This window comes from Sphingomonas sp. 37zxx, from assembly GCF_000786205.1.
GTDB lineage: Bacteria > Pseudomonadota > Alphaproteobacteria > Sphingomonadales > Sphingomonadaceae > Sphingomonas.
Genome location: NZ_JROH01000015.1, coordinates 1 through 57,671, shown reverse-complemented (window position 1 = coordinate 57,671; position 57,671 = coordinate 1). Strand labels below are relative to the sequence as shown.

47 protein-coding genes, 2 tRNA genes and 1 pseudogene (1 of these 50 running past the window's edge) are annotated in these 57,671 nt (G+C 63.6%); 24 read left to right on the top strand and 26 right to left on the bottom strand.

Annotated elements, in window-relative coordinates; translation table 11 throughout:
* From QU44_RS08685 to QU44_RS08665, 5 genes are all read left to right on the top strand, one after another.
* A protein-coding gene (locus QU44_RS08685; protein ID WP_231621677.1) for an adenosylcobinamide-GDP ribazoletransferase crosses the window boundary here: on the top strand, nucleotides 1-419 show its 3' portion. 370 nt of this gene lie to the left of the window's left edge; 419 of the gene's 789 nt are visible here — the last part of the coding sequence; its start codon lies beyond the left edge, outside the window; it ends in the stop codon at nucleotides 417-419.
* Complete coding sequence (locus QU44_RS08680; protein ID WP_033921566.1) at nucleotides 416-952, top strand: histidine phosphatase family protein; 537 nt, start codon at nucleotides 416-418, stop codon at nucleotides 950-952. The genes QU44_RS08685 and QU44_RS08680 overlap by 4 nt, the downstream gene beginning before the upstream one ends.
* A 118-nt stretch (nucleotides 953-1,070) precedes the next feature.
* The gene (locus tag QU44_RS08675; RefSeq protein WP_033921610.1) at nucleotides 1,071-2,006 is read left to right on the top strand and encodes an L-lactate dehydrogenase; all 936 of its coding nucleotides are present in this window, start codon (nucleotides 1,071-1,073) and stop codon (nucleotides 2,004-2,006) included.
* A 39-nt stretch (nucleotides 2,007-2,045) separates the two neighbouring features.
* Nucleotides 2,046-2,636, top strand: coding sequence for a GNAT family N-acetyltransferase (locus QU44_RS08670; protein ID WP_231621676.1), 591 nt, complete (start codon nucleotides 2,046-2,048; stop codon nucleotides 2,634-2,636).
* Nucleotides 2,637-2,658: 22 nt separating this feature from the next.
* On the top strand, nucleotides 2,659-3,384 hold the full coding sequence (locus QU44_RS08665; RefSeq protein WP_081987935.1) for an alternative oxidase: 726 nt from the start codon (nucleotides 2,659-2,661) through the stop codon (nucleotides 3,382-3,384).
* Between the two features lie 92 nt (nucleotides 3,385-3,476).
* Here QU44_RS08665 and QU44_RS08660 read toward each other — a convergent pair whose 3' ends face one another.
* The 3 genes from QU44_RS08660 to QU44_RS08650 form a co-directional block, all read right to left on the bottom strand.
* On the bottom strand, nucleotides 3,477-7,538 hold the full coding sequence (locus QU44_RS08660; RefSeq protein ID WP_033921606.1) for an Eco57I restriction-modification methylase domain-containing protein: 4,062 nt from the start codon (nucleotides 7,536-7,538) through the stop codon (nucleotides 3,477-3,479).
* 144 nt (nucleotides 7,539-7,682) lie between these two features.
* The gene (locus QU44_RS08655; protein WP_331377448.1) at nucleotides 7,683-8,939 is read right to left on the bottom strand and encodes an alginate export family protein; all 1,257 of its coding nucleotides are present in this window, start codon (nucleotides 8,937-8,939) and stop codon (nucleotides 7,683-7,685) included.
* A gap of 279 nt (nucleotides 8,940-9,218) precedes the next feature.
* Nucleotides 9,219-9,665, bottom strand: coding sequence for an RrF2 family transcriptional regulator (locus tag QU44_RS08650; RefSeq protein WP_033921565.1), 447 nt, complete (start codon nucleotides 9,663-9,665; stop codon nucleotides 9,219-9,221).
* Between the two features lie 116 nt (nucleotides 9,666-9,781).
* Here QU44_RS08650 and QU44_RS08645 point away from each other — a divergent pair, with 116 nt between their 5' ends.
* Together QU44_RS08645 and QU44_RS08640 are read left to right on the top strand one after the other, a co-directional pair.
* Nucleotides 9,782-10,228 carry a group III truncated hemoglobin gene (locus tag QU44_RS08645; protein ID WP_231621674.1) on the top strand — a complete coding sequence of 149 codons (447 nt, stop codon included), beginning with the start codon at nucleotides 9,782-9,784 and terminating at the stop codon, nucleotides 10,226-10,228.
* Complete coding sequence (locus QU44_RS08640; protein WP_033921562.1) at nucleotides 10,225-10,530, top strand: DUF1971 domain-containing protein; 306 nt, start codon at nucleotides 10,225-10,227, stop codon at nucleotides 10,528-10,530. The genes QU44_RS08645 and QU44_RS08640 overlap by 4 nt, the downstream gene beginning before the upstream one ends.
* A 282-nt stretch (nucleotides 10,531-10,812) precedes the next feature.
* Here the strand turns inward: QU44_RS08640 and QU44_RS08635 are convergent.
* A tRNA-Pro gene (locus QU44_RS08635) sits at nucleotides 10,813-10,889 on the bottom strand.
* A gap of 103 nt (nucleotides 10,890-10,992) precedes the next feature.
* Nucleotides 10,993-11,829 (bottom strand): CsgG/HfaB family protein, encoded by an 837-nt coding sequence (locus QU44_RS08630; RefSeq protein ID WP_033921560.1) that lies wholly within the window; start codon nucleotides 11,827-11,829, stop codon nucleotides 10,993-10,995.
* A 177-nt stretch (nucleotides 11,830-12,006) separates the two neighbouring features.
* On the opposite strand from QU44_RS08630, the gene lepA reads away from it, so the two are divergent.
* The 4 genes from lepA (at nucleotide 12,007) to QU44_RS08610 (ending at nucleotide 16,115) form a co-directional block, all read left to right on the top strand.
* Nucleotides 12,007-13,803, top strand: coding sequence for a translation elongation factor 4 (lepA, locus tag QU44_RS08625; protein WP_033921602.1), 1,797 nt, complete (start codon nucleotides 12,007-12,009; stop codon nucleotides 13,801-13,803).
* A 203-nt stretch (nucleotides 13,804-14,006) separates the two neighbouring features.
* Nucleotides 14,007-14,804, top strand: a complete 798-nt coding sequence (gene modA / locus QU44_RS08620; protein ID WP_052134504.1) for a molybdate ABC transporter substrate-binding protein — start codon at nucleotides 14,007-14,009, stop codon at nucleotides 14,802-14,804.
* Nucleotides 14,804-15,505: a molybdate ABC transporter permease subunit gene (gene modB, locus QU44_RS08615; protein ID WP_033921558.1), complete on the top strand. Its 702-nt coding sequence runs from the start codon at nucleotides 14,804-14,806 to the stop codon at nucleotides 15,503-15,505. The genes modA and modB overlap by 1 nt, the downstream gene beginning before the upstream one ends.
* Nucleotides 15,495-16,115, top strand: coding sequence for an ATP-binding cassette domain-containing protein (locus QU44_RS08610; RefSeq protein WP_033921598.1), 621 nt, complete (start codon nucleotides 15,495-15,497; stop codon nucleotides 16,113-16,115). The genes modB and QU44_RS08610 overlap by 11 nt, the downstream gene beginning before the upstream one ends.
* A gap of 95 nt (nucleotides 16,116-16,210) precedes the next feature.
* Here QU44_RS08610 and rpoC read toward each other — a convergent pair whose 3' ends face one another.
* Both rpoC and rpoB read right to left on the bottom strand, forming a co-directional pair.
* The gene (gene rpoC / locus QU44_RS08605) at nucleotides 16,211-20,491 is read right to left on the bottom strand and encodes a DNA-directed RNA polymerase subunit beta' (RefSeq protein ID WP_033921557.1); all 4,281 of its coding nucleotides are present in this window, start codon (nucleotides 20,489-20,491) and stop codon (nucleotides 16,211-16,213) included.
* 125 nt (nucleotides 20,492-20,616) lie between these two features.
* Entirely contained in the window at nucleotides 20,617-24,798 is a 4,182-nt protein-coding gene (rpoB, locus tag QU44_RS08600) for a DNA-directed RNA polymerase subunit beta (RefSeq protein WP_033921556.1), read from the bottom strand.
* A 299-nt stretch (nucleotides 24,799-25,097) separates the two neighbouring features.
* On the opposite strand from rpoB, the gene QU44_RS08595 reads away from it, so the two are divergent.
* Both QU44_RS08595 and QU44_RS08590 read left to right on the top strand, forming a co-directional pair.
* On the top strand, nucleotides 25,098-26,411 hold the full coding sequence (locus QU44_RS08595) for a hypothetical protein (RefSeq protein ID WP_156141042.1): 1,314 nt from the start codon (nucleotides 25,098-25,100) through the stop codon (nucleotides 26,409-26,411).
* A 48-nt stretch (nucleotides 26,412-26,459) separates the two neighbouring features.
* Nucleotides 26,460-27,698, top strand: a complete 1,239-nt coding sequence (locus tag QU44_RS08590) for a threonine synthase (RefSeq protein ID WP_033921554.1) — start codon at nucleotides 26,460-26,462, stop codon at nucleotides 27,696-27,698.
* Nucleotides 27,699-27,884: 186 nt separating this feature from the next.
* Here the strand turns inward: QU44_RS08590 and QU44_RS08585 are convergent, their stop codons facing one another.
* The 4 genes from QU44_RS08585 to rplJ all read right to left on the bottom strand — a co-directional run bounded on the left by QU44_RS08585 (nucleotide 27,885) and on the right by rplJ (nucleotide 30,961).
* Nucleotides 27,885-28,181 carry a hypothetical protein gene (locus QU44_RS08585; protein ID WP_033921597.1) on the bottom strand — a complete coding sequence of 99 codons (297 nt, stop codon included), beginning with the start codon at nucleotides 28,179-28,181 and terminating at the stop codon, nucleotides 27,885-27,887.
* A gap of 14 nt (nucleotides 28,182-28,195) precedes the next feature.
* A complete protein-coding gene (locus tag QU44_RS08580; RefSeq protein ID WP_081987934.1) occupies nucleotides 28,196-29,734 on the bottom strand; it encodes a L,D-transpeptidase family protein in 1,539 nt (512 codons plus the stop codon).
* Between the two features lie 276 nt (nucleotides 29,735-30,010).
* Complete coding sequence (gene rplL / locus QU44_RS08575; RefSeq protein WP_033921552.1) at nucleotides 30,011-30,385, bottom strand: 50S ribosomal protein L7/L12; 375 nt, start codon at nucleotides 30,383-30,385, stop codon at nucleotides 30,011-30,013.
* Nucleotides 30,386-30,445: 60 nt separating this feature from the next.
* On the bottom strand, nucleotides 30,446-30,961 hold the full coding sequence (gene rplJ, locus QU44_RS08570) for a 50S ribosomal protein L10 (RefSeq protein WP_033921594.1): 516 nt from the start codon (nucleotides 30,959-30,961) through the stop codon (nucleotides 30,446-30,448).
* Between the two features lie 437 nt (nucleotides 30,962-31,398).
* On the opposite strand from rplJ, the gene QU44_RS17760 reads away from it, so the two are divergent.
* Nucleotides 31,399-32,064 carry a L,D-transpeptidase family protein gene (locus QU44_RS17760; RefSeq protein ID WP_081987933.1) on the top strand — a complete coding sequence of 222 codons (666 nt, stop codon included), beginning with the start codon at nucleotides 31,399-31,401 and terminating at the stop codon, nucleotides 32,062-32,064.
* Nucleotides 32,065-32,238: 174 nt separating this feature from the next.
* Here QU44_RS17760 and rplA read toward each other — a convergent pair whose 3' ends face one another.
* Nucleotides 32,239-32,928, bottom strand: a complete 690-nt coding sequence (gene rplA / locus QU44_RS08560) for a 50S ribosomal protein L1 (RefSeq protein WP_033921550.1) — start codon at nucleotides 32,926-32,928, stop codon at nucleotides 32,239-32,241.
* 4 nt (nucleotides 32,929-32,932) lie between these two features.
* Nucleotides 32,933-33,364: a 50S ribosomal protein L11 gene (gene rplK, locus QU44_RS08555; RefSeq protein WP_033921591.1), complete on the bottom strand. Its 432-nt coding sequence runs from the start codon at nucleotides 33,362-33,364 to the stop codon at nucleotides 32,933-32,935.
* Nucleotides 33,365-33,649: 285 nt separating this feature from the next.
* On the opposite strand from rplK, the gene katG reads away from it, so the two are divergent.
* Nucleotides 33,650-35,872, top strand: a complete 2,223-nt coding sequence (gene katG / locus QU44_RS08550) for a catalase/peroxidase HPI (protein ID WP_033921548.1) — start codon at nucleotides 33,650-33,652, stop codon at nucleotides 35,870-35,872.
* 148 nt (nucleotides 35,873-36,020) lie between these two features.
* Here the strand turns inward: katG and QU44_RS08545 are convergent, their stop codons facing one another.
* Both QU44_RS08545 and QU44_RS08540 read right to left on the bottom strand, forming a co-directional pair.
* Nucleotides 36,021-36,587: a hypothetical protein gene (locus tag QU44_RS08545; protein ID WP_033921546.1), complete on the bottom strand. Its 567-nt coding sequence runs from the start codon at nucleotides 36,585-36,587 to the stop codon at nucleotides 36,021-36,023.
* Between the two features lie 118 nt (nucleotides 36,588-36,705).
* Entirely contained in the window at nucleotides 36,706-37,032 is a 327-nt protein-coding gene (locus tag QU44_RS08540) for a hypothetical protein (protein ID WP_156141038.1), read from the bottom strand.
* 169 nt (nucleotides 37,033-37,201) lie between these two features.
* On the opposite strand from QU44_RS08540, the gene QU44_RS08535 reads away from it, so the two are divergent.
* Entirely contained in the window at nucleotides 37,202-37,924 is a 723-nt protein-coding gene (locus QU44_RS08535) for a Crp/Fnr family transcriptional regulator (protein ID WP_033921543.1), read from the top strand.
* On the opposite strand, the gene QU44_RS18200 is transcribed toward QU44_RS08535, so the two are convergent.
* From QU44_RS18200 to QU44_RS08520, 4 genes are all read right to left on the bottom strand, one after another.
* Nucleotides 37,912-38,097: a hypothetical protein gene (locus QU44_RS18200; RefSeq protein WP_156141036.1), complete on the bottom strand. Its 186-nt coding sequence runs from the start codon at nucleotides 38,095-38,097 to the stop codon at nucleotides 37,912-37,914. The two genes, QU44_RS08535 and QU44_RS18200, sit on opposite strands and share 13 nt — an antisense overlap.
* Nucleotides 38,098-38,406: 309 nt before the next feature.
* Nucleotides 38,407-38,943 carry a transcription termination/antitermination protein NusG gene (gene nusG, locus QU44_RS08530; protein ID WP_033921542.1) on the bottom strand — a complete coding sequence of 179 codons (537 nt, stop codon included), beginning with the start codon at nucleotides 38,941-38,943 and terminating at the stop codon, nucleotides 38,407-38,409.
* Nucleotides 38,944-38,960: 17 nt separating this feature from the next.
* Entirely contained in the window at nucleotides 38,961-39,158 is a 198-nt protein-coding gene (gene secE / locus QU44_RS08525) for a preprotein translocase subunit SecE (protein WP_033921541.1), read from the bottom strand.
* Between the two features lie 208 nt (nucleotides 39,159-39,366).
* Complete coding sequence (locus tag QU44_RS08520) at nucleotides 39,367-40,395, bottom strand: LacI family DNA-binding transcriptional regulator (RefSeq protein ID WP_033921539.1); 1,029 nt, start codon at nucleotides 40,393-40,395, stop codon at nucleotides 39,367-39,369.
* Between the two features lie 924 nt (nucleotides 40,396-41,319).
* Between QU44_RS08520 and QU44_RS08515 the strand changes: the two genes are divergently transcribed.
* From QU44_RS08515 to QU44_RS08505, 3 genes are all read left to right on the top strand, one after another.
* Nucleotides 41,320-44,319 carry a TonB-dependent receptor gene (locus QU44_RS08515; protein ID WP_197054277.1) on the top strand — a complete coding sequence of 1,000 codons (3,000 nt, stop codon included), beginning with the start codon at nucleotides 41,320-41,322 and terminating at the stop codon, nucleotides 44,317-44,319.
* 172 nt (nucleotides 44,320-44,491) lie between these two features.
* Nucleotides 44,492-44,812, top strand: coding sequence for a hypothetical protein (locus QU44_RS08510; RefSeq protein ID WP_033921536.1), 321 nt, complete (start codon nucleotides 44,492-44,494; stop codon nucleotides 44,810-44,812).
* 180 nt (nucleotides 44,813-44,992) lie between these two features.
* The gene (locus QU44_RS08505) at nucleotides 44,993-46,360 is read left to right on the top strand and encodes a cytochrome P450 (protein ID WP_052134502.1); all 1,368 of its coding nucleotides are present in this window, start codon (nucleotides 44,993-44,995) and stop codon (nucleotides 46,358-46,360) included.
* A gap of 169 nt (nucleotides 46,361-46,529) precedes the next feature.
* On the opposite strand, the gene QU44_RS08500 is transcribed toward QU44_RS08505, so the two are convergent.
* From QU44_RS08500 to QU44_RS08485, 4 genes are all read right to left on the bottom strand, one after another.
* Nucleotides 46,530-47,774 carry a hypothetical protein gene (locus QU44_RS08500; RefSeq protein ID WP_052134501.1) on the bottom strand — a complete coding sequence of 415 codons (1,245 nt, stop codon included), beginning with the start codon at nucleotides 47,772-47,774 and terminating at the stop codon, nucleotides 46,530-46,532.
* Between the two features lie 284 nt (nucleotides 47,775-48,058).
* A tRNA-Trp gene (locus QU44_RS08495) sits at nucleotides 48,059-48,134 on the bottom strand.
* 150 nt (nucleotides 48,135-48,284) lie between these two features.
* On the bottom strand, nucleotides 48,285-50,645 hold the full coding sequence (locus QU44_RS08490; RefSeq protein WP_033921534.1) for a putative bifunctional diguanylate cyclase/phosphodiesterase: 2,361 nt from the start codon (nucleotides 50,643-50,645) through the stop codon (nucleotides 48,285-48,287).
* Nucleotides 50,646-50,764: 119 nt separating this feature from the next.
* Nucleotides 50,765-52,492 (bottom strand): fatty acyl-AMP ligase, encoded by a 1,728-nt coding sequence (locus QU44_RS08485; protein ID WP_033921533.1) that lies wholly within the window; start codon nucleotides 52,490-52,492, stop codon nucleotides 50,765-50,767.
* Nucleotides 52,493-52,668: 176 nt separating this feature from the next.
* Between QU44_RS08485 and QU44_RS08480 the strand changes: the two genes are divergently transcribed.
* The 5 genes and pseudogenes from QU44_RS08480 to QU44_RS18920 form a co-directional block, all read left to right on the top strand.
* Nucleotides 52,669-53,232: a regulatory protein RecX gene (locus QU44_RS08480; RefSeq protein WP_033921532.1), complete on the top strand. Its 564-nt coding sequence runs from the start codon at nucleotides 52,669-52,671 to the stop codon at nucleotides 53,230-53,232.
* Nucleotides 53,233-53,321: 89 nt separating this feature from the next.
* The gene (locus tag QU44_RS08475) at nucleotides 53,322-53,861 is read left to right on the top strand and encodes a cold shock domain-containing protein (protein ID WP_052134500.1); all 540 of its coding nucleotides are present in this window, start codon (nucleotides 53,322-53,324) and stop codon (nucleotides 53,859-53,861) included.
* A 7-nt stretch (nucleotides 53,862-53,868) separates the two neighbouring features.
* Nucleotides 53,869-54,396, top strand: a complete 528-nt coding sequence (locus QU44_RS08470; protein ID WP_033921530.1) for a DUF192 domain-containing protein — start codon at nucleotides 53,869-53,871, stop codon at nucleotides 54,394-54,396.
* Nucleotides 54,397-54,509: 113 nt separating this feature from the next.
* Nucleotides 54,510-54,899 carry an NADH:ubiquinone oxidoreductase subunit NDUFA12 gene (locus tag QU44_RS08465; RefSeq protein WP_033921529.1) on the top strand — a complete coding sequence of 130 codons (390 nt, stop codon included), beginning with the start codon at nucleotides 54,510-54,512 and terminating at the stop codon, nucleotides 54,897-54,899.
* Nucleotides 54,896-55,378: pseudogene (locus QU44_RS18920) on the top strand (DUF2155 domain-containing protein); the annotation flags it as partial. The gene QU44_RS08465 and the pseudogene QU44_RS18920, both read left to right, overlap by 4 nt.
* A gap of 35 nt (nucleotides 55,379-55,413) precedes the next feature.
* On the opposite strand, the gene aat reads toward QU44_RS18920, so the two are convergent.
* From aat to QU44_RS08445, 3 genes are all read right to left on the bottom strand, one after another.
* Entirely contained in the window at nucleotides 55,414-56,178 is a 765-nt protein-coding gene (gene aat / locus QU44_RS08455) for a leucyl/phenylalanyl-tRNA--protein transferase (protein WP_033921528.1), read from the bottom strand.
* The gene (locus QU44_RS08450; protein WP_033921587.1) at nucleotides 56,175-56,906 is read right to left on the bottom strand and encodes a ParA family protein; all 732 of its coding nucleotides are present in this window, start codon (nucleotides 56,904-56,906) and stop codon (nucleotides 56,175-56,177) included. The genes aat and QU44_RS08450 overlap by 4 nt, the downstream gene beginning before the upstream one ends.
* Before the next feature lie 146 nt (nucleotides 56,907-57,052).
* On the bottom strand, nucleotides 57,053-57,436 hold the full coding sequence (locus QU44_RS08445; RefSeq protein WP_033921527.1) for a hypothetical protein: 384 nt from the start codon (nucleotides 57,434-57,436) through the stop codon (nucleotides 57,053-57,055).
* Nucleotides 57,437-57,671: the final 235 nt, after the last annotated feature.

The following is a 57,671-nucleotide window of genomic DNA, read 5'->3' as shown; positions in this document are numbered from 1 at the left end:
CTCTGCTGCTGGCGATTGCCCTGCGCGCATGCGCGATGATTGCGCTGGTGCTGGCATTGCCGCCGTTCGAGGCGTTCGGGGCGATCGTCGCGGCGGCAACGTTCGGGCGGCTGCTGGTGGTGGCGACGATGGCGGCGATCGCGCCAGTGCCGACGGGTACCGGCCTGGCCAAGGACATCGGCGCGCTCACCGATGCGCGGCGGCTGGCCTTCGCCGGGTTCGTCGCCCTGCCTGCACTGGGCATGTTCGCGATGAATGATCCCGCCGGCTTGCTGTTCGCTTTGGTTGCGGCGGGTGCGTTCCTGTGGTGGTTCCGCCGGCTGCTGTTGCGGCGGATCGGTGGCAGCACGGGCGATTGCCTGGGCTTTGCGGCCTATGCCGGGCAATTGATCGCGCTGCTCGCGGCCACCGCGCGATGATCCTGCTGGTGCGTCACCCTGCCGTTGCACGCGCCTGGGCGGGGCGCTGTTATGGCATCAGCGACATCGGGCTTAGCCGCGCGGGGCTGATGCAGGTTCGCAGCCTGGCACCCCAGCTTGCGGCCTGGGCACCCACCTACATCGTCCATTCGGGGCTTCGCCGCGCCGCGACACTGGCGCTGGCGATCGCCCGCGAAACCGGCTTGCCCGTCACCTGCGACCCCCGATGGCGCGAGCGCGATTTCGGGGCGTGGGAGGGGCGAAGCTGGCAGGCGATCTATCGCGCCACTGGCAATGCGATGGACGGCATGATCGACGCCCCCGACAGCTTCCGCCCCGGCGACGGCGAAACCACCACCGAGCTTGCCACCCGCGCCGCCGCCGCTTGCGCCGCCTTGCCTGCCGGGCGGGTGTTGGTGGTCAGTCATGGCGGGCCGATCGCGGCGTTGCTGGGGACGCAGCAAGGTTTGCCGCCGCGCGATTGGCTGAAGCTGGTGCCTGCCACCGGCGGGACGGCGACGGTCGAGCGATAGGATTCGTCGCGCTCCGGCAACGTCGTGCAACCAACGCTTCGTCCATCCGCTCTACGCAGTGCAGGGCGATTGCGCTCCGCCCGCGCCCGATCCGCTGCCACTACCGAAGGAACCTGCCGTGACCACGCGAATCGTCATCATCGGTGCCGGCCATGTCGGTGCCACTGCTGCCTATGCCCTGATGCTGCGCGCGCTGGTGCGCGAAATCGTGCTGATCGATTCCAACCACAAACTGGCGGAGGCAGAGGCCGCTGACCTCGCCGATGCCGATGCGCTGGCCCGCCCGGCGCGGATCTGGGCGGGCGATTATGCCGATGCTGCCAGCGCAGGGATCGCGGTGCTCACCGCAGGCGCGGCGACCCACGGCAATGAAAGCCGCCTGTCGGTTGCCGCGCGCAGTGCCGCGATCATCGAACAATGCGTCGAATCGCTGATGACCAACGGCTTCGACGGCATCCTGCTGATCGCCGCCAATCCGGTCGACCTGATGGCGCAGGTGGCCCTGCGTGCGTCGGGCCTGCCTGCTGGGCGGGTGATCGGCACCGGCACCCTGCTCGATTCGGCGCGGCTGCGGCAGACGCTGGCCGAAAAGCTCGGCGTTGCCCCCTCGGCGGTCGAGGGATTTGTCCTTGGTGAACATGGCGACAGCGAAGTTACCGCTTTTTCCACCGTTCGCATTGGCGGCCTGCCGCTCGATCGCTTCGCCGCCGCCGCGCCGCCGCTCGATCGCGCCGCGATTGCCGCCGAAGTGCGCGATGCCGCTTATGGCATCGTGTCGGGCAAAGGATATACCTCGTTCGGCATCGCTACCGCCATCGTCCGCATTTGCGAGGCGCTGGTGCGCGATGAGCGCGCGGTGCTGCCGGTGTCGATCATGCCGCCCGACGATACCGGCTTTGGCGGGACGTATATCAGTTTGCCGTGCCTGATCGGCGCGGGTGGCATCGAACGGGTGGTGATGCCCGACCTGCCGACGGGCGAACACGATGCGCTGCAACGCTCATCGGCGGCGTTGAAAAAGGCGATGGAGGGGATGCAGCAGGACCAGTCCTGACTGCCCTATCCGGGTATCTACGCATAGGGCGTTGCTGCAATGCGGCGCATCTGGCCGGGGACGCCGGCACATTTTCGGCAAGTATCGGAGAATGGCATGACCCCGCACGGCAACGCAGATCTGGAAACCCGCACCGGGCACCGCTTTCTGGTGCGCCCGGTAACCGACCGTGACGAGCCGGCGCTCGCCGAGTTCTTCACCCATGTCACGCCCGAGGATTTGCGGTTTCGCTTCCTCACCGGCCTGGCGGTGGTCGGCCATGACCGGCTGGCGGCGATGATCCGGGTCGATCACCACCAATCCGAAACCTTCCTTGCCTTTGGCGATGACGGCACCACCGTGATCGCCGCCGCGATGCTGGCGTGCGATGCCGCGCTTCAGGTGGGCGAAGTCGCGATCAGCATTCGGTCGGATTATAAACAGCGCGGCATCAGCTGGGCGTTGCTGGCGCATGTCGCGCGCTATGCAGAGGCGAGGGGCGTTCAGACGCTCCAGTCGATCGAAAGCTATGCCAACCACGCCGCGATCGAGCTGGAGCGCGAAATGGGCTTCACCGCGCGCCCCTATCCCGGTGATTCCACGCTGGTGCTGGTCGAGCGCAAGCTGCCGCTGGCCGCCGCCGCCATCTGATTCAGTCCTGAAAGGACTCACCATGACCAACACTATCCTGACGCCGAGCGCCCATGCACTGGATGCCGAGCGCGAGGCGCAGCCGGTGATCCATCACGCCCCATCGGGCTTTTCGGACCATTTCGCGCTTGGCTTTACCAAGCTGCTTCGCCTCACCGCCGACACCTTCTTTGCCAAGCGTTATGGGCACCGCGCCATCGTCCTTGAAACCGTGGCGGCAGTGCCGGGCATGGTCGGCGCGATGTTCACCCATCTCACCTGCCTTCGCTGGATGCGCGACGATCAGGGCTGGATCCGCACGCTGATGGAAGAGGCGGAAAATGAGCGGATGCATCTGATGACCTTCATCGAGATCGCCAAGCCAACCTGGTTCGAACGCATGGTCATTCTGGGCGTGCAGGGCGTGTTCCTGGTCGGCTTCTCGATCCTGTATCTGATCTCGGCGCGCACCGCGCACCGCGTGGTCGGCTATTTCGAGGAGGAGGCGGTGATCAGCTACACCATGTACCTCCAGGAAATCGACGAAGGCCGCTCGGTCAACGTGCCCGCCCCGGCGATCGCCAAACATTATTGGCAGATGGCTGACGACGCCACGTTGCGCGACGTGGTGCTGGTGGTCCGCGCTGACGAGGCGCATCACCGCGACGTCAATCACGGTTTCGCCAGCCAGTTGAGCGGCGGCACGATCGATGAGACGACCATCGCACCCTATCCGGTCCACGCAACCGACATCCGCCTGGCGGCCTGACGGCATCAAGGCATCATGCTCTGAGTCCCCGTGCCAAATGTGCTCGCCATCGCAGCTCAGGTGGACCAGTCATCGGCGTTGGGTGGCGGCGGTTATGCGTCGATCTGGGCGTCTGGTTGCCCGGCGAGGAGGGCGTTGATGTGGGCGAGGGTTAGGTCGCGGGTGCGGTAGCTGCCCCAGCGCGCGGTTTCCTCCCGCTCGACGATCGGGAAGGTCGAGAAGATGTAGCGGACATCGTCGCGATCGGTGATGCCATAGAGAATGAAGAACAACGCATCGAGCCGCGCGCGCAACCGCAGCCGCCGTTCCTCGTCCCAACCAAAGGGCGGCAGCACCGCGCCGCCGGCATCGACATGGCCAAGGTCGCGGGCGAACGGGGCAAGATCATGCGCGGTATAGCTGAGTTCGAGCACGCTTTCGCGGACGATGTCGCCGGCGGTGCGGTCGCCGAAGCGGCGGTCATAAGCAGCGGGCGGGACGACCGGGAGCTGTTCGACGATGAACCAGTTGAGATGCTGACCCTGAATCTTTTGCCGAGCGACATAATCGAAAATCAGGCTGTTCAGATTGGCCACCATCAGCGCGATAGCGTGGGCGTCGTGCGTGCCCCCCAACTCGATTAGCGGCAGCGTGTTGCCCGCAGCACCGCTGGGCACCACTGCTGCGATCATGGACCGGATGTTGGTCGGCGCAGTCACGTCCTTGAAGCCTAGCGCGTAAGGATGACTGCCGAGGCCCGGCGGCGGTTGCACCCAGAATTGCGGGTCTGCCACCCAAGCCGGATCGGCATGTTGCTCTTCGGTCGCGGGCAGCGGCTGGGCCGGGCGGTTGACGTTGGCAGGGTTCACCACGACGCTGGCGGCGCGGTGATCGAATGCCTGCACCATTTTGCCTTCGTACAGCGGCACCCATTCCCCGGCTGCCGAGCCATATCGGTTGCCGCCGGTCGGCCAGGCGCCTTCGCGTTCCTCCAGTTCCGCGCGGGTGCGGAACAAGTGGCTGTCCGACGTCATGTTGATGGTTTGTGAATAGCGCACTGGCCAAGCAGGGACGGGGGTTTCACCAGAACGGTTAATCAGAACTGGTAAGCGTGAGTAAATACTGGTGGTCAATTCCATGTCGCGGCGCGAACGGAAGATGGGTGCTGTACCTGTGTTTGGATTGACTGCCGCAAACCCTTCCGCAGTAATGCCGAAGGCGCGCTGTGGGTCAGCGATCTCTCCCACATCCTGGAGGAAGAAGGCGCAGGTTGTATCCGGAAACGTGCGAGACTTTCCGCAAATAAGGGCGGTGAACTTAAACCGCGTATCGACGTCAGGAAAAAATGGCTCCTTGCCGTAGCGCGACCGCCGATTCTCAAAATCAAATAGCGCTTTAAGATGGCCACCTAACGCCACCCCGCGAAAGAACGGTGCAGAAGACAGGTCTGAGGCGATGCCACTAGGCACCAACAGCCCGATCATTCCATTTGGCTTACATAACTGGGTTGCACGCTCAACGAATAGCTTAAAGATATTCAGCTTTCCCACGTTGAGCCGATTGTAGATACCTCCACTCCTGGCAATGGCAGCGGCCGCGTTAAGCCTGTTCAAAGCTTGCTGATACTGATCCCACAATGGATCTCCGTCTAAGCGAAGGCGCTGAATACGCGCTTTGCGTCGTGCCCCGCTCGTCTCGAGAGCGATGCTGGGTTCGCGAGCCGCGAACCACGGCACTTCTTCAAATTCGAAGCGGTCCCACGGCGGATTGCCGACCACCGCGTCGAAACCGCCCTGGCGATCGCCGCTGGACCAATCGGTCCACACGCCGGGAAAGGCGACCTGCCAGTTGAGGAAGCGTTCGTCCTCCACCAGCGCGCGGGCGCGCGCCAGGATCACGCCGAAGCGTTCGCCATGCTGGCGGTCGCGGTCCAGCAGCGGTTCGGCGCGGCCGCGCGCAATGTCGATCGGGTTGCCGAACACGCCATCCAGCCACGCGCGCACCGCCGCCTTGTCGTCGCGCCCTTTCAGATCGAGCCAGTCGAAGGCGTGCAGCAGCGCCATGAAGCCATCGAGCGGGGCCACCTGTTGCTGCACGCCGTAAAATGTGTCGGCGGACTGATGCGCCTCGGCGATTTCGGCGTCGGTGAGCCGTTCGATGATCTGCATCGCCGCCGCCGCCGACTGCGCCTCACGCAAGGGGCCGGCATAGAGCAGCTGGCCGCCGCCCCATCCCTCGGCGCGATCGATCGCGTCGCGCACCCACAGGCCGAACAGGCTGTCGCCCGCGCGCAGATGATGATCGACAAACGACAGCGGCGCACCGACGGTGAAGGTGTGCAGCCACAGCGCAACCTTTGCCAGTTCGACCGCCATCGGGTTTTTGTCGACGCCATAGATGCAGCGTTTCAGCACCATGCGCCGGACAATGTGGCGATCGTCGAGCTGCGCCTCTTCGATCGCCCAATTGGCGGCGCGGGCATTGCCCAAGATGCGGTTGCGCGTCTTGACGATTTCGGCCGCCAGTGGCGATCGGTGGTCCAGCTCGGCACCCGCGACGGCGACCTCGGCCATCGCATCGAGGACATGATCGGTCAGCGTATCGACCAGGCTGACGAGGAAATGGCCCGATCCCATCGCCGGATCGAGCACGCGCAGTGCCAGGATCGCTTCCGCCGGATCGGCGACGTCGAGTTCGCGGCGGCGGTAATCCTCGCTATCGGCGGGGCGCAGCGCGCGCAGTGCGGCGGCGAAGGCGTCGCGCCGCTCGGCGATCAGCGGCTCCAGCGTCTGATCGAGGATCAGTCCGACGAGCGAATCGGGCGTATAATAGCTGCCGCTGTTTTTGCGGGCGAAGGCATTGGGGCGAACGCTGAGCGTGCCGTGATCGAGGGTGAGTTCGTGTTCGAGCAGCCGTTCGTAAATGCTGCCGAGCTGCTGCACCGACAGATCGCGATAGTTGATATAGCGGCGCAGCATGCCCGTCCGTTCGAACGATAGGGCATCGATGGTCAGCGCCATTACCGCGTCGGGGATGCGGATTCGATCGAGCAGCGGCGTTTTTTCCGCCGAGAACAGCCCGCCATTATAGGGCGGCAGGCCGACCGAGGCGTCACCCTTGTCGATCATCCGCGACAGATCGCCGATCCGGTTCCAGATCGGCGAGGCGCTGGTGGAAAAGGCATCGCCCTGGCCCATGCGACGGCCAATGTCTTCGCGTAGCGGGCGCAGCGCATAATCATCGTAGCGGCGATCGCGAACCGGCAGCAATCCGCGATCCTCGGCATAGAGCAGGAACAACAATCGATAGAGAAGGACCAGGCTTGCCTCGCGCACGTCCTGCAACGGCGCGGTGGGGGCAGCGCCGGCGATGGCACGCGCGATGGCGGGGAATATTTCGGTAAAGACCAGGGTCGCCAGGCTGGCGGCGACCCGCTCTTCGTAAAAGGCGGCCTGGCGCAGCGCGCGGGCATGGAAGGTCATGCCGCCGGCGTCGGCGAGGAAACCGGGACGGCCGAACATGATGGCGAAGACGCGCAGCCAATGCTCGCGATCGTCAGGCCCGGCAAACAGATCGTCGCCGGCACGGCCAAGGACGCGCGCGAGATCGATTTCGAGGAACTCCTCGGACACCGACCGCGCGCCGGCCCAATAAAGCCGCCACCGTGCGCCGTTGGTGAGAATGCCCCAGCGCAGCCGGCCGCTGGTGAGGTCATCGATGCGGCGCAGGTAGCGCAGCATCTGGGTCGAGGGGGCGGTGGCCTCGTCGCGGCGGCCGGCGCGGTCGAGCGGTCGGCCCCAGCGCTTGCTTTCGACGACTGCCAGGCCGTGGCCGTATCGCTGCCATTCCTGCGCGCCGCTATTCGCCTGCGCCTTGGCGGCGGCATCGGCGAACAACAGCCCATCGGGCACATCGTCGCGGCCCGATACCGTCAGATTCTGTTGGCGCAGCATGTCGGCCCAGCCCAGCGCGGCGAGGACGGGCCAGATCAGGTCGTCCTCGGTCTGTGCTTCATTGGGCTGGGTGACCGCCGGGAAGGCATCGAGCAATGCGGTCAGGCTTGTGGCCAATATGGTGGTATCGACCGCCGCATATTCGGCGGTGTCGGTGATGCCATGCGTCAGATAGTCGCTGGTGAACAGGCTTCCGGCAGTGAACAGCGTCGTATCGGTCAAGCAGATCGTCTCCCCCCGCCGTCCTACCCCGGCCACCGCCATCGGGCCAGTGCGTTGCGCGGGTGAATCGGTACAAGCCTGTCGGCGGGCGGCAGATCGCCGTTCACCCTGGGTGCGGGTTGCCGGTTGGTGCGGGTTTGCCCGTCACAGCAGATACTCCAATTGCAGCCACAGCCTGCGGGTGTCGGTGCCGAACTGGTCGGCCCGGTAATCGGCGTATTTGACCAGCAGGCCGATGTTCCGGGTCAGCTTGAACGTCGCCTGCGCGTTCCATTCATCGCCGTATTTCTGGCCCAGCCGGTCGCTGTCGAAACGGTGGGATATGATGGTCAGGTTCACCGGCCCGCGCACAGTCGGCAGCACATACCCCAGCCCGGCATAGGTATCGCGCAGGCCATTGGCAGGCGTGGTGAGAAACAGGTCGGCCCAGCCATTGAATTTGTGCGCGGTGGCCAATGGTGTCTGGAAACTGGTGAACGCGCGGCCCGATGCTGCGCCCAGCACCTCGTAACCGCCGGTCAAGGTGAAGCCATATGCCGCCAGTTGCGCCTCGCCCAGCCAATAGTCGGCAGCATAGCTGTTGGCATTGCCCCTGTAATCGCTCTGACGGGCATAGCTGCCGATCAGGCCCAGCTTGAGCCGAGGCGTCAACGGGAACGATCCGGTGGCGCGCGCGCCATAGGTCTGGCTGGAAAACTGGCGTCGTCCGGCCTGGTCCTGATCGATCAGATAGGCAAAGCCCTTGATCGCCACCGGGCCGAATCTGCCACCCAGCTGCGCCAGCACATTGTCGCCGCCGATCGATTGCAGCGGGCTGTCGATACCGAAAATGCTGCGTACCGCCCAGCTATAGGTGATGTCGGCGGTGAGCGGGCCAAGCGCCGAACTTTCCAGCCGCACCGCATCATAGGTCTGCTCATTCTGCCGCCACAAAACCGTGCCGACAAAGCGCTGATCGTCCAGATTGATCCGCTGACGGCCCAAGGTCACCACCGTTTTGGGCAGGCCGCGATACTGGACCTGAAGGCGGTTCAGCTCGATGGTTTCAGGATCGGCGACCACCGGAAATCCGGTGCGGCCATTGACGGTGCTGTTATAGTCTTCGGCGATCGCCAGCGTGGCTTCGGCCTCTGCGAGCATCGACCAAGGGCCGGTCTTTGCCTCCACGCCGCTACGAACGCGAAAGGTCACGGCATCGGCCTGTCGGGCCTTGTCCTGCTGGTCGACGCCCTCATAGCGTATCCGGGCATCGATCAAGGGCGTGAGCGTAAGCTGTCCGGCCAGGGCTGGGCTGGCAACCGGGACGGCAAAGGCGCCCGGGGCGAGGCCGGCAAAAATCAGGAAGCCCCATTGCGGGCGATGCGCCCGCCTGATGTTCATTGCCGATCGGCCGGAATACACCGTCAAAGCCATCATCCTTTCAGACACGAAAAAAGCCGCCTCGAAACGCGGTCATCGTGACCGGCTCGGGCGGCTTCATTGCCATGCTCCGGTCAACCCAGAGCGACCAGACCGACCCGCCATTGGGCCGTTCCGATTATGATCTTTCAGGCAGCGTTGCCTGAACCGCCATTAAGTTGTCAGGGGGCGGGCTTTAACGCAAGCTAATTTTGTGCGTTGCGGCATTTGCCGTGATACCGAGCGCATGGGGTCCAAATAGCAGGCTTTATGCGCTGGCGCTCAACAATGATCCACGCTGACCGACAGCAATCTCTCCCGCATCGCCGCCGGATCGTTGACCAGATCCGCAAGCCAATAGCGATCGAGATGCTGGAAAAACGCCTCGAGCCCGCCCGACAGAATGTGGCGCAACTGGCATGCCGGCGTGATCACGCAGCTATTGGTTGCCGGGTCGAAGCACTCCACGAAGCTGCCGGTTTCCTCCATCTTGCGGGCAACATTGCCGACGTTGATCTGGTCTGCGCCGCGCGCCAGGCGCAGGCCACCCGACCTGCCGCGCACGGCATCCAGAAAGCCTTCCGCGACCAGGCGCTGGGCAACCTTCATCAGATGGTTCTTCGATATGTCATAGGCCCGCGCGATTTCCCCGATCGACCTGTGGCCATCGTGAACCGCCAGATACATCAACGTGCGCAGCGCATAATCGGCGTGAAGCGACAATCTCATCAAACATGCAAATCACATATTGCTATTAAGCGCCAGGCGTCGTTAATGATGCACATGAAATACATGTTTCCAGATTTCGCCCGATGACGCCCTCATCCCATGCCGAGCAGGCGCGCGTGCACAAGCGCGTGGCGGCTGCCGAGGCAGGTATCGACGACGCCCTGATCGGCTCGCTCGTCGATGTGTTTTACACCCGGGTGCAAGCCGACGACCTGCTCGGGCCGATTTTCGCAGCGCATGTCGCAGACTGGTCGCAACACTTGCCACGGATGAAGGATTTCTGGGCATCGATCATGATCGAGTCAGGCCGTTTCAACGGCAGGCCGATGCAGAAACACATCGCGCTGGGCATGTTGACCAAAGCCCATTTCGCGCGCTGGCTGGCGCTGTGGGATGAAACCGTCGCGCTGAATATCCCGGACGCGGCGGTCGCAGATCGGTTTCGCACATCCGCGCATCGGATCGCCGATAGCCTGCTGACAGGCGTTTTGGTGGAGCGCGGCGGGTTGGACGCCTTGCGAACCAGGGCGGCAGATCTCGCACCTATGGAGACAACGTCATGACCCCCGCACCCTATGCATCCTCCCCGGTATTCGATGAACAAAGCCTGCCAGACGCGCTACGCAATGATCATCGTACCAAGGACGGCACTTGGGGATTGCTGCGCGTCTTGAGCGGGCAAGTGCGGCTGATCTTCACCGACCCCCATCGTGAAGTGCTGGTCACGCCGGGCATGCCCGCGCCAATTGCGCCTTTGGCCACGCATTATGTGGTGCCGCTGGGCACCATGTCGATGCAGGTCGATTTCTTCCGAACAGAACCGCTTCCTGATGGCGGCAGACCAGCCGAGCAGGCCGATGGATGACCTGACCATCGCCCGCATCGTCCATGTGGTGGTCGGCCTATCGGTGGTGTTCACGCTGATCGGTGCGGTGGGCGGCAGCCCCGGCCTGTTTTAAAAACGCGATAGCGCTGGCCAGTTGCGACCATTCGTTGCCCGCCCTATGGGCGGACTCTGCTCGCCGACTCTGTGCGGTTCCGTGTCCTGCAGCAGCAACTTTGTCCCGTTCAAACGAGTTGCGCTGCGCTGAGCACACGCCACAACCCATCTAACTGGAGCAATTTCCGACGACGCAATGTCGAAAAATGGTCGGGGAAAGAGGATTCGAACCTCCGGCCCCTGCCTCCCGAAGGCAGTGCTCTACCAGGCTGAGCTATCCCCCGACCGGGGCGCATGGCCGGCAATACCGGTCAGCGAGCGGCGGCTTGTAGCATCATCATCGTGCTTTTCAAGCACGATTGGTGCCGCCGCTCGGCTGCCCTGGGTTCAGCGCGCGACTGGTGCCGCCGCCGATGCGTTTTCGGGCAAGCCGCCCATTTCGGTGACCAGCTTGGTATAGGCGTCGAGATAGGCCAGGACGATGACCTGGCCGATTTCGGTGTTCTGGTATCCGCCGCCCGCCGCGCCGAATGCCGCGCCGCCGCCGAACGCGCCGCCGCCGACGCCAAAGCTCAGGTCGCTCTTGCGCGCATAGCCTTCGGTCAGCGCTTCTTCCTCGGTAGTGCGCGCGTTGACGATCGACAGCGTGACGTTCGCCTCTGCCTTGCGCGTGTTGATCCCGCCGGCAACCGCGCCGACGCCGCCCAGAATGCCGCGGCTGCGTCCCAGCAAGCCGCCAAGCACCCCGCCCACGGCGTTGCCGCCCGAATTGGCGTTCGAGGTGACGATGTCGGGCTGGAGGAAGTAATCGGCCGCCTTCACCTGCGCGCGGCCCAGGTTCGAATTATCCTGCAGCTCGCCCTGGTCGGCCATCGCGCGCTCCATCGCGCGGCTTTGCATGCTGCGCCCGCGATTGACCATGGTGAAGCATCCCGATTGCTGGACGAACACACGCAGGATCGCCTCGGGGCTGCCCAGGTTGAACTCGCGCCACCATTGATTGTCAGGCTCGACGATCGCGACGGTGCCGAGTTTGCGGGTGCAGCGCGGCACTTCGCGCAGCGCGCGTTCCTGATCCTTGCGCGCTGAGGAAGCGCCGCGCGTGGTGCCGTCGCGGTTCTGGCGACCCGATGAGGTCGCGGTCTGCGCCTCGGCCGGTGCGTCGATCAATGGTGTGGTGAGCAGCAGCGCGGCAATGGCTGCGGCGGGCGACAGGCTTCGCATGCGTTCAAATTCCCCCTGGAACCGGATGATACGCGATCGAACACGAGCCGAAACTCATGCGCGCCATATCAGAGCCAAAAGCGCGATGCGAGCGGGAACCAAAGCCCGTTTTGGCAACCGCCCGTGAAGCTGCTATCGCCCGCCCAACTCCTCGTATTCGGAAATGATTCAGGCACCGTGGCAACCCCTCTCGACAAGATCCGCAATTTTTCGATCATCGCGCATATCGATCACGGCAAATCGACGCTGGCCGACCGGCTGATCCAGCGCACCGGCGGGCTTACCGAGCGCGAAATGTCGGCGCAGGTGCTCGACAATATGGACATCGAGAAGGAACGCGGGATCACGATCAAGGCGCAGACGGTGCGCCTCGACTGGAAGGGCTATGTCCTCAATCTGATGGACACGCCGGGGCATGTCGATTTCGCCTATGAAGTCTCGCGCAGCCTGGCGGCGTGCGAGGGCGCGTTGCTGGTGGTCGATGCGGCGCAAGGCGTCGAGGCGCAGACGCTGGCCAACGTCTATCAGTCGATCGAGCATGACCATGAGATCGTGCCGGTGATCAACAAGATCGACCTGCCCGCCGCCGAACCCGAAAAGGTGCGTGCCGAGATCGAGGATGTGATCGGCATCGACGCCAGTCGCGCGGTGCTCGCCAGCGCCAAGGCAGGTATCGGCATCGAGGAAATTCTCGATGCGATCGTCGAGCGAATCCCGCCGCCCAAGGGCGATGCCGATGCGCCATTGAAGGCGATGCTGGTCGATAGCTGGTATGACCCCTATCTGGGCGTGGTGATCCTGGTGCGCGTCATGGAAGGCACGCTGAAAAAGGGGCAGCAGATCAAGTTCATGCAGGCGGGCACGGTCCACCTGATCGACCGCGTCGGCTGCTTCCGGCCCAAGATCGAACAGCTGACTGACCTTGGCGTCGGCGAAATCGGCTTCATCACCGCGCAGATCAAGGACGTGGCGCAGGCGCGCGTCGGCGACACGCTGACCGATGCCAAGCGCCCCGCCGCGCAGGCGCTCGACGGCTTCAAGGAAGTGCAGCCGGTGGTGTTCTGCGGGTTGTTCCCGGTCGACGCCAACGACTTCGAGAAATTGCGCGAATCGATCAGCAAGCTTCGGCTGAACGATGCTTCGTTCAGCTTCGAGATGGAGACGTCGGCGGCATTGGGCTTTGGCTATCGCTGCGGCTTCCTGGGGCTGTTGCACCTGGAAATCATTCAGGAGCGGCTGACGCGCGAATATGACCTGGACCTCATCACCACTGCACCTAGTGTGGTGTACGAGATCGACCTGACGCATGGCGGCGGCCATATCGAGCTGCACAACCCCGCCGACATGCCCGATCCGACCAAGATCGAATCGATCAGCGAGCCGTGGATCAACGCGACGATCTATGTGCCCGACGAATATCTCGGCAGCATCCTGAAGCTGTGCCAGGATCGGCGCGGTATCCAGAAGAACCTCACCTATGTCGGCGGGCGCGCGCAGGCGACCTATGAATTGCCGCTCAACGAAGTGGTGTTCGATTTCTACGACCGGCTGAAATCGCTGTCGAAGGGCTATGCCAGCTTTGATTACCAGCAGATCGGCTATCGCGAGGGCGATCTGGTCAAGATGGGCATTTTGGTCAACGAAGAGCCGGTCGATGCGTTGAGCATGATCGTCCACCGGTCGACCGCCGAAGTGCGCGGGCGCGGCATGGTCGAGCGGCTAAAGGAATTGATCCCGCGCCATTTGTTCAAGATCCCGATCCAGGCGGCGATCGGCGGCAAGGTGATCGCACGCGAGACGATCAGCGCGATGCGCAAGGACGTGACCGCCAAATGCTATGGCGGCGACGCCACGCGCAAGCGCAAGCTGCTCGACAAGCAGAAAAAGGGCAAAGCGAAGATGCGCGAATATGGGAGCGTCAGCATCCCGCAGGAGGCGTTTATCGCGGCGCTTCGGATGGGGGACGAGACCTGATTTCTTCGCTCTCCCGCTAATCGTAGCTGGGTGAGGGGGCTGCGGTGTCCTTGCGACCGCGCGAGCCTGCGGCTCGCACCACCCTCATCCAACCTTCGCTAGCCAGCAAGCTGGCAAGCTTTGCTATCCTTCTCCCGCCGGCGGGAGAAGGTTTGAGCCTCGCGCCCTATCGCGCGCGTGCCCGCCGCGATAGACCGCTAGCGATGTCCGAGTTCTTCGCCTGTTCGCAAGCGCGACACCACGTTCGGTGGGGGCGATGGTTACTATTCGTCGGCGCGCTGTTTCTCGCCGCACCCACCTTCGCCCAATCGCGTGGCCCGCTCGTCCTCGCGGCTACCAGCATGCAGGAAGCGCTCAGCGCCGCCGCCGATCGCTTCGCCGCGCAGGGGCAGCCGCGCCCGGTGCTGTCGTTCGCCGCATCCTCGGCGCTTGCGCGGCAGATCATCGCGGGTGCTCCCGCCGACCTGTTCGTTTCCGCCGATGAAGGCTGGATGGACTCGATCGAACGGGCGGGGCTGCTCGCCCCCGCCACCCGCGCACCGCTCGCGGGCAATCGCCTCGTCCTGATCGCGCCCGCCACCGCGCGCCTGCCCCCCATCCGCACCGGCGCCCAGATCGTCGCAGCGCTCGGCAAGCGCCGCATCGCGATCGCCGATCCGCAGGCGGTGCCCGCCGGGCGCTACGCCCGCGCCGCGCTCGCCCGCATGGGGGCGTGGCAGGCCATCGCCCCGCGCGTCGCCGCCGCCGAGAATGTGCGCGCGGCGCTGGCGTTGGTCGAGCGCGGAGCCGCCCCGCTGGGAATCGTCTATGCTACCGATGCCCGCGCGTCGAAGGCGGTGCGTGTGGTCGGCGTCTTCCCTGCCGCCAGCCATCGCCCGATCCGCTATCCAATCGCCCGGCTCGTCCGCTCGCGCGAGCCCTCGGCTGAAGCGTTTCGGCGCTTCCTGCTGTCCCCCGCCGGTCGCGCGATCCTGCGCGCGCACGGCTTCAGCGCGCCCTGATGCTGTCGGGCGAGGAATGGGAGATCGTCCGGCTGTCGCTGCTGGTCGGCGGCACCGCGGTTGCGCTGACGTTGCCGGTGGCGTTCGCGCTCGCCTGGCTGCTGGCGCGCGGACGGTTTCCGGGCAAGGTGCTGCTCGATGGCATCGTCCACCTGCCGTTGGTGTTGCCCCCGGTCGTTACCGGCTGGCTGCTGCTGCTGGCCTTTGCTCCCACCGGCCCGATCGGCGGCTGGTTGCAGGACTGGTTCGGCGCGAGCGTGCTCTTCCGCTGGACCGGCGCGGCGATCGCGGCGGGGGTGATGGCGCTGCCGCTGATGGTGCGCGCGATCCGGCTGTCGATCGAGGGGGTCGATCGACGGCTCGAAGCGGCGGCGGCGACCTTGGGGGCGGGGCGGGGCCGGGTGTTCGCCACCGTCACGCTGCCGCTGGCGGTGCCCGGTATCCTGGCGGGCGCGGTACTCGGCTTCGCGCGCGCGCTGGGGGAGTTCGGCGCGACGATCACCTTCGTCTCGAACATTCCGGGTGAAACCCGCACGCTGCCGATCGCGATCTATTCGGCGCTGCAGATACCGGGCGGGGATTCGATCGTGCTGCGGCTGGCGATCGTGTCGGTGGTGCTGTCGCTCGCCGCGCTGATCCTGTCCGAATGGCTGGCGCGGCGGTCCGGCCAAGGTGCGGGAAGGGGCGGGCATGTCCTTTGACATCTCGGTCGTGAAGCGGCGCGGCGATGTGCTGGTCGCGGGCAATGTGGCGGGCGGCGAGGGGGTGACGGTGCTGTTCGGCCCCTCGGGCGTCGGCAAGAGCAGCGTGCTCGACATGGTCGCCGGGCTGCTACGCCCCGATACCGGCCATGTCCGCGTCGGCGGCGAGACGTTGTTCGATTCGAGCGCGCGGATCGACGTGCCGGCGCACCGGCGCCGTGCGGGCTATGTCTTTCAGGATGCACGGCTGTTCCCGCATCTGAGCGTCGCCGCCAATTTACGCTATGGCGAGCGGCTGACTGCCCCAGCCGATCGCTGGATCGACTTCGACACGGTGGTCGGCTTCCTCGACATCGAACGTCTCCTGCGCCGCTGGCCCGCCAGCTTGTCGGGCGGGGAAGCGCGCCGCGTGGCGATCGGGCGCGCGCTGCTGTCGGCCCCTCGCTTCCTGCTGCTCGACGAGCCGCTGTCGTTCCTTGACCATGCCCGCCGCGAGGAGATCGCGCGGGTGATCGAGGACGTCCGCGACCGCCTCAAGCTGCCGATCCTGCTCGTCACCCACGACCGCGCCGAAGCCGAGCGGTTGGGGACGTCCATCGTCGCCATGTAGCGCGCCCGGCACCGCCGCCCGCGCATCCCCCAAAACAAAACCGCCGCCCGGTGGCCCGGACGGCGGTTTCGCTAGTTTCAAACCGGCAGTGCCGATCAGTCGTTCAGATACTCAGCCGCATCGGCATCGGTGCCGGTGCCGCTGGTCACGACCTTGCCGAGTGGATCGTCGCCGGTGCCGGCTTCGTCGCGCGCGTTACGTGCCTTTTCGGCGGCACGCTCTTCTGCCGCTGAATTGGGCGCGATCAGCACTTCCTGCAGCTTGCGCTGCTGGACGCGAAGCGCCGCGTCACGCGACGATGCCGCCACGCGCAGGCGGTTCATGCCCGCGCCGGTGCCTGCCGGGATAAGCCGGCCGACGATCACGTTTTCCTTCAACCCGTTGAGGTTGTCGATCTTGCCCTGCACCGAAGCTTCGGTGAGGACGCGAGTCGTCTCCTGGAACGAAGCCGCCGAGATGAAGCTGCGGGTTTGCAGCGACGCCTTGGTGATCCCGAGCAGGATCGGCTTGCCCTGTGCCGGGGTCTGGTTCTTGTCCAGCTTGGCATTGGCCTCGTCCATCTCGTCGCGGTCGAGCTGTTCGCCCGCGAGCAAGGTGGTGTCGCCGCCGTCGGTGATCTCAACCTTTTGCAGCATCTGGCGAACGATCACCTCGATGTGCTTGTCGTTGATCTTCACGCCCTGGAGACGATAGACTTCCTGGATTTCCGACACGAGATATTCCGCCAGCGGCTCGATGCCGAGCACTTCCAGAATGTCGTGCGGATCGGGCGAGCCGCCGATCAGATTGTCGCCGCGCTTGACGTAATCGCCTTCCTGCACGTCGATGACCTTCGACTTGGGCACCAGATATTCGACGACCTCGCCGCCATCCTCGGGCTGGATGCCGATCTTGCGCTTGGCCTTATAGTCCTTGCCGAACACCACGCGGCCCGAGACCTTGGCGATGATCGCATTTTCCTTGGGCTTGCGCGCTTCGAACAGCTCGGCAACGCGCGGCAGACCACCGGTGATGTCGCGCGTCTTGGCAGCTTCGCGGCTGACACGGGCCAGAACGTCGCCGCCCGAAACCTGCGCCCCGTCCTGCACCGACAGCGTGGCACCCGATGCCAGCATGTAGCGGCCCGCCTCGCCCGAATTCTCGTCGAGCAGGGTCAGGCGAGGACGAAGATCCTCCTTGGCCTTGCCGCGATATTCGGTGACGACCGCCTGGGTGATACCCGTGGCTTCGTCGGCCTGTTCGGTCAGCGTCTTGCCGTCGATCAGATCGACATATTTCACCGTGCCGGGATTTTCGGTGATCACCGGCATGGTGAACGGGTCCCACTCGGCCATCCGGTCGCCCTGTGACACGATATGCCCGTCGTCGAACAGCACATACGCACCATAAGGGATGCGATGCACCGCCAACTCGCGGCCATCCATGTCGATGATCGCCAGCTCGCCCGAACGGCTCAGCACGACTCGGCGGCCGCGCTGATCGATGATGATGCGAAGGTCGCGATACTCCATCTTGCCGTCGGAGGTCGCTTCGAGGTTCGACTGCTCGTTGAGCTGCGCTGCGCCACCGATGTGGAAGGTACGCATCGTCAGCTGCGTGCCCGGCTCACCGATCGACTGCGCGGCGATGACGCCGACAGCTTCACCGATGTTGACCGGGGTACCGCGGGCAAGATCGCGGCCATAGCATTTGCCGCACACGCCGATCTTGGCCTCGCATACCAGCGGGCTGCGGATCTTCATGCCCAGGATGCCGATCGCTTCGATCTGCGTGATCATCGGCTCGTCGAGCAAGGTGCCCGATGGGATGACGACCGCGTTGGTCTTGGGATCGACGACATCCTCCGCCGTGGTACGGCCAAGGATACGCTCGCCCAGCGACGCGATGGTCGAGCCGCCCTGCACGATCGCGCGCATTTCCAGCGCCCGCTCGGTGCCGCAATCGAGCTCCATGATGACGCAATCCTGCGACACATCGACCAGACGGCGGGTGAGGTAGCCCGAGTTTGCGGTCTTGAGCGCCGTATCCGCGAGGCCCTTGCGAGCGCCGTGGGTGGAGTTGAAATATTCAAGGACGGTCAGGCCTTCCTTGAAGTTCGAGATGATCGGCGTTTCGATGATCTCACCCGATGGCTTGGCCATCAGGCCGCGCATGCCGGCAAGCTGCTTGATCTGCGCCTGCGAACCACGCGCACCCGAGTGGGCCATCATATAGATCGAGTTGATCGGCTTCTCGCGGCCCTTCATCGGGCCGTCTTCGTAATATTTAACCGCCTTGATCTCGTCCATCATCGCGGTCGCCACCTGATCGCCGCAACGGCTCCAGGCGTCGATCACCTTGTTGTACTTTTCCTGCTGCGTGATCAGGCCGTCCTGATATTGCTGCTCGAAGTCCTTCACCAGGCCGCGGGTTTCGTCGACCAGCCCGATCTTGGCATCGGGGATGATCATGTCGTCCTTGCCGAAGCTGATGCCGGCCTTGAAGGCGTTGCGGAAGCCGAGCGACATGATCGCGTCGGCGAACAGCACCGTCTCCTTCTGGCCGGTGTGACGATAGACCTCGTCGATTACGTCGCCGACGTCCTTCTTGGTCAGCAGGCGGTTGACGATGTCGAACGGCACCTTGTGGCTCTGCGGCAGGCATTCGCCCAGCAGCATGCGGCCCGGCGTCGTCTCGAAGCGCTTGAGATACGTCTCGCCCTTCTCGTCGGTCTGCAGGATGCGGCTGATGATCTTGGTGTGCAGCGTGACCGCACCCGCGTTCAGCGCCTGATGCACCTCGCTCATGTCGCCCAGCAACATGCCTTCGCCGGGCTCATTCTCTTTCATCATCGAGATGTAATAGAGACCCAGAACCATGTCCTGCGACGGCACGATGATCGGCTTGCCGTTGGCGGGCGACAGGATGTTGTTGGTCGACATCATCAGCACGCGGGCTTCCAACTGCGCTTCGAGCGACAGCGGGACATGGACGGCCATCTGATCGCCGTCGAAATCGGCGTTGAATGCCGAGCAGACCAGCGGGTGAAGCTGGATCGCCTTACCCTCGATCAATACCGGCTCGAACGCCTGGATTCCCAGACGGTGAAGCGTCGGTGCGCGGTTGAGCATTACGGGATGCTCGCGGATCACTTCGTCGAGGATGTCCCAGACTTCCTTGCGCTCTTTCTCGACCCACTTCTTCGCCTGCTTGAGCGTCATGCTCAGGCCCTTGGCGTCGAGGCGCGCGTAGATGAACGGCTTGAACAGCTCGAGCGCCATCTTCTTGGGCAAGCCGCACTGGTGCAGTTTCAATTCCGGCCCGGTCACGATGACCGAACGACCCGAATAATCGACGCGCTTTCCGAGCAGGTTCTGACGGAAGCGGCCCTGCTTGCCCTTGAGCATGTCGGACAGCGACTTCAGCGGACGCTTGTTGGCGCCCGTGATCGTGCGGCCGCGGCGACCGTTATCGAACAATGCGTCGACGGCTTCCTGCAACATGCGCTTTTCGTTGCGGACGATGATGTCCGGCGCGCGCAGTTCCATCAGCCGCTTGAGGCGGTTGTTGCGGTTGATCACGCGGCGATACAGATCGTTGAGATCCGACGTCGCGAAGCGGCCACCGTCGAGCGGCACCAGCGGGCGAAGCTCGGGTGGGATCACGGGCACGACGTCGAGGATCATCCATTCGGGGCGGTTGCCCGAATCGATGAAGCTTTCGACGACCTTCAGCCGCTTGATGATCTTCTTTGGCTTCAGTTCGGACTTGGTGACCGCCAGCTCTTCGAGCAGGTCGCGCTTTTCGCCCTCAAGGTCGAGGTCGATCAGCATCTGCTTCACCGCCTCGGCACCGATCCCGGCGGAGAATGCGTCCTCGCCATATTGATCCTGCGCGTCGAGCAGTTCGTCCTCGGTCAGCAACTGATAGCGCTCAAGGCCGGTGATGCCCGGCTCGATCACGATATAGCTCTCGAAATACAGCACGCGCTCAAGCTGCTTGAGCTGCATGTCGAGCAGCAGGCCGATGCGCGACGGCAGCGACTTCAGGAACCAGATATGCGCGACCGGCGCGGCCAGCTCGATATGGCCCATCCGCTCACGGCGAACCTTCGAGACGGTAACCTCGACACCGCACTTTTCGCAGACGATGCCCTTATACTTCATGCGCTTGTACTTGCCGCACAGGCACTCGTAATCCTTGATCGGACCGAAGATGCGCGCGCAGAACAGGCCGTCACGCTCGGGCTTGAACGTGCGATAGTTGATCGTCTCGGGCTTCTTGATCTCACCGAACGACCAGCTGCGAATGCGGTCGGGCGAAGCGAGGCCGATCTGGATCTGGTCGAAGGTTTCGGCCTTGGCGACCGGATTGGCGAAATTGGTCAGTTCGTTCATGTCTGATACCTCATCCCCCTCCCGCTTGGCGAGGAGGGGCTAGGGGTGGGCATTTCCATGGGTGAAGCCTTTGAAGAAAGGCCCACCCCCGACCCCTCCCGCAAGCGGGAGGGGGGAAGTGCGAATTATTCCGCCGCGATCTGCACGCCGTCCGAATCGTAGCCGAGTTCCATCGTCTTCAATTCGACGTTCAGGCCCAGCGAGCGCATTTCCTTGACGAGCACGTTGAAGCTCTCCGGAATGCCCGCCTCGAACGTGTCGTCACCCTTGACGATCGCCTCATAGACCTTGGTACGGCCGACCACATCGTCCGACTTCACCGTCAGCATTTCCTGCAGCGTGTAGGCGGCGCCATATGCTTGCAGCGCCCACACCTCCATCTCACCGAAGCGCTGGCCGCCGAACTGCGCCTTACCGCCCAGCGGCTGCTGGGTGACCAACGAGTATGGCCCGATCGAACGCGCGTGGATCTTGTCGTCAACAAGGTGATGCAGCTTGAGCATATAGATATAGCCCACCGTCACCTTGCGATCGAACGCATCGCCGGTGCGACCGTCGAACAGCGTCACCTGACCCGATGGGTCGAGACCCGCCAGTTCGAGCATCGCCGCCACATCGGCCTCGCGAGCACCATCGAACACCGGCGTCGCCATCGGCACGCCGTTTTTCAGATGCTGCGCCAGTTCGATGATCTGGTCGCCGTTCCGCTCGTCGATCTCGGCGTGATACTTCTCGCCATAGACGGTCTTCAACCGATCCTTGACCGCGTCGGGCATCGCGCCCGGCTCGGGATTGGGATTGGCCTCGCGCCATTCTTCGAGCGCCTGGGTGATCTGACGACCAAGACCGCGCGCGGCCCAGCCCAGATGCGTTTCGAAGATCTGTCCGACGTTCATGCGCGACGGCACGCCCAGCGGATTGAGCACCAGATCGACCGGCGTTCCATCCTCCAGGAACGGCATGTCCTCCTGTGGCAGGATGCGTGAAATCACACCCTTGTTGCCGTGGCGGCCTGCCATCTTGTCGCCCGGCTGCAGCTTGCGCTTCACCGCGACGAACACCTTGACCATCTTAAGCACGCCCGGTGGCAGCTCGTCACCGCGCTCGAGCTTGTCGCGCCGATCGTGGAACTTGTCGGTGATCTTCTTGGCGGCTTCGTCATACTGGACCTTGACGGCTTCCAGGTTCGACTGGACGCCATCGTCGGCCACGCCGAACTTCCACCATTCGTGCCGCTCGACGCTGTCGAGCAGCGCGTCGTCGATCACGACGCCCTTCTTGACGCCCTTGGGCGCTGCGGTCGCGGTCTGGCCGAGCAGCATTTCCTTAAGGCGCGACCAGGTCGCACGGTTGAGGATGCCGCGCTCGTCGTCCGAGTCCTTCTTCAGGCGCTCGATCTCTTCGCGCTCGATCGCCATCGCGCGCTCGTCCTTGTCGATGCCGTGGCGGTTGAACACCCGGACCTCGACAACGGTGCCAGCAACGCCCGGCGGCAGGCGAAGCGAGGTATCGCGAACGTCCGACGCCTTTTCACCAAAGATCGCGCGGAGCAGCTTTTCCTCGGGCGTCATCGGCGATTCACCCTTGGGGGTGATCTTGCCCGCCAGAATGTCGCCGGGCTCGACCTCGGCACCGATGTACACGATGCCCGCTTCGTCGAGGTTGCGAAGTGCTTCCTCGCCGACGTTCGGGATGTCGCGCGTGATGTCCTCCGGCCCCAGCTTGGTATCGCGCGCCATGACTTCGAATTCCTCGATATGGATCGAGGTGAAGACGTCGTCCTTCACGATGCGCTCGCTGATGAGGATCGAATCCTCATAGTTGTAGCCATTCCACGGCATGAACGCGACCAGGCTGTTGCGCCCCAGCGCCAGCTCGCCGAACTCGGTCGACGGGCCGTCGGCCAGCACGTCGCCGGCCTTCACGATGTCGCCGACCTGCACCAGCGGACGCTGGTTGATGCAGGTGTTTTGGTTTGAACGCTGGAACTTCATCAGCGTGTAGATATCGACGCCGCTCGCAGTCGCTTCGACCTCGCCGGTCGCGCGGATGACGATACGGGTCGCATCGACCTGATCGACGACGCCAGCGCGCTTGGCCGAGATCGCCGCACCCGAATCGCGTGCCACGGTCTGTTCCATGCCGGTGCCGACGAACGGCGCCTCTGCCTGAACCAGCGGCACCGCCTGACGCTGCATGTTCGATCCCATCAGCGCGCGGTTGGCGTCATCGTTTTCCAGGAACGGAATGAGCGATGCCGCGACCGACACGAGCTGCTTGGGGCTGACGTCCATCAGCGTCACCTGATCGGGCAGCGCCATCAGGAATTCGCCCGCCTGGCGCGCCGAAACCAGCTCCTCGGAGAAGCTGTTGTCGGGGTGCAGCGCCGCCGATGCCTGGGCGACGGTGTGCTTCTGCTCTTCCATCGCCGACAGATACACGACGTCGTTGGTCACTTTGCCGTCGACGATCTTGCGGTAGGGCGTCTCGATGAAGCCGTACTTGTTCACCCGGCTGAAGGTGGCCAGCGAGTTGATCAGGCCGATGTTCGGGCCTTCCGGCGTCTCGATCGGGCAGATACGACCATAATGCGTCGGGTGAACGTCGCGGACTTCGAAGCCTGCGCGCTCGCGCGTCAAGCCGCCCGGTCCAAGTGCCGACACACGGCGCTTGTGGGTGACTTCCGAGAGCGGGTTGGTCTGATCCATGAACTGCGACAGCTGCGACGAACCGAAGAATTCGCGCACCGCTGCAACCGCCGGCTTGGCGTTGATCAGGTCGTTGGGCATCACCGTCGACACATCGACCGACGACATCCGCTCCTTCACCGCGCGCTCCATGCGGAGCAGGCCGACGCGATACTGGTTCTCGAGCAATTCGCCCACCGAACGCACGCGGCGGTTGCCGAGATTGTCGATGTCGTCGACTTCGCCCTTGCCGTCCTTCAGGTTCACGAGCGTCTTGACGACTTCGAGAATGTCGTCGGTACGCAGCGTCGTCACCGTGTCCTCGACATCGAGGTCGAGGCGCATGTTGAGCTTCACGCGGCCGACCGCCGACAGGTCATAGCGATCGGGATCGAAGAACAGGCCGCTGAACAGCGACTCTGCGGTCTCGAGCGTCGGCGGCTCGCCGGGGCGCATCACGCGATAAATATCCGACAGCGCCTGCTCGCGCTCCTCGGCCTTGTCGACCTTGAGCGTGTTGCGGATCCACGGACCGGTCGAGACATGGTCGATGTCGAGCAGTTCGACGGTGTCGATGCCTGCCTTGTCGAGCTTTTCCAGATTCTCGGCGTCGATTTCGTCGCCAGCCTCGACATAGATTTCGCCGGTGGCGTCGTTGACCAGGTCATAGGCCGAGTAGCGGCCGAAGATTTCCTCGGTCGGGATCAGCAGGTCGGTCAGGCCGTCCTTGGCCGCCTTGTTCGCGGCGCGCGGCGAAATCTTCTGGCCCGCGGGGAACATGATTTCGCCCGACTTGGCATCGACGATGTCGAACATCGGCTTTTGCCCGCGCCAATTCTCGGCGGCGAACGGGATCTGCCAGCCGCCGGGACCGCGCACATAGGTGACGCGGCTGTAGAAATGATTGAGGATTTCCTCGCTGTTCATGCCCAGCGCGTAGAGCAACGTCGTGACCGGCAGCTTGCGCTTGCGATCGATGCGGACGTTGACGATGTCCTTGGCGTCGAATTCGAAATCGAGCCATGAACCACGATACGGGATGACGCGCGCAGCGAACAGATACTTGCCCGATGCGTGGGTCTTGCCGCGATCATGGTCGAACAGCACACCCGGTGAGCGGTGCATCTGGCTGACGATCACGCGCTCGGTGCCGTTGACGATGAACGTGCCGTTCCCCGTCATCAGCGGCATGTCGCCCATGTATACGTCCTGCTCCTTGATATCGAGCACGCTGCGCGCCTCGGTATCGGCATCGACCTCGAACACGATCAGGCGAAGCGTGACTCGCATCGGCGCGGCATAGGTGATCCCGCGCTGGCGGCATTCCTCTGTATCGAACTTCGGCGGCTCGAGCTCGTAATTGACGAAATCGAGCTCGGCGGTGCCGGCGAAATCGCGAATCGGGAAAACCGAGCGCAACGTCTTTTCGAGGCCCGAAACATAGCCGATCGACGGATCGCTACGCAGGAACTGTTCGTAGCTCTCGCGCTGCACTTCGATCAGGTTCGGCATCTGCACGACTTCGTGGTTGTCGCCAAAGACCTTGCGGATACGCCGCTTCACGGTGCTGCGCTCGATGCGCTGCGATGCCGCGCCGCCGTCTGATGCCTGGGTTGCCATGGGTGCTGTTCGCCTCTCAGCTCAAAAAACTTCGATGTCGGCCGCCGGAAAGGCGGCGCGCATGCGAAGACGCAAAAAGCCGCGCGCTCCATAGCGGAGCCGCAGCTTTCAGCGTCGTTGCAGACCCGTTCGACCCATCCGTATGAAGCACTGCGCGACGGCACCTCATTTCCCGGTCGTCGGGGTAGGCTGCCTATCTAGGTCTCCGGGGCGGCCGTGTCAAACCGTCGGGACAGCTTTCGGTTCCGCAAACCGATGTTCGGACTAGCGGTAAGTCGCTGCGCGCGATAGGCGATTGCATGGTCCGTTTACTTTCGTCGTCCGGGCAGGCCCCGGCACGTGCCGTTGTTGCTTCGATCCCCGCCCTTGCAGCGATGCTGGCGCTGAGCGCACCTGTGTCGGCGCAGGATGCGCCGCCTGAACCAGTGACGCCGCCGATCACCTATTCGCTGCCGCCCGGCGATAGCAGCGAAACGCCGGCAGTCACCCCGCCGCCGGTTCAGACTCGAACCGCGCCATCGCCGGCGGTGGCCCCCGCGCCCCGCGCAACCGAACCGGCACGCACGCCCTCCGCAGCGTCGCCAGCGCGCGAACAGCGTGCAACCCCGGCACCCAAGGCGGTGCCAATCGAATCTCGCTCGGCCGAACCCGCCCCGATCGAGCTTGCGCCGACCGCCACCGCGCCGGCCCAGCCTTCGCCTGCGCCGTCACCCGAGGCTGCACCCGAGGCGCAAGCACCGGAGTCGGATGTCGACTGGACCTGGTGGATGCTTGGCGGCGGGCTGGCGCTGGTGGCGGCCGCTGCCTTCGTCGCCTGGCGTCGCCGCGACGTGCCAGGTGCGCAGGACGGGGAGGGCGTAGGCATCGACACCCCGCAACCCGATCTCGCGCCGACCCCGCCGATACGGCGCGCGGTCGCCGCCGCTGCATCCGATCCAGCGGTCGACGCCGCTTCCGGGCCGCAATTCCTGTCGGTGCCGCCGCGCCCCGCACCGGCGACGCCCGCCATTGCTCCCGATGGCACGATCAAGGCGTTTCAGGGACGGCCAGCCACGCCGCCGCCCGCCGATGCCGGGTTCATCACGGCCTTCAAATCCGCCGAGACCGCCGCGCCGATGCTCGCGCTCGAACTACAGCCGATCCGCGCCGGCTGTACCGAGGATGCGGGGTTCGTCGAATATAGCTTTGCGGTGGTGAACCCGTCCGACACCGTGGTCGGCGATCTGCTGGTGTCGGCATGGCTGGTGTCGGCCAATCCGCAGCAGGACCGCCAGTTGCTCGACTATCTCGCCGAGCCCGCCGACCCCTCGCGCCACAATGTATTCGCGCTTCGCCCCGGTGAGCATCGCGAGCTGCGCGCGGCGATGGGCGTGCCCTTCGAGCAATTGCATCTGGTCGAGGTCGCCGGGCGGCGTTTCTTTGCGCCGATGCTGCTGCTCGATGCGCGGTATCGCACGCAGAACGGCACCCCCGGGCGCACCTCGGCAGCCTATATGATCGGTCGCCCGCATCCGACCAGCGGCAAGCTGGCACCGGTGTTCGTCGATCGCGGCCCGCGCGTGGTCGAGGGGTTGGCGGCGCGACCCTATCGCCTGCCGCGCCCGCCCGCGTAAGCGCCGGGGACGCTTGACGCCCGCACCGTGTCCCCGCATCCAACGGCGATGCAAAGCAACGCCAATCTCGTCACCGAGCGTCCGACCTTCGTCTCCCACCTCGAATGCGGCCTGACCGGCGATCGCTATGAAGCCGATCGCCTCCACGGCCTGTCCGCCGCCGGGCGGCCCTTGCTGGTCCGCTATGATCTGCCGGCGGTGCGCGCCGCGCTGAGCAAGGAAGCGCTGGCGCAGCGCCCGCGCGATTTGTGGCGCTGGCGTGAATTGCTCCCGGTGCGCGATACCGCGAACATCGTCAGCCTGGGCGAGAGCGAAACTCCGCTGGTGACGCTCGACCGCACCGGCGAGCGCCTGGCGGCGCGCGCACCGATCGTGAAGGACGAAGGGCGGCTGCCCACCGGATCGTTCAAGGCGCGCGGGCTGGTGATGGCGATCAGCATGGCCAAGGCGCTGGGCGTCAAGACGATCGCGATGCCGACCAACGGCAATGCCGGCGCAGCCGCTGCCGCCTATGCGACGCGCGCTGGGATCGAAACCATCGTCTTCTGCCCCGACGACACGCCCGAAATCAACGTGCGCGAAATCGCCGCGCAGGGCGCGCGGGTCTATCGCGTCAACGGCCTGATCGACGATTGCGGCAAGATCGTGGGGGAGGGGGCAAAGGCCAATGGCTGGTTCGACCTGTCGACGCTCAAGGAGCCGTATCGGATCGAGGGCAAGAAGACGATGGGCCTCGAACTTGCCGAACAATTCGGGTGGGAACTGCCCGATGCGATCTTCTACCCCACCGGCGGCGGCACCGGCCTGATCGGCATGTGGAAGGCGTTCGACGAACTCGAGGCGATCGGCTTCATCGGGTCGCGCCGTCCGCGCATGTATGCGGTGCAGGCATCGGGCTGCGCGCCGATCGTCCGCGCGTTCGAAGCGGGCGAGCGCCATGCCGAACGCTGGGAGGACGCACATACGCTGGCGGCGGGGATCCGCGTGCCCAAGGCGGTCGGCGATTTCCTGATCCTTGATGCGGTGCGCGAAAGCGGCGGCAGGGCGCTGGCGGTCGGCGATCCCGCGATCGTCGCGGCGGTAGAGGAAGCCGCCAAGGACGGGTTGCTGCTGTGCCCCGAAGGCGGTGCGACGCTGGCCGCCTATGAGCGTGCGCTGGCCGATGGCCTGGTCGGGCGCGACGAACAGGTGGTGCTGTTCAATTGCGCGACCGGGCTGAAATATCCGATGCCCGACAAATCGCGCACGCTCGACCGGCACGGCCCGATCGATCTGGCGGCACTGTAACGCCCCGCCGCGCTGGGGGCGTTACAGATTAAGGCGTGATGACTTGTTGCTGACGCATTTCCTTCGTCATTCCCGCAAAGGCGGGAATCCATATTCCAGTGCAGTGGTTATAGATTCCCGCCTTCGCGGGAATGACGAGAAAACCAGCTATAGCTCAGCCTTCAATAGTCGCGATCAATCGCCAATTTATTCGCGAACCGGTACTTCCTCATCCAGTCCGTCGCCCGAACGATCGACGCGCGATGTCATGCCGGTTGCTTCGGCATCGTCGATCATCTGTTCGTCGGGTGCGATCGGCTCGGGTTCAGGGGCCGGCATCGGCTCGGGCTGTGTTTCTTCGATCGCATTGGGTGCGGCATAAGGCTCAGGCTCGATATAGGTCGGCGTCTCGTCGGCCACCGGCTCGCCCGGCGGCGGCCCGGTTTCGGGCTCGGCCGAACAGGCCGCCAGCGCCAGCAGCCCAAGCAATGCAATCTTCTTCATCGATAATTCCCTCTTCATCGGCTCGCCACCTGCGCCGCCGAACGCCGTTCGATCTTGTCCGCCAGCACGGTATCCCAGTTATACGGATCGGCGCGGAAGCTCATCTGGCCGTTCGCGCTGGCAAAGGCGGTCCAATACAGCAGATAAACCTCGACCGGGGTGTTGAGCCGCGCGCGCACCGTCTTGGTCGTCGTCGTCACTTGCTCATCGATCGCTGCTTCGCTCCATTCGGGAACGTCGCGCAGCAATAGCTTTGCCAGCTCGGCGGGCTTTTCCAGCCGGATGCAGCCATGACTCGCCAGCCGGTCGAAGCGCGAGAAACCCGCCTGTGCCGGGGTGTCGTGCAGATACACTGCAAACGCATTGTCGAAATCGAACTTGAACCGGCCAAGCGCGCTGCTGTCGCCCGAAGCCTGTTGCAATCGCCGGTTCGGCCCTTCGCCGATAATCCGGAAATTATTGGCCTTCAGATAGGCATTGCCCTTGGGGAACAGCTCGCGATTGGCGATGCTCGACGGCACGTTCCACGGCGGATTGAGCACCACCGAATGGATCGTCGAGGCAAGCATCGGCGTTTCGCCGCCGCCGGGCTTGCCGGTCACCGCCTTCATCGACATCACCGGGCTGTCGCCCTCGAACACCGTCAGCACTGCGGCGGCGATGTTCACCTGAATGCGGTTCTTAGGCAGTTCGTGCGGCAGCCAGCGCCAGCGCTCCATATTCGCCATGATCTGCCGCACCCGGTCGCGCGCGGGCACATTCAGCGCCGCGATCGTCTGGGTCGAAACGATGCCAGCGGGGTTCAGTCCATAGCGCCGCTGCGCGCGCTGCACCGCTGCCAGCAATTCGGCATCGAAATTGCTGCCGGTCGCGATCACCTCGGGATCTTCGATCGCCAGCCGCTTGCGAAGCGCGGCGACGCGCGGTCCCTTCGATCCCAGCGACAGGTCGGGGCCGGCGGCGATCGGCTGCCAGCCGCCCGCTGCGACGATGCCGCGATAGCGGGTCAGCCCGGTGCGAAGGCCGTCATAGCCGGCCCAGGGCGGCGGCAGCGACGCAAACCATTGGGCGATCCGATCCTGCGCGACTGCCTTGGCAAAGCCGGGCAGGGGATCAAAGGCGGCGGGGCGCAGCGCCCAGTCGGCCTGGAAATCGGCGGTATCGAGCCGTCCGGCATGTACCGCATGCGCATGGTCGAGCGCCGCGCGCACCAGCGCGTCGTTGGTTCGCGGGATCGTGACCGCGGCGGCGATCGATCGCAGCCCCTGTTCGGCCCCGTCCTTGGCCAGCAACGCCGCCAATTGCGACGCCTGTTCGGGCGACAACAGCGGCAGCGGCGCGATCGGCAGGATCATCGGCATCGATGGCGGCACCGGCACCGTCTGCATCGCCGGAGGCGTAATCTGGACCGGAGGCGTAATCTGGGCCGGGGGCGTGATCCGGGCTGGCGGCGCGGTGGGCACCGGGCGAACCACCGGCGGCTGCACCTGGGCAAAGGCCGGGCCGGCCAGCGCGGCAATCAGCAGGGCGGTCAGATGATGGTGCGTGGGCATGGCCAGGGTTACTCTCACTCGTTCCTCGACGCTGAACGCTGCGCCGAACCGTTCGCCGCAAGCCTTAACGCCAGTCGCCGCCGCCCGCAAAGGCGAAGCGACATGCGGCTCAAGCGGCGAGCATAAAAGGGGTGCGTCATCCGCACCACGCACCCCAGATTCAAAGACCCAGCCTTGCCCTGTTCGTGCGCGCTCACCCCCAACAAAAAAGGGCGACCCCAATGGGGCCGCCCTTCTTCGATCGCACTGCCGCCCGTTGCCGGGTGGCAGAGTTGATTACTTAACTTCGACGGTCGCGCCGGCTGCTTCCAGCTGGGCCTTGATCTTGGCGGCTTCGTCCTTCGACACGCCTTCCTTGACGGCCTTGGGAGCCGACTCGACCAGCGCCTTTGCTTCGGTCAGGCCGAGTGCGGTGATCGCGCGGACTTCCTTAATCACGTTGATCTTCTTGCCACCGTCGCCGGTGAGAATCACGTCGAATTCGGTCTGCTCTTCAGCAACAGGGGCAGCAGCGCCGCCGCCAGCGGCAGGTGCTGCAACTGCGGCAGCAGCCGAAACGCCCCACTTCTCTTCGAGCATCTTCGAAAGCTCAGCGGCTTCCAGGACGGTCAGGGCGCTCAGGTCGTCGACGAGCTTGTTCAGGTCAGCCATGGTAATACTCCAATATTCAAAAGGTTTGGGTCAGTAAATAAGCCTTGGGGAAGCGCCGTTTCAGGCGGCTTCCTTCTCCGCATATGCCGAAAGCACGCGCGCGATCTGTGCGGCCGGTGCCTGAGCGATCGTCGCGATCTTGGTTGCAGGTGCCACGATGAGCCCCACAAGCTTGCCACGAAGTTCGTCCAGTGACGGCAGCGTCGCCAGCGCCTTCACGCCATCGACGTCGAGCATCTGGCTGCCCATTGCGCCGCCGACGATTTCGATCTTGTCGTTCGTCTTGGCGAACTCGGCGACCACCTTGGCCGCAGCCACGGGGTCGGTCGAGGTAGCAAGGGCTACGGGGCCGGTCAGCAGGTCCGACAGACCTTCATACTCGGTGCCCACCAGGGCGATGCGAGCAAGGCTGTTCTTGCTGACCTTGTAGCTGGCACCGGCTTCGCGCATCTTCGTGCGGAGTAGCGTCGACTGGGCGACGGTCATCCCGAGGTTGCGGGTGACGACCACCACGGCAACTTCGTTGAAGGTGCTGTTCAGCGCGGCGACGGCGTCGGTCTTTTGCGAACGATCCATGCCGGTCTCCTCAAAAAAGGCCTTCACTGCGAAGGCCCGGTTACGTCGGAAGTCGGGCGACTGCCCGGCTCCCTCGTCCGAGGGGCATGATCGTCAAGCGGCGGGTGGCCCCGCGCGTGACCCGAACCTTCCTGGCGGAAGTATTCGGCGAAAATGCATTCCCCGTCTTGGCAGGACATTAAGGCCGGGCAAATCCCTGGCCACCTGCTGTCTCGGACGGATGCCGACGCGGACGAATCCTTGTCGGCAAGACGCGGCACATAGCGCTAGCCGGGGGAAAGTCAACGATGAAGCAGGCGGCGGTGTGCGTTAACCAGTCCGCCTTGCACCGATGCCGATTCGTCCAGCAACGGCACACGCCAAAACAGCCACTGGCAAAACAAAAACCGCGCGCCGATAGAATAAACCACAACGGCACTACACGGATATTCGCGCGCATGGGCAATGGCAATTTCTGGCGGAACACCCGGTCGCTTCGACTGGCGGCGCTTGTCCTGGTGGCGTCGCTCGCGCCACAGATCGCATCGGCGCGCACGCCCGAGGTGCGGAGCGTGTTGGAACTTGAATCACCGCTCATGCCTGGCGAATTCGCCTGGGATGACAAGGGCGTCGCCCCCGGTGCCACCCGGATCGTCATCGATCTGACCGCGCAAAAATTGTACGTCTATCGCGGCGGGGTAGAGATTGGCCGCGCCTTCATCCTTTATGGGGCCGATCACAAACCGACCCCCACCGGCACCTTCCCGATCCTGCAAAAGAACCGGCACCACATCTCGAATCTCTACAACGCGCCGATGCCGTATATGCAGCGGCTCACTTGGGGCGGGGTGGCGATCCACGGCAGCGAGGTCGAGGCGAACGCGGCCACGCATGGCTGTATCGGCGTGCCCGATGAATTTGCCGCACTGTTGTTTGACACGACCAAGATGGGCGACATCGTCACCGTCACGCATAATTGGATGCCCGAGCTGTACGGTGCCGAAATCAACGCGCCCGACCCGCATGCGGTCGACGCGCTGACCGAGGTGTCGGTCGAACCTGCGCCTGCCGAGCCGGACGACACTCGCGGCGCACCTTATGCGATCCTGACGCCGAACGACTGACGTCACGGCTTGTCATTCCCGCGAAGGCGGGAAGCCATATGCCAGCGCAGTGGTTATGGTTTCCCGCCTTCGCGGGAATGACGGAAAAAGTGGGTAGCCACCACTTCATCCAAAATAAGAAGGGCCGGGAGATCGCTCTCCCGGCCCTTCTTGTTTGTATTGGTTATCGTAGGATCACGCGCCGACTTCGGCGACGTCCACCTTGATCCCCGGACCCATCGACGAGCTGACCGCGATCTTGCGGACATACTTGCCCTTGGCACCGGTCGGCTTTGCCTTGATCACCGCATCGACCAGCGCGTCGAAGTTCGCGCGCAGGTCTTCTGCCGGGAACGACGCCTTGCCGATGCCCGAATGGATGATACCGGCCTTTTCGACGCGATATTCGACCTGGCCGCCCTTGGCTGCCTTCACCGCTTCGGCGACGTTCATCGTCACGGTGCCAAGCTTGGGGTTGGGCATCATGCCCTTTGGCCCCAGAATCTTGCCCAGGCGACCCACGACGCCCATCATGTCGGGCGTGGCGATGCAGCGGTCGAAATCGATCTTGCCGCCCTGGATGATCTCCATCAGGTCTTCGGCACCAACGACATCGGCACCTGCTTCGCGTGCTTCGTCGGCCTTTGCGCCCTTGGCGAACACGCCGACGCGAACGGTCTTGCCGGTGCCCTTGGGCAGGGTCACCACGCCGCGGACCATCTGGTCTGCGTGACGCGGATCAACGCCCAGGTTCAGCGCGACTTCGATCGTCTCGTCGAACTTCGACGTGGCGTTGGCGCGAGCCAGCGCGATCGCTTCGTCGATCGGGTGCAGCTTCTCGCGGTCGATCGAGACTGCCTTCTGCTTCTTGCTCAGATTGGCCATCGGATCAGCCCTCCACTACCTGGAGGCCCATCGCGCGAGCGGAGCCTTCGATGATCTTCGTTGCGGCGTCGATGTCGTTGGCGTTCAGATCCTTCATCTTCGCGATCGCGATTTCCGAAAGCTGCGAGCGTTTGATCGATCCGGCCGAAACCTTGCCCGGCTCCTTCGAACCCGATTTCAGGCCGGCGGCCTTCTTAATCAGATAGGTGGCGGGCGGGGTCTTGGTCTCGAAGCTGAACGAGCGATCGGCATAGACGGTGATTACGGTGGGCAGCGGGGTGCCGACCTCCTGGTCGCCGGTCGATGCGTTGAACGCCTTGCAGAATTCCATGATGTTCACGCCGCGCTGGCCCAATGCGGGGCCGATCGGCGGCGATGGGTTCGCCTTGCCCGCAGGAACCTGCAGCTTGATATAGCCGGTAATCTTCTTTGCCATGATACTCACTCTGTTGCCGGTGCGCCCTGCGCGCCGGTGCAAGTTTAGCGGTTCGTCCGGCGGCTTGTGGCCGCCTCCCGCAACATCCATCGCTAGCGTTGGAAGCTAGCGCGCTTAGCGCAAACTGGTGTAGGATGCAACGTGGGCGGCCCGGCACGGTAGCAGCGCCGGTCGACGGGCGATTGATCGCTTTTATCGCTCTCGTTGACGAAGTTTAATCACTTTATCCGATCAACAGGCTATCATAGATTGAAAACGGAGACGACCTACTGCGAGGAGAGAAACATGGACGGCATCACATCAGGCAGCCCGCTCAATGATCCCGGCAAGCACGCAGCCGCCAAGCGCAAGCTGCTCGGCCGCACCAATCGTGATTGGTGGCCTGAAGCGCTCAGCCTTGAAATCCTTCACCAGAACGGCCTCACCGGCAATCCGATGGGTGACGACTTCAACTATGCCGAAGCGTTCAAGACCGTCGACTATGCCGCGCTCAAGGCCGACCTCACCGCGCTGATGACCGATAGCCAGCCCTGGTGGCCAGCCGATTACGGTCACTATGGCCCATTTTTCATCCGCATGGCCTGGCATGCCGCCGGCACTTATCGCACCGCCGACGGGCGCGGTGGTTCGTCGTCGGGGCAGCAGCGCTTCGCCCCGCTGAACTCCTGGCCCGACAACGGCAATCTCGACAAGGCGCGTCGCCTGTTGTGGCCGATCAAGCAGAAGTATGGCGCGAAGGTCAGCTGGGCCGATCTGTTCATCCTGGCGGGCAATGTCGGGATCGAATCGATGGGCGGCCCAACCTTCGGGTTCGCGGGCGGACGCGGCGACGTGTATGAGCCCGAGAAGGACATTTACTGGGGCACCGAGGAAAAGTGGCTCGGCGACACCCGGATCGAGGAGGAAAAGGGCGCGGTGCTCGAAAGCCCGCTCGCCGCGATCCAGATGGGCCTGATCTATGTCAATCCCGAAGGGCCGGGCGGCTGCCCCAACCCGATGGGTTCGGCCCGCGACATGCGCGAAACCTTCGCGCGGATGGCGATGAATGACGAAGAGACCGCCGCGCTCACCGCCGGTGGCCATACTTTCGGCAAGGCGCATGGCGCCGGCGATGCCTCGCTGGTCGGTCGCGAGCCAGAGGGTTCGGACATCGCCGCACAGGGCTTTGGCTGGATGTCAACGCACGGCACCGGCATGGGCGATGACGCCATCACCTCGGGGCTCGAGGGGGCATGGACGCCGACGCCGATCACCTGGGACATGTCGTATTTCGACATGCTGCTCGACCATGAATATGAACTGGTCCGCAGCCCCGCCGGCGCGCATCAATATCAGCCGGTCGGCAACCCCGACGAAACGCTCGCCCCCGCCGCGCACACTGCGGGCAAGCGCGTGCCGACGATGATGACCTCGGCCGACATGGCGCTGAAGGTCGACCCGTCCTACCGCGCGATCATGGAGAAGTTCCGCGCTGATCCCGCATATTTCGCCGATGCCTGGGCGCGCGCATGGTTCAAGCTGTGCCACCGCGATATGGGGCCGAAGTCGCGCTATATCGGCCCCGAAGTCCCCGCCGAAGATCTGATCTGGCAGGATCCGATCCCCAAGGCCGATTACGCGCAGATCGAGGACGCCGACACTGCTTCGCTCAAGGAAGCGATCAAGGCGTCCAGCCTGTCGATCCGCGAGCTGGTGACCACCGCATGGGCATCGGCATCGACCTATCGCTGGTCCGATCATCGCGGCGGTGCCAATGGCGCGCGCATCCGCCTTGCCCCGCAAAAGGACTGGGAGGTCAACGAGCCCGAACAGCTTGCGCGGGTGCTGGGCGTCTATGATCGCATCAAGGCCGATTTCGATGGCCAGGCAAGCGGCGGCAAGAAGGTGTCGATCGCCGACCTGATCGTGCTGGGCGGTTCCGTCGGTGTCGAGCTTGCGGCGGAAGCTGCCGGCCACGCCATCGAAGTCCCGTTCCTGCCCGGCCGCACCGACGCGACCGCCGAGCAGACCGACGCCGACAGCTTCGACGTGCTCGAGCCAAAGGCCGATGGCTTCCGCAACTATCTGCAGGTTGAATTCAACGTGCCGACCGAGGATCTGATCATCGACCGGTCGCAGTTGCTGTATCTCAGCAGCCCCGAAATGACGGTGCTGGTGGGCGGCCTGCGCGTGCTGGGGGCCAATCACCCCAAGGCGGGCGACCACGGCGTGTTCACCCATCGTTCGGGTCAGTTGACCAACGACTTCTTCGTGAACCTGCTCGACATGGGCACCGCGTGGAAGCAGATCAGCGAAGACAGTGACCAGGAATATCTGGGAACCGATCGCATAACCGGCGAGCAGAAGTGGACCGCATCGCGCACCGATCTGGTGTTCGGGTCGAACTCACAGCTTCGCGCCTTGGCTGAGGTCTATGCCTGTGCCGATGCCGGCGAAAAGTTCGTGAAAGACTTCGTCAAGGCATGGGTCAAGGTGATGAACGCGGACCGGTTCGACCTGACGGTGTAATCCAAAACCGGCCCCCGGCGCGTTCGGGGGCCAGGTTCTGACAGGCCGGGAGCGGGCAATGGCGCGCTGCCGGCTTTTTTGTGCCTGCGACGCTGATCCATTGGTCGTCTCTTCGTGGAAAGGACGAAGGACCGCGCCACCGCCGCGATCAATGTCGCGTCGTCTGGTCGCATGGCTGTGCCGCGACCCGCAGCAACACGTCGATCGCCGCGTCGCTGATTCGCTTGGCGGTTTCCAGTGCGGCGGCGGGGGTCAGCTGGAAATCGATGTCGCCCGGCCCGCGCACCTGGACCAGCAACCCGTCCCCCCAGGCATGGCTCGGCTCGTGGGTTGCCGCCGCCAGCCCCGGACGGGTCGGCGACTTTCTCGCGGCCCAGTCCCTGGCCAGGACCATCGACGTGAAAACGCGCGTCCTGGCCCTGGTAAGTTGCTCGATCTGCGCATTGGTGAGGTCCGCCGACGTCACCGTGGCGAACCGATCGGCCGCCAATTTGCCGAGCCGGCCGATCATCAGCCGCAACCCTTCGCAGTTGAGCGGTTGATGCTCGTCGAGCCGAACATCGATGATACACGCGGTGGGGCCTTCAAATAACCGCAGCGCCGCCAGTTCCAGCCGAAGCGCCTCCTCATAGGATAGTGCCTCATCGACCGACCAAACACCATTGCGCGTCACCGTTAACAGGCGCAATTCGGGTTCCAGCCGAAATTCCAGCATCACCTTTCTCCCAGCTGACCGTCGTTAATTCGACGTTATTTTGTCCTCCTACAGCTCGGCAGCGACCAGGCCGGGCAAAGCGATAGAATAGCTATGGGATATATCCCTTGCGAAGCGGCTACGACTTGGTTCCATCGTCTTGTGCTTGATCAATATCATGTTCTAGCGATGCTGCCATCGAAGATAATAGCGCATGCGAATGCCACATGGTTTTGCTGGCGTCATCGGCAGCCATGGCGAACTCGGCCTGGACGTCGATCGCCAGGTCGATGATCTTCATGCTGTCACGTGGCGTAAGGATCGATTGTTCGATCAGCCCGTGGATCAGGCTTTCCACCAGGATCAGCGCAGCATGGCCATGCGCGTCTGGCATTTCAGGGGGCATTTCAGGGGGCAGGTCGGAGGGAACGTCTTGTGGTTCACGGCCCATGTCATGGTCGGGCATTGCTGCACCTTATGGTTGAAGCCGATACCAGCGCGGGCCAGCGTAGTGTCGGTCGGTTTCGATCAGGGGCTCAATACCCCTTTCTGAACCTTCATCATCAATCTATATCAACAACAATCAATGATATTAGGCAATATAGTTTCCATGGCTTAGCGTGTAGGTAGCACTCATGATCAACCGGTTCGTGAACAAGCTGAGCGAACTATCCGATCTTTCGCCCCGCGATGTTGCGGTATTAGAGGCCGCAACCGCGCGGACGCGCAAATATGCCCAGCGCCAGGACTTGATCCGCGAGGGCGATGAGCCTGGCCCGGTCTTTGTCGTTCTCGAAGGCTGGGTCTGTCGATACAAAATCCTGCCCAGCGGGACGCGCCAGATCATGGCTTTCCTGATGCCTGGTGATGCCTGTGACTTGCACGTCAATCTGTTGCCCGAAATGGATCATGGCATCCAGGCGCTGACGATTGCCAAGGTGGCGATCATTTCGCGAACCGAGATGCTGACCTTGATGAACGATCACCCGGCGATCGCCCGTGCAATGTATACTGCGCAGTTGATCGACGAAGGCGTGATGCGCGCCTGGATCGTTAGCATGGGGCGGCGCAGCAGCATCGAGCGCGTGGCGCATCTGATGTGCGAATTATATCTGCGCGCGCGCAATATCGGCTTGGCGGGCGATGGCGAATTCGCCTTTCCGATGTCGCAATTGGTGCTGGCCGATGCGCTCGGCATGACCGCAGTCCATATCAACCGGGTGTTGCAGGAACTGCGGCTGACCGGGGCGATGGCGTTGCATCGTGGCAGCGTCGACATTATCGATCCGATCAAGCTGGTCCACATCGCCGGCTTCGATGAAAATTATCTCCATCGGCGATTACGTCATACGGCGTAATCGCGCCCGTCGTTTTCGCTGATTGGCGGCGGTATCTGCATAGCAGTCAGATCATATTGCGCCGCCATCACGTAGTGAATCTTGGCAATTTCAGGACAATCCGCCTTGAGCGCTAGCGCGCGCGCTGCTTTTGCGCGAGATACATAATAGTCATGATGTTTACGCTGTTTCATGATCGTCCCCTGAGGTTTGCAGAAGTGTCATGCGGCTGACGATAGCTTTTACGTGGTGCCAAGCGCATTATCGCCCTTCCCGGGGTGACCTGTGCATCTTAAGCCCCGTCATCAGGGATATTGTTGATACAGGTCAGGATAATGTCGATTTATCTTGCCCGATGTGGCGGTGATCCATTCGGGCGGTTATGATGCCCGGTCGTGGGGGCACCAGCCGGCAGTGCAGCGGCCACAAACAAAAAAACGCGGGCACCTGTCCCGCGTTTTTGCAATTCCGTGGTGACGCGGCACGCCGCGTGCGATCCCGCCTTATTTGCTGCGTTCGACCTGCTCGAAATCGAGCTCGACCGGGGTTGCGCGGCCAAAGATCGATACCGACACCTTGACCTTCGACTTGTCGAAGTCGAGCTCTTCGACCATGCCGTTGAAGCTGGCGAACGGGCCGTCGAGCACCTTCACATTGTCGCCGATCTCGTAATCGACCTTGATCTGCTGCTTGGGCGCTGCGGCGGCTTCTTCCTTGGTGTTCAGGATGCGTGCGGCTTCACTCTCGCTGATCGGCTGGGGCTTGCCCATGCTGCCCAGGAAGCCGGTCACCTTGGGCGTGTTCTTGACCAGGTGATAAACGTCGTCGTTCATCGCCAGCTTGGCCAGGACATAGCCGGGGAAGAATTTGCGTTCGGACTGGACCTTCTTGCCGCGGCGCACTTCGGTGATCGTCTCGACCGGCACCTCGACGCTCTCGACCAGCGCCTCGAGCCCCAGCCGGGTTGCGTCGGCCAGAATCTGGTCGCGAACCTTGTTCTCAAAGCCCGAATAAGCGTGAATGATGTACCAGCGCGCCATGCGTGTTTTTCCGTTTCTTAGTCGGCGAGGGAAAGCAGGAACTTCACCAGTGCGTCGAAAAAGCTGTCGACACCCAGGAAGAAGACCGCGAGCAGCGAGGTCATGATGACCACCATCACCGCCGTCATCACCGTTTCCTTGCGCGTCGGCCAGGCCACCTTGGCGGTTTCGGCGCGGACTTGCCGCAGGAACTCGATCGGGGTCGTTTTCGCCACTGGCGTGCTGCCCTTTGACAATGGGTTCGTTGGTTCGCCGACCGCCGGGCAAAGAGCCGCTGCCCGGTTCCTTAAGAAGGAAACCGGCGCTGCCCATCCAGACTGTCGGATTGAGCGCTGTATCTAGCGAAGGATAAGGATGAGTGCAAGCATGGCCGCCCGCCGCGATCGGGAGATATGCTGGCTGCCCCTCCAGCGTATGCCTCGGTCATACGCCCGGAGGCGGGCCATCGGATTGGCGGCGGACCAGAAGGTGGTGAAGCAGCACATGCTCGCTATCGTCGGCGGTGCCTGCGCGTGCCAGTTGCGCCGAGATCATGCGGAATGCCTCGCGGGTCAGTTCCAGGGTCGGGCGCCTGATCGTGGTCAAGGCCGGCCAGATCGTCGTTGCCAGCGCCGAATCGTCAAATCCGCAGACCGACAATTGCTGTGGCACATCGATCCGGTGGCGGTGTGCGACCGAAACGACCGCGGCTGCCATATCGTCATTGCTCGCAAAAATAGCCGTTGGCCGGTCCGCCACGCCGATCAGCTGTTCGGCGGCGATCAAACCGGATTGATAGGTGTAGTTTCCCTCGGCAATGTGCGCGGGATCCGCCGGCAAGCCTGCCAATGCAAGGGCATCCTGGAAGCCCGACAGCCTTAACCCGGCCGATGCGTATTGCGGATCGCCCTTGATAAACCCCAGGCGGCGGTGGCCGAGCGACAGCAGATGCTGCGTCATCGTTCGCGCAGCGGTGCGGTCATCGATCCCGACCGAGGCGATCTGCCGGCAGCTTCGGCGGTTCAGGCCGGTCGCCACCATGACGATGTTCAAGGCAACCAGCTGGTCCACCAATTCGCAATCATCGGCCAGCGGCGGGGCCAACACCACCGCGCGGACTCCGCGTTCGACCAGGTCGGCGATGGCGGCGCGGCGTTGATCCGCGTCGGCCACGCGGTGGACCACCAAGCTGGCATGGGTTTTGGTAGCTTCGTGCAGCAAATGCACCAAAAACTCGCCGAGCGAGCCGGGATTGGGGAAGCGATGCAACAGCCCAACCCGCAGCTGCTCGGCTCCCGACAGCGCCCGCGCCGCCAAATTGGGGACGAACTTAAGTTCCGCGATCGCCCGCTCCACCATTTGTCGGGTTTCGGGGGTGACGATCGCCTCGCCATTTATCACCCGCGAGACCGTGGTGTGCGATACGCCCGCGCGGCGGGCGACATCGCGCACCGTGGCGGCCTTTATGGCCATTGGCTTCGATCGTTGCGGCAATGGCTCTACCCCCATTGAATTAGACACGATGTTACGCTCGCCGCCGGGATCGCTCGCACCCGGCGTTGCGGTGCCAGCCAGCACGTCGGGAGCGGCAAGCCATCGTTGATACCGCCATCATGTCGTTTCGATAGCGCTGCATGATCGCGTCCAAAAAGTAAAATGATGCAAGGCAAGCCTTCGACCGCAAATAGGTTGTTGCGCCCGGTCTGGGATCGGCCGTTTGGGCTGAAGAGCCAGTACAGGGCGATCGGAATTGTCTTAAGCTTGGGCACGTGAAAGTTTCTTGATCGGGTGACTTCGAGGTGGCTTTTGCCTCAATTCCGGAATCACTTCAGACCTTCGGCTCGATCGAAATATACGAACCCTTCACTTAAGCATTGCCGTCCAAAACCACAGTCCTCTCGGTTCAGCTATTTTGCTATCCACGAAGACCGTCCACGCGGTTAAGCATTCACGCCGTGCGCCTGTCAAATGTTACCGGGAACACCTTGACAGGTCGCTGAACCGCTCGGATAACGGTAACAGTTTTCAAATGCTGCCATGTATCGCTTCGGATCGAGACGGCGGTCTTGGCGGACAACAGGGATAATGACCGCGTCCGAAACGCGCGGCAATGGGGGGATGATTATGAAAAGGACCGTTAGTCGCGGCTTGTCTTGCCGCGTCCGTTGCCTGGCGACGACCGCAGGGTGTGCGCTCGCCGTGTCGCTGGCACCGACCGCTATCGCCGGGACGCAGCAGCAGGGCCTTGCGAGCGCCGAGGCCAGGGCAACCGATGCAGGTAGCGCCGCGCCACAAACCTCTGCCAACCCATCGGCCCGGCCTTTGGCTGTCCCGCCAGCCGGTGCAGCTGGCCCTGTGCCGACAGGGCAACAGGCGGACACAGCCGGCGACGAGCAGGTGGCAAGTGAAGCGCCCCCGCAGCAGGCCAGCGGCAGCGTTGACCCCGGCGACATCGTCATCACCGGCTACCGCAAGTCGCTCGAGGATTCGGCCAACGCCAAGAAAAACGCGACCAACTTCATCGATTCGATTTATGCCGAAGACGTGGGCAAGTTTCCCGATCTCAATCTTGCCGAATCGCTTCAGCGCCTGCCGGGTGTGCAAATCGATCGGGATCGCTCGGGCGAGGGAACGACGATCAACGTTCGCGGGCTCAGCGCCGGCTTTACGGTGACCACCATCAACGGCTTTGCCACGACCACCTCGGCCTATTCGGGCAACGAAGGCCGCGGTTCGGGGCTGGACGTGCTGCCGAACGAGCTTTTCCGCCGCCTCACCTTGAGCAAGTCGCCAACCGCCGACATGGTCGAAGGCGGCACGGCGGGGGTGGTCGATATGCAGCCGCTGCGCGCGTTCGACCGCAAAGGCTTCAACATCAGCCTTCAGGCGCAGGGCCAATATCAGGATGCCAGCGGCTCGACGACGCCGCGCGCCGCGCTCATCGTCAGCAATCGGTTCGATACCGGCATCGGCGAGTTCGGCATATTGGGCGCGGTCGCCTATGCCCAGCGCGACTATCGCAGCGAAAGCTTCGATACGATCGGCTGGACAACGCTCAACGTAACCCAGTCCTGCCCCACAACCCCCGCCGGGATTGCGTCGGGTTGCAACCCCTTGTCGATCCCCGCTGGCGGGTACGGTAATGGCGCCGGCGCCCGGCTGACGACGGTGCCGCGAAACGTTCCGGCTGAATTGGGGCTGGGAGCGCCCGGATCGCGCCTGACTCAGTGCCTCAACGGCGCGCCCGGCGGCACATCGGGGCTAAGCTGCCAGGATCTCAGCTATGCGCTGGTCCCTCGGTTGATGCGTGCCGAGCAAACGATCGGCCAGCGCCGGCGGATCGGCGGGCTGCTGAACCTCGAATATCGACCTGCGCCCGAACTGCGCTTTCGCAGCGATTTGATGTTCAGCGACGTCAAGAACGACTTTCGTCAGCATCAGCTGATGATGGTCGTGCGCAGCTACAATAATCAAATCCCGATCGACTTTGTATTGAACGAGGATCGGGTGCTTACGTCCGGAACCTTCGCCAATACCTATTTCCTTAACCAGTCCGATGGTGGCGATACGCCGTCCAGCATGTTCTATCGATCGGGCGCGATGGAATGGGACATCGCGCCGACGCTCAAATTCACGATGTCGGGCATGATGAACAGCGGGCGGCTGCGAAACGAGGCGTTGCAATACACGATTCAGTCGGCTGCCCCGACGACACCACTCAACTTCCATCCCGCAGGAACGCCGCAACCGGCCAGTTTGCCGGGGGTAAACTTGACGCCCACCAACACCGGCCAGGTCGGCTATTATAATTACACCCCCGGCGATCTGACGCCGTCGATCACCAGCAACGTCGATTTGCCGAATTACCGGGACTATTATTGGAACGAAGGGCGTAACGGCGTTTCGGTGCAAGAGCTTGAGCAAAAGGCGTTCCGGTTCGATCTGAGCGGCGGTGACCCCAACAGCTTCCAGCTCTCCACCGGCTTTATGAAGAACGTATTCGATCGGCGGATCAGCTCATGGTCGGGGGGGCAGACGGCAGCCTGTTTTACCCGCGGCCTGTGCGGCACCAACTTCGCCTCGACAGCGCCGTCGCTGGTACAGGCGATTCCGAATTCGCAACTGCCCAACTTCATGATCCCGCTGCCGTCGATGAACCTGTTCCAGAATGCGCCGTTCGACGCCGGGTTCAACAAGGGTTGGCTGGTTCCCGATTTCGATAAGATCGCCGACACCGTCGACCTCGATTATTTCCGCGATGGCATCAATCCCGGCGAAACCGCTGCCAGCTATCTTGGATCATTCGCTCGGCGCGATCTGTTGGAAGATACGACGTCGGGTTACATCATGGCTGATGGTCGTCAGGATATTTTCGACCGCGAACTTCGCTTCAACGCCGGCATCCGCTACGCAAGCACATTCCAGCGAGCAAATGGTCGGGTAAACGACTTCATCCTTATTGGGGGGACTGGGCCGACTATCCTGTCCTTTTCAAACAAGTACGACAATTTCCTTCCCAGCGCGAACCTTGCCTATTTTGTGCGACGCGATCTGGTGGTGCGAGGCGCAGCAGCGCGAACTGTCACCGGGGTCAGTCCAGCCGACCTTTTGCCGGGCTACAACCTCAATTTGGACGCGGACACCTTCGACCTCGGCAACCCGGAATTGCAGCCATTCACGGCGGACAATTTTGACGTCGGCATTGAATGGTATCCGCGATCGCGCACGGTGCTGACGTTCAATGCCTGGTGGAAGAAGATCTACAACTATCCCTATGTGCTGCGAACGCAGCGCCAATTCAGCGAGTTGGGGATTGATTTCGCCCGGCTCACCGAACGCCAGCGGGCCGGCATCGACAATAATGGTGGTGCCAATGCGGCGGTGCTCCAGGTGCAGCAGCGCGACAATTCCGATCTGGTCATCAACTTGGCCGGCCAGGAATTTCAATGGGTGCAGCCACTGGATTTCCTATTCAAAGGTATCGGATTCAACGTCAACGTAACGCACATCAGTCAAAGCCTGAGCGGCGAAGTGCCGCCAGGGCTGAACCCCAATGCCTTGCTGGCCGGGCTGTCGCCATGGACCTATAATGCCACCGGCTATTATGAGTCCAAGGCGTTCCAGGTGCGTTTCTCTTATGTCCATCGTGACGCAACGCTGGCCCGCGTTTGTCCGTGCGACAATGTTCCGGGCGATCAGTATAATATTGCGTCGGATTATCTCGACGCGCAGATTTCGTTTCCGCTGCCCTTCTATCCAAAGGCGTCGTTTACGATCCAGGCGCAGAACCTGCTCCAACAGGTGCAGCTGTCACAGTTCGAGAATCAGGAGGCGCGGCCGTATAATGGCAACTTCGCCGGTCGCAACTTCGTTGCCGGGCTTCGCGCGAACTTTTGATTGCGCTGCTGCGGGCGGCGGCGTGTGGAACCGCGCCGCCTGACGAATAGTCGGGTAAGCCCAAGGTCGCGCTTGGGTTTGCCTTTCCAATCGCCAGATGTCCCGCGCCTCCGAAAAGAAGGTTTTTCGCAGGCTGATGGCTTGGCGAGCCAGGCATGCTAAGGCTGCGGGCATGTCAAATGCCCGAAGCAATACCGGCGTCGTCGACGTCGATGGTCTCCAATATGACTGGCAACTCCAGCGCGAGCCGCACCGGTCGGATGACGACGGATGGAAGGGTATGGTGATTTGCCTGCGGCAAAAGGATACCCAACGCGAGGCGTTGGTGGAATTCCCGGCCCCGAAGCGCTTGTTGAAAGGGCTGCCGCGGGGGCGTCTTCAGATCGACGATGCGACCGTTTCCAGGAGCGTTCGCGCGGCGCTGGCGGCAGGCTGGGAGCCGATGTCGCGCGGCAAGCCGATGGTCTTTACGGTCGACGCCGACGGCAACTGACCTATCGACGCAAGCCCGATCGCAGCTGGTCGAGAAACCCGCCGTCGACGACTGCCGCTGGGTGCTTGCCGATGTGGTCAGCGACTTCGATGCTGTGCGGGGATTGCGTCGGTACAGCGGCATTGGAACGATGTTCCATTTGGAGGATGGGCTCGAAGCGCGTAAATAACGTCCTGCGCCATGCCCGCTTTGCTTATTCCGCCGCGTCCGCCGCGAACTGACGAATGGGCACCCGCTTGGACGGCGTTCGTCGGACGGCGCGCCAACAACAGCGTCTATGGCTGGCCCGAGGACGCATTTCGCTCGAGCTGGAAAACGCGCCAGGTGCTGGGCTTTACCGTGCACCTTGTCTCCGATCCCGATGCGATCGCCCGCGTGCTGCTCGACAACAAGGCCAATTACGAGCGGCCGGCTTTGGTCCGCAAGCTGCTGCGTGCGGCATTGGGCGAGGGATTGTTCAATACAGAGGGCGAGAGCTGGCGCGAACAACGCCGGATCGTGGCCCCGACCTTCTCACCCGCCGCAGTTTCAAATTTCGCGGATACGATTGCCACGGTGGTGCAAGGCCGCATCGGCAGGTGGCGGACCGGTCCCTTGCCGATGGATATGGCGGTGGAAGCGACCGGCACCACGATGGCGATCATCGCCGAGACATTGTTCGACGGTGATGCCCGACTGACAGCACCTGCGGCGGCGGGGCATATTACCGCGATGCTTGATGCCGCCGGACGCGCGCGGGTTATGGCGATGCTGGGTATTCCAGCATTTGGACCGGGCAGCGCGCGCGCGCGCGCCGGTGGCCGGTTCCTGCGCGATACCTTGGGCGCGATGGCGGATGAGCGTGCGGCTGCCGGGGGAGGGGATGACTTTTTCGGCAATCTCGTGGCGGCGCTGCACACCCGGTATTCAGCGGTGGAAGCGCGTGAGCTGGCGGTGGACAATGCCGTCGCCTTTTACGTCGCTGGGCACGAAACTACCGCGAACGCGCTAAGCTGGACCATCTATCTGTTGGCCGCGCAGCCCGATCTGCAGGACGAGCTGCGTGCCGAGGCGGCAGCGGCGCTTGCCGGGGGCGATATGCGCGATCTGGATGCCCGGCTGCCCCGGCTTCGGGCGGTGCTGGACGAAAGCTTGCGCCTCTATCCTCCTGCACCCCGCCTGGACCGCGAGGCGATGGCGGACGACGAACTGGCAGGGCGGCCGGTGCGTCGCGGCGATCTGATCTCGATCTGGCCCTATGTGCTGCACCGCCATCATGCGCTGTGGAGCGAGCCCGATGCGTTCGACCCTCAGCGGTTCGCGCCCGATCGACGCCTGGCGATGCATCGCTATCAATATCTCCCCTTCGGGGCGGGGCCTCGGGTCTGCGTGGGCGCTCGGTTTGCGATCGTGGAAGCCCTGATCGTCCTGGCGCACTGGCTCACCGCACGGCGGTTTACCCTTCGGCCTGGGCCGCCGCCGGTACCCGTTGGCCGAGTGACGTTGCGTCCCGAGCGAGGCATGCCGCTGACCGTCAGCGCGATCCATGAGGTGCGACCCTCCGCATAGGGTTGCGGTGTTTTTGCCGCGCGGCACCGCCGACGGTAGATTGGTGCGGGCCAGCAGACGTTCGATAGGCGAGGCAGCTCGGTTGGTCCCGGTGTCGCGGCCATTTCTCGCGCTACTGCTGGGCAGGCCAGGTGGACAGCGCGCCCGCACCCGGGGGGAGCGGCGGCGCTCAGTCCAGGGTGAGCAATGCCGTTGCCGCCGATTCGGGGTCGAGCCGCTCGATCAGCGATTGCTGGATCGCGCGGGCGGTGCGCGGCACCTTGCCGGCATAAGCTGGCTTGCCATTGACGATCACGCGCACCGGACGGTCGAGTTCGACCAGCCGGTCCGACAGGCGCAGGGTGGTGCCCGCCGGCACGGTGCCGCTGAGCGTGATGGTCTGTCCGGCGACATCGGCGGTGATCATGTCGCCCTGCCGCGCGGCTGACGGATCGGGAATTTCGAGCCAGTAGAAGCGCGGGTGCGTCACATCATCCTGCCGCCACACGATCCGGCGGGGCCAGGGATTGCGCGTAAAGCTGGCCATCCAGGGCAGCGCTTCGGCATCCTTGCCGCTCATCCAGTGCGGCAGGCCGGGATAGATGCGGGCCATATGAACATAGCCGCCCGGATCGGCGGCGTGCAGCCGGTCCAGCTCGGCGTTCTTGTCGGCGGCGATGCGGTTGCGGTCATAGGCCGCGTCGGCGCCGCCCATGAAGATGGCGAAGGGCAGATTGCGCAGCCCGAGCAATGATGCATCATTGGGGTGGCCCGCCATCATCGCGGCGGCGGCAAAGCGATCCGCCAGTCGCGGCGCGAGCTGCCACACGCCGTCGCCGCCAGCCGAATAGCCCATCAGATAGACCTTGTTCGGGTCGACGCCGTTGAGCGCCACTTGCGCATCGATCAACCGCTGGAACAGCGGATCGATATGGCCTTCATGCCATAGGTTCCAGCTGTCGGTGGGTGCGCGCGGCGCGAGATATATCCCCTCGGCAGGGGTATAGAGGCGGATCTGGTTGCGCCATTGCTGATCGTTCACCGCCGGCGCGGCATTGCCGCCGCCATGCATCGAAATCCATAGGCTGCGATGCCCCGGCGCGGCGTCGCCAAAGGTCTTGCTGTCCCATTTCAGCGCCTTGTCGCCGATGGTGACCTGCTTGGCTGCCATCGCATCTGCTTCGGCAGCGGCGATGTCGCGGGTCCGGGCCGCAGCCAGCAGCGTCAGCGCGCGGCTGGCGTCGGCCTTGGACAGGCGACGGGCGAGCGCTGGGTCGTCGAGCCGCCGCTGGGTTGCCGGTCGCGCCAGCCACGTTTCAATCGCCGCCAGGGAAGCATCCGCATGGCCCTGCGACCGAGGGGCGGGTGCCGCAAGCGACGGGGCGGTGAGGGGAGCGACAAGCCCAAGGGCCAGGCATAGGATGGTTGCGCGCATCGCAATACCTTAGCCGGAGCACGAGCAATGTCGAGGCATAGGACTGCATTTGGGTAGGTTTTGGTGCGGTTTCGGTCCGTTGCCGTCAGCCGAGCGAGCTTGGGGGCGGGGCAGCCATCATTGCGTCGGTTCGGCTTTGCTCAGCAGCGTATATCGCGACCCGCGAGCGGCTTTCAGCGGCTTTACAGCCCGATAAAACGACGATGGCAAAATGGCCGGGCACATCATCCGGGGCAATCGCCTTACGGGCGATAGGTGCTATGAGCATGCCGCATGATTGCGGCTGGCAGGAGTGGAGGGACTCGAACCCACGGCCCTCGGTTTTGGAGACCGATGCTCTACCAACTGAGCTACACTCCTGCAGCCTCATCGCCCTAGCCGGGCCTTTCGCGTGCCGCAACAAAAACCGAACCATCGGGGGTGCAGCGCTCACGGTTTTGTCAGGTATTAGCCGACATCACCGCGGGCGGTGGCGTGGTGGAAAGCCCAATTGCGCCGAAAAGCTGGGTTTCAGGCAGCGATGCTTTCGCCTCGCTTGCGCCGCGTCGCCAATTGCCGTGCCTCTTCGGCGGGCAGTGGGCGGCCGAAATAATAGCCCTGTACCTTTGAGCAGCCCAATTCCTGCACCATCCGATGCTCTTCCTCGGTCTCGACTCCCTCGGCAGTCGTCGCCATCCCCAAGGATTGCGCCAAGGCAACGACCGCGCGGATAATTGCAATCGCCTCGCGCACCCCTTTCGACGCACTTTGGACAAAGCTTCGGTCGATCTTGATCGACGAAAACTTGGTGCGCGAAAGATAGCCGAGCGACGAATAGCCTGTACCAAAATCGTCGAGGCTCAATCGGCATCCCAATTGTAGTATGTGATCCAGAACCTTGACCGCACCAGTGCCTTCTCTCAAGAACACGCTCTCGGTGACTTCAAGCTCCAATCGATCCGGGGAGATTCCGGTCTGCGAAATCGACTGGGCGATAACCGCGACAAAGGCCGGGTTGTGCAATTGCTCGGCGGACACATTCACCGCGATTCGGATGTCGTCGTCCCATTTGGCTGCCTCAGTACAGGCATTGCGAAGCACCCATTCGCCGATCGGCGCAATCAGTCGCGCGTCTTCGGCCAGCGGGATGAACTTGTCGGGGCTGATTGGTCCCATTGTCGGATGAGTCCAGCGCAGCAGCGCTTCGAATCCGGTCAACGCGCCGGTGCCAGCATGCACGACCGGCTGATATTTCAGGGTAAGCTCATCATTCTGCAAGGCATTGCGGAGCGCGATTTCGAGCACGCGGCGCTCCTCGGCGGCGACATGCAGCTGGGGCTCATAAACATTGAACGCCCCGCCGCCGGCGTCCTTCGACCGGTACAGCGCCAGATCGGCCGACCGCACCAGCATTTCGGCGCTGCGCCCGTCGCGCGGCCCGACCGCAAGACCGACGCTCGCCCCGATATATAAAGTGTGCTGGTCGACCTCATAGGAGCGCGACAGTGTCGAAATGATCGTGCGCGCCAGCCGCTCGAGCCGATCGGTATCGCGCGCATCGCGCACCACTACCGCGAATTCGTCACCGCCAAGCCGCCCGATCACCTCGTTATCGGTCACCAGATGCGCCAGCCGCTCCGCCACGCGCTGCAACAGCCGATCGCCCAGCGGGTGACCCAGCGAATCATTGACGGCTTTGAACCGATCAAGATCGATCATCATGAACGCGCAGCGCCCGCCCCATTTCTCCGCCTCTGCCATCGCCCGCGCCAATGCTTCGTTCAGCAGCAAGCGGTTGGGCAGGCCGGTAAGCATATCATATCGCGCCATGCGATTGATCTTGTCGGTCGAGGCGCGCGCTTCGGTGACGTCGGAGCCGACGCCGCGAAAGCCGACGAAATCGCCGCGCTCGTCGAAGCGGGGGTTGGCCGAAATCTCCCACCAGCGCTCTTCCGAACCCGCCGTGACCGGTAACAGCAGGTCACGAAACGCATCGCGGGCCTTCAAGCGCTCGGCAAGTTTGTGGAGCCCTGCGGGGAAGCTGCCGGTTTCCCAATGCGGGCCGGCCAATACCTGCAGGAACGACATGCCATCGATCGTCACCGCATCGAGGCCCACCGAATAGGCGAAGCGCGGCGATGCCCGAATCACCCGGCGCTGGGCATCGGTTTCCCACAGCCAATCGGCACCATTGTCCTCGAATTCGCGCAGCAACAGGCTGACGGTTTCGTCGCGCTCGGCCAATGCGATCTCGCTCGTCCGAATCTGCACCAGCGCCTTGCCGCGCACGAAGCACGCTACGATCAGCAATATCGTGAAGAACCCCGATGCTGCCGCCAGGACCGGGCCGGTTGCGATCAGCAGCGACACCGAAATCGATGTGCCGACGACCGTAAGGAAAATGATGGTCGCCAGCGGTAGCGCCGCCAGCGCGACCGCCGATGCGGTCATCAGAATCGACAGCGTCAGCCATAGCGCCAGCGCCGTCTCGCCCTGTGCATCGGGGCCAAAGATGACTGGCGCGACCGCCCAGACTACGCCCAGCGCCAGCCCCTCATAGGCGGTGTCGCGAATGTCCCCGGTCGTGGCGGTCAGGCGCGTGCGACCACGCGAAGACAGCCGGCGAAACCCTACCGCCGCTGAAACGAGCCCGACCACCGAACCCCAGACTACCAACAGCGAGAGCGGGGTGATGTCGCGAAATTGCAGGACCAACAGGGCCGCGCCAAGCACGTTGGCGGCAAGCAGGAACAGCGCAAGTTGGCTGCCCGCGTTCAACTGTGCCGCGCGGATTGGACCCCAATCGGTCAAATCGCGCGGATCGTGAATACCTAGAAGCGCGCGGGTATCGATCCGCGGCTTGGCGAACTGGGAGGTGGTATCGCTAGTCACCCGATCTCCGTAGCGCCGGCTGGTTAGCGAGTGGTTATAGTGACAGCATCGTAACGATTTAATCGACCGCGTGGGCGAGGGGGGTGATCGCACGGCTTGGCACCGTGCGATTACCCCCGTCAGGCGGCGATGTCGTAGGGCTTTATCTCGCCCGCCAGGTACAGATTGCGGGCCTTTGCGCGGCTGAGTTTGCCGGAGCTGGTGCGGGGCAGGGTGCGCGGCGGCACCAGTTCCACGACGCAATGCATGCCGGTGACCGAGCGTACCCGTTCGCGGATGTCGTCGCGCAGCCGCGAGCGTTCGGCATCATCGCTGGTACGGCATTGGACCAATACCGCGGGGGTTTCCTCGCCACCCGGGGTAGTGATTGCGAAGGCGGCGATGTCACCCGCCTTGAAGCCGGGCAATTGCTCGACCGCCCATTCGATATCCTGCGGCCAGTGATTGCGGCCGTTGATGATGATCATGTCCTTGGCGCGGCCGACGATATAGACATAGCCGTCTGACAAATAGCCCATGTCGCCGGTGTCGAGCCAGCCATCGACCATGCACGCATCGGTCGCGGCATCGTCGCGGAAATAGCCCGCCATCAGCGACGGCCCCTTGCACCACACCTTGCCGATTGCCTTTTCGGGCAGCGGGGCACCGTCTTCCTCACGGATTTCTACTGCCATGTCGCGCACCGGCTTGCCGCAATTGACGATCGCGCGAAAACGCTGCGGGCGTCCGCCGTCGACCGACATGCCCGAAAGCTGCGTTTCCTCGACCAGTTCGACGACGATCCCTTCGCCCGGCGGCATGATCGACACCGCCAGCGTCGATTCGGCCAGGCCGTAGCTTGGCAGGAATGCCGACGCCGCAAAGCCAGCATCGGCAAAGGCATCAACGAACTTCTGCATCACATCGGGCCGGATCATGTCGGCACCGTTGCCGGCCACCCGCCAGCGCAACAGGTCAAATCGCTCCGACGCCTTGGTCTGGCTCGACATGCGACGCGCGCAAATGTCGTAGCCGAAGGTGGGCGAATAGGAGAGGGTGGTGCCCGGATTGCGGCTGATCAGATCGAGCCATGCCAGTGGGCGGCGCGCAAAATCCTCGGTCTTGAGATAATCGGCCGAAACCTGATTGGCGACTGGCGAGAGCAGGCAGCCGACCAGCCCCATGTCATGATACCAGGGCAGCCACGAGACGCAGCGATCGCCGTCGATCAGCTTCATCCCGTGCGAATGCGCCGCCAGATTGTTCAGCAGCGCGCGATGGGTGATGATCACGCCATGCGGAAAGCGCGTCGATCCGCTCGAATATTGCAGATAGGCGATGTCGTCGGCGGTGGCGGTTGGCAGGGTCACCGGGGCGGCTTCACGCGCGCCGAAGCTCTCCCATTCAATGCCCTCGACCCCGGCGATCCGCGCCGCTTCCCCCGCCATTGCCGCGAGCTCGGCGGGGTAAAACAGCATCGTCGGATCACAGCTTGCAAGCTGGACGCGCAGTTGCTCGATATAGCTGTCGCGCCCACCGAACGATGTCGGCAGCGGTAGCGGTACCGGCCAGCCGCCAGCATAGACCACGCCAAAGAAGAGCGATGCGAATTCGGAGCCGGTTTCGGCAACCAGTGCGATGCGGTCACCCGGAGCCATGCCTGCCGCAACCAGTCGCGCGGCTTGGTCGAGCGCGTCGCAGCGAAGTTCGGCATAGGGATAAGCCCGCGCCAAATTGCCGCGAGCATCGTGAAAATTCAGTCCACGCTCACCGCGCGCAGCATAATCGAGTGCCTCACCCAGCGTTTCGAAATCCGAAAAGCGGCGTGGCAGCCCATCGCTGCTGGGCGTTGCCGCCCGGTTGGTCATTTCGGATAATCTCACGTCACGCGGTCCCGACACCCTTTTTTCATCATTTTGCAGGCTATACTGCCCGTTGCGGCGATGGCTTTCGTTGCGCAGCCGACCAAAAGCAAGCTGCCAGCCGATTTTTCACCGATCAATGCACTTTGCTAGATCGTGCGCCAGTGTGGCACAAACATGGCATGGCCCGAATCCGCAGCCCTGCGCCGCCGCTGGCACCCGACTCGCTCGAGCGATTGGCGCTGCGTTATGTCGAGCGTTTCGCAACGACGCGGGCGAAGCTGGCGACCTATCTAGCGCGAAAGATTCGTGAACGCGGTTGGGCGGACGATGCCGCTCCGCCGGCGATCGACCCGCTGGTCGAGCGGATCGCCGAGCTTGGCTATATCGATGATCGCGCTTTCGGCGAGGCTCGCGCTGCTGCGCTCACCCGTCGCGGATTCGGCTCGCGGCGGGTAGCGATGGCGCTGCAACAAGCGGGGGTTGCCGGCGAGGATGCCGCCGGGATCGTTCCACGCGCCGAGGAGCAAGCCGTTGAAAGCGCGCTGCACTTTGCCCGCCGCAAGCGCATCGGCCCCTTCGCCCGCGAGGCGGCCGAGCGTGCGGGGCGCGAGAAGCACATGGCCGCGATGATTCGCGCGGGCCATGCGCCCACTTTGGCACGCCGCATCGCAGCAATGTCGCCTTTGTCCCATTCCGGTGAAGATACTGATCTGGCAGGGTTACTCCTCCATTCGCTTTCTTGAAACGCTGTGATAAGATATTCGACGGGGGTAGAATAAAGATGCGTTTAGAGCCGCAATGTGTGCCGGATGCTTTCGGCGGGGGGGTGCCGATGGCGCGCGAAGACGATCATGAGTCGCAAAGCGATGCATTGGTATATGCCGGCGTCGTCAAATGGTTCGACGTTACCCGCGGATTTGGCTTCGTCGTCGCCGATGACTTGGAAGTGGGCGATATATTGATCCACTTTTCGGTTTTACAGGATCATGGCCGCCGCAGTCTTCCCGAAGGCGCTCGCGTCGAATGCCGTGCGGTTCGTCGCCAGCGCGGCTTCCAGGCGAGCGAGATCGTCGCGATCGATCTTTCGACGGCAATCGAATTGCCCAAGCCGCGAAGTGCCGCCGATCGTACCGATCGCTTGAAACTGGTCGACGACGCTGGACCTTTCGAACCAGTGATCGTCAAATGGTTCAACCGGCTCAAAGGCTATGGCTTCCTTGTCCGCCCGCAGGCCGAGGGTGATATCTTCGTCCATATGGAAACGCTCCGCCGCGCCGACATCGACGAGGTCGAGCCCGAACAGCCGCTACGGGCGCGGATCATCGACGGCGACAAGGGGCCGCTTGCAGTAGCGATCGAAAAGGCCGAATAACCCGGCCATGGTCTTGCGTATCTTTCGGTCGCCGATGCTGGTTTGCGCGGCATTGCTTGTCACCACCGGTTGCGATGCCGGTGGTTCCGCCAATGCGCTGTCGGCGCAGTCGCCGGCGGGTGCTGCCGCCGCTGGCCAGGCTTCGGTTCCGCTGACCATCGCCACCGCCGGTGGCACCCATCGCTTCGATGCCGAACCGGCGGGCACGCGCGCCGAGCAGGATCGCGGGCTGATGTATCGCACCGACCTCGGCCCGAAATCGGCAATGCTGTTCTATCCCTATCCCGCAGAGGGCGGGGGGCCGCGCGAGGCCAGTTTCTGGATGAAGAATACCCCGACGCCGCTCGACATCATCTTCATTCGTGCCGACGGCACGATCGCCACCATCGCCGAGAACACGGTTCCTTTTTCCGAAGCGCCGGTCGCGTCGGGTGAACCGGTCGGTGCAGTGCTCGAGTTGGTCGGTGGGCGGGCCGCCGAACTGGGTGTTTCGCCCGGCGACAAGGTCAGCTGGCCCGGCTTTCCCGCGCGCTGAACCCGGCTTTCCCGCGCGCTGAACCCGGCTTTCTGACGCTGGCGTGGCGGGGGTTCGGATTTCGCCGATCGCCACGTTGCCACACCCCCCGCGATCGCGCTATTGGAGCGCGCATGGGTATCCTCGGTTCGATCTTCACATGGTGGAATGGTGCCACCATCGGCACCATGCTGGCGCTACGCGGCAAGCAGCGGATGGGCAGCGATTCGCTGGGCAACGTCTATTGGATGGGCGGCAAGGACACTGCCGGTCGTCCGCGTCGCTGGGTGATCTATAACGGCCCCAATGACGCCAGCCGCGTGCCGCCCGAATGGTTCGGCTGGCTGCACCAGCAAAGCGACGACGTGCCCGATGGCTCGATACCGCCGCGCATCTGGGAAAAGCCCGCAATGCCCAATCTCACCGGCACCGCGCTTGCCTATCGCCCGCCTGGAGCGATGGAAAAGGGCGGACAACGGGTGCGCGCAACCGGCGATTATGAGGCCTGGTCGCCCGAGGGATGATGCTTCGTCGGATTCTCGGCGGCACCGCCATCGCCGCCGCGATTGGCGTTGGCGGCTGGCAGGGCGCAGCATGGCTGCACAATAGCCGTGCCAGCGCTTCCGCGCTCACCGTTGCCAGCACCTCGATCGAGGTGCCTGAACCGGCTACGCAACCAGCCGTTGCGCCTGCAACCCCGGCATCGGATGGGGTGGTCACCGTCGCGAGCGATTACTCGGCGCTGGCCGCCGCGCGCGGCACGACACCGATGGCGCAGCGCGTTGCGGTAGTCGGCTTATTGAACAAGCGGAACGGCGAAAGCCGCGACCTGACGCTGCGGCCGGGTCAAGCGGTGCGCGTCGGCGATGCGATCGTGCGCCTGCGCGCCTGCGAAGTCACCGCGCCGTGGGAAGCCGAGCAATATATCGGCGCTTTTGTGCAACTCGACACCCGTGGCAGCGATGCCAAATGGCGGCGCACCTTTTCGGGCTGGTTGTTCAAGGAACGGCCCGCACTGAACGTCGTGCCGCATCCGATCTATGATGTGTGGCCCAAAAGCTGCACGATGTCGCGGCCAGAGACCGGCCCCGATACAGTGGATTTGTCCAAGGCGGCAGATGGCGCGACGCCGACTTCGCGCAGCCGATCCAGCGCGCCGAACACGCCGGTGACCACCGGCGAACCCGAAGCCAGTCCCGCCGAAGTCTCGCCAAGCGATGCATTGAGCAACGCCATATAGGCATCGCGCCGAATCTCGACCGCGCCCATCGTGCGGAGATGATCGGTCTGAAACTGGCAGTCGAGCAGCGTGAAGCCACCGACCCGCAGCCGTGCCGTCAGCCAGGCCAGCGCGACCTTGGATGCATCGGTGGCGCGGCTGACCATGCTTTCGCCGAAGAATGCGCGGCCAAGCGCTAGGCCATACAGGCCGCCGACCAGCCGATCGCCATCCCAGCATTCGATCGAATGCGCGAAGCCACGTTCGTGCAACTGGGCAAAGACATGCGCGATCGGAGGGTTGATCCAGGTTTCAGGTCGGTCGGTCGCCGATTGCGCGCACAGCGCGACGATGGCGTCGAACGCACGATCGGCGGTTACCCGATACCGATCGCCAAGGATCGTCTTGCGGAGCGATCGCGACAGGTGAAACCCGTCGAGCGGGAGGACGCCGCGTAATTTGGGTTCGACCCAATAGACGCCGGGGGCGTCGCGGTGGTCGGCCATCGGGAACACGCCCATGGCATAGGCGCGCAATACCAGGTCGGGATCGAGTTCCTGGTAAAGCGACAGCCTGCGGGTCATTTCTGCGCCGACAGCCGCCGCTCGATCGCCTGCCACAAATCGGCAAAGGCGGCCTGTGCCGCACTCCGTGGAGCGAACGCCCCCACTGGCAGGCGGCGCGCGGCCATGGTTTCGACCATGCTTGCCATCGGGATCACCGGCCAGTCGGGGTGCAGCGCCAGCCGCTCGGCATGCAGCTTTCGGCGCTTGTCGACCATCGCATGGACCGGCAGCAGCGGCACCTTGCCCCCCTTGCGGTCGAGATGCTGGACCACTTCTTCGAACGCGCGGGTTGCCAGCGGCGAGGGAATGATCGGGACGATGATCAGGTCGGCGGCGCGCATCACCTGTTCGCTGGTTTCGGTGAGGCCCGGCGGGCAATCGAGGATCAGCCGGTCATAGGCCGAATCGAGTGAGGTGACGAGCTTTGCCAGCCGCTTCTTCTTGTCGAGCGCATGAAACACGACGTCGAGGCTGCGAAGCGAAGTGTCGGCACCGATCAGGTCCAGCCGGTCGATGCCTGTCGGGCGCACCAGGCGGGTCGGTTCGACATCCTTGGTGAAGATCGCCTGCGCCGAATCGGTCGCTTGCTGGTCGCGGCCGAGCAAGAAGGTCGAGGCAGCCTGTGGGTCCAAATCCCATAGCAACGTGCGCCGTGCCGATAATTGTGACGCGCACCACGCCAGATTGACCGCGAGCGTCGTTTTACCGACGCCTCCCTTCAAGCTATAGACCGCCACTACCGCCAATTGCACGCCGCTCCCGCTATTGCCCGGGCGGAGCATGCCCCAACCCGGTATCCCGGTGCAATCACAGCGAACAATAAAAGCTGACCCAAATGAAAAGGCCGGCGGGTCGATCCCGCCGGCCTTTGATCATGGGAGGGGGCAAAAGGTCAGGCGTGGCAGCTTTGCTCGCCCTTGCCCGGCTGCGTCACGGTGATTTTTTCCATATCACCGGTCAACGAATAACCCTCGGCGACATAAGGCTGGCCTGCCTCGGGTGCGCGAAGCTGGGTCGGCGTGCCGCCGGGCTCGCTGCGGACCTTGACCTGCTTGTCGCCGTCGAAGAACTCGACATACAGCAAGCTATTGTCCTTGCACCGGAACGCAACGTTGCCGCGGATCGCCGGCGGCAATTCGACGGGTGCCGCCTTTTCCTTTTGGGCAGCCAGCGGGTCGGGCGCGCGGGTGTCGATGACTTCGGGTTCTGCCTGCTGGCATGCGGCCAGCGACAGCGCGGCGAGAACCGCCACGGCGGGGAGGATGCGATGCTTCATGGCCCAGCGATCTCGCGTATGCAGCACGTGACGTCAAGCGAAACTACCAGCGCGTGATGAGGCCGAACGCTGTTTCATTATTGCAATGCGGTACGGACAGGCCGCGTCAATATAGGATTAGTGCCGGGTGCTGTGAGCAACCACCAGGCTAGTATTGCTGTAGAGCGTTTGCATTCGCCCGATCGAACGGGCGGGAGAAGAAATGGCGGTGCCAGATGAAGCACCGCCGCCATAT

Coding starts and splice junctions, on each gene's coding strand:
- QU44_RS08680 (WP_033921566.1), top strand. CDS start 416: ATGATCCTGCTGGTGCGTCACCCTGCCGTTGCACGCGCCTGGGCGGGG.
- QU44_RS08670 (WP_231621676.1), top strand. CDS start 2,046: ATGCGGCGCATCTGGCCGGGGACGCCGGCACATTTTCGGCAAGTATCG.
- QU44_RS08665 (WP_081987935.1), top strand. CDS start 2,659: ATGACCAACACTATCCTGACGCCGAGCGCCCATGCACTGGATGCCGAG.
- QU44_RS08650 (WP_033921565.1), bottom strand. CDS start 9,665: ATGAGATTGTCGCTTCACGCCGATTATGCGCTGCGCACGTTGATGTAT.
- QU44_RS08640 (WP_033921562.1), top strand. CDS start 10,225: ATGACCCCCGCACCCTATGCATCCTCCCCGGTATTCGATGAACAAAGC.
- QU44_RS08630 (WP_033921560.1), bottom strand. CDS start 11,829: ATGCGAAGCCTGTCGCCCGCCGCAGCCATTGCCGCGCTGCTGCTCACC.
- modA (WP_052134504.1), top strand. CDS start 14,007: ATGTCCGAGTTCTTCGCCTGTTCGCAAGCGCGACACCACGTTCGGTGG.
- modB (WP_033921558.1), top strand. CDS start 14,804: ATGCTGTCGGGCGAGGAATGGGAGATCGTCCGGCTGTCGCTGCTGGTC.
- QU44_RS08610 (WP_033921598.1), top strand. CDS start 15,495: ATGTCCTTTGACATCTCGGTCGTGAAGCGGCGCGGCGATGTGCTGGTC.
- rpoC (WP_033921557.1), bottom strand. CDS start 20,491: ATGAACGAACTGACCAATTTCGCCAATCCGGTCGCCAAGGCCGAAACC.
- rpoB (WP_033921556.1), bottom strand. CDS start 24,798: ATGGCAACCCAGGCATCAGACGGCGGCGCGGCATCGCAGCGCATCGAG.
- QU44_RS08595 (WP_156141042.1), top strand. CDS start 25,098: ATGGTCCGTTTACTTTCGTCGTCCGGGCAGGCCCCGGCACGTGCCGTT.
- QU44_RS08590 (WP_033921554.1), top strand. CDS start 26,460: ATGCAAAGCAACGCCAATCTCGTCACCGAGCGTCCGACCTTCGTCTCC.
- QU44_RS08585 (WP_033921597.1), bottom strand. CDS start 28,181: ATGAAGAAGATTGCATTGCTTGGGCTGCTGGCGCTGGCGGCCTGTTCG.
- QU44_RS08580 (WP_081987934.1), bottom strand. CDS start 29,734: ATGCCCACGCACCATCATCTGACCGCCCTGCTGATTGCCGCGCTGGCC.
- rplL (WP_033921552.1), bottom strand. CDS start 30,385: ATGGCTGACCTGAACAAGCTCGTCGACGACCTGAGCGCCCTGACCGTC.
- rplJ (WP_033921594.1), bottom strand. CDS start 30,961: ATGGATCGTTCGCAAAAGACCGACGCCGTCGCCGCGCTGAACAGCACC.
- QU44_RS17760 (WP_081987933.1), top strand. CDS start 31,399: ATGGGCAATGGCAATTTCTGGCGGAACACCCGGTCGCTTCGACTGGCG.
- rplA (WP_033921550.1), bottom strand. CDS start 32,928: ATGGCCAATCTGAGCAAGAAGCAGAAGGCAGTCTCGATCGACCGCGAG.
- rplK (WP_033921591.1), bottom strand. CDS start 33,364: ATGGCAAAGAAGATTACCGGCTATATCAAGCTGCAGGTTCCTGCGGGC.
- katG (WP_033921548.1), top strand. CDS start 33,650: ATGGACGGCATCACATCAGGCAGCCCGCTCAATGATCCCGGCAAGCAC.
- QU44_RS08545 (WP_033921546.1), bottom strand. CDS start 36,587: ATGCTGGAATTTCGGCTGGAACCCGAATTGCGCCTGTTAACGGTGACG.
- QU44_RS08540 (WP_156141038.1), bottom strand. CDS start 37,032: ATGCCCGACCATGACATGGGCCGTGAACCACAAGACGTTCCCTCCGAC.
- QU44_RS08535 (WP_033921543.1), top strand. CDS start 37,202: ATGATCAACCGGTTCGTGAACAAGCTGAGCGAACTATCCGATCTTTCG.
- QU44_RS18200 (WP_156141036.1), bottom strand. CDS start 38,097: ATGAAACAGCGTAAACATCATGACTATTATGTATCTCGCGCAAAAGCA.
- nusG (WP_033921542.1), bottom strand. CDS start 38,943: ATGGCGCGCTGGTACATCATTCACGCTTATTCGGGCTTTGAGAACAAG.
- QU44_RS08520 (WP_033921539.1), bottom strand. CDS start 40,395: ATGGCCATAAAGGCCGCCACGGTGCGCGATGTCGCCCGCCGCGCGGGC.
- QU44_RS08510 (WP_033921536.1), top strand. CDS start 44,492: ATGTCAAATGCCCGAAGCAATACCGGCGTCGTCGACGTCGATGGTCTC.
- QU44_RS08505 (WP_052134502.1), top strand. CDS start 44,993: ATGCCCGCTTTGCTTATTCCGCCGCGTCCGCCGCGAACTGACGAATGG.
- QU44_RS08500 (WP_052134501.1), bottom strand. CDS start 47,774: ATGCGCGCAACCATCCTATGCCTGGCCCTTGGGCTTGTCGCTCCCCTC.
- QU44_RS08485 (WP_033921533.1), bottom strand. CDS start 52,492: ATGACCAACCGGGCGGCAACGCCCAGCAGCGATGGGCTGCCACGCCGC.
- QU44_RS08480 (WP_033921532.1), top strand. CDS start 52,669: ATGGCCCGAATCCGCAGCCCTGCGCCGCCGCTGGCACCCGACTCGCTC.
- QU44_RS08475 (WP_052134500.1), top strand. CDS start 53,322: ATGGCGCGCGAAGACGATCATGAGTCGCAAAGCGATGCATTGGTATAT.
- QU44_RS08470 (WP_033921530.1), top strand. CDS start 53,869: ATGGTCTTGCGTATCTTTCGGTCGCCGATGCTGGTTTGCGCGGCATTG.
- QU44_RS08465 (WP_033921529.1), top strand. CDS start 54,510: ATGGGTATCCTCGGTTCGATCTTCACATGGTGGAATGGTGCCACCATC.
- aat (WP_033921528.1), bottom strand. CDS start 56,178: ATGACCCGCAGGCTGTCGCTTTACCAGGAACTCGATCCCGACCTGGTA.
- QU44_RS08445 (WP_033921527.1), bottom strand. CDS start 57,436: ATGAAGCATCGCATCCTCCCCGCCGTGGCGGTTCTCGCCGCGCTGTCG.